The organism is Paraburkholderia kirstenboschensis (assembly GCF_904848585.1).
Classification (GTDB): domain Bacteria; phylum Pseudomonadota; class Gammaproteobacteria; order Burkholderiales; family Burkholderiaceae; genus Paraburkholderia; species Paraburkholderia kirstenboschensis.
Genome location: NZ_CAJHCR010000018.1, coordinates 113,967 through 155,555, shown reverse-complemented (window position 1 = coordinate 155,555; position 41,589 = coordinate 113,967). Strand labels below are relative to the sequence as shown.

Sequence of the window (41,589 nt, the reverse complement as noted above, 5' to 3'; positions counted from 1 at the left end):
TGACCGGCGCCAACCGTAACGACGTCACTCAACTTCAAGCGCTGGTCGAGGCAATCCCGCCGATCGGCGGCAAGCGTGGCAGACCACTATCGAAGCCTCGGGTCGTTCAGGGCGACAGGGGCTACGACCACGACAAGTATCGACGTCCACTGCACGCCGCCGGCATTGCAACCGAAATCGCTCGGCGTGGTCAGCCTCATGGTAGCCTTGTACCTGCGTATGACTGATTGATGGTAACTACTTGCGGGACCCCTGCTAAGGCAGAACCTTCCCGTCACCACATCGACGATATACACACGTATAAGAGCACTACGCTCACGAAGGACTGCCGCAACCGGTTCGTAGAATGGTTTTTGTGGGTCTATCCGCCTATTCTGATTTCGTCGACGTGGTGTTATCACAATGATCCCCGCCGGTTCCACGCGCCTGATGTGGGCAAATGGAACCACCTTTCGAGCCGGCTCAGGCCGGCTCTCTTTTTCACAGCGAAGTCGGTGAGTGGCGGCAAGGATCTGCCAACGGCGCATCGACAAGGGCGCGCTCGCGGTGTTTTCGCGTCGTGGTTGCGGACGTTTCGGTGCTGAGAGTGATAGCGACCGCCCGAGGTCTACCTCGTCCGTTGCCGTCCAATGTGCCTGGCGGCGCACAGTGATGTATAGGCGCGACGGCTATGCGCTCCTTTACCCTTTTCGACTAACGTGAAAGCTAAATTTCTTAGGCATTGGTTGCAGGATCCTATGTCTGTCGGCGCTATTGCACCGTCTTCCCGATATCTCGCCGCTGCCATGGCTGATGGGGCGGAGGCTTTTGACGCTATCGTCGAAGTGGGTGGGGGAACAGGCGCCATTACCCAGGCACTCGCGAATCGTAATCCAGAGGCGCGTCTGGTTGTATTCGAACTGTCGGAGCAACTCGCTGACGGCCTGCACGCGCGGTTTCCTCATGCTCAGGTGGTCGCCGGCGCATTCCACGAAAATGTCTCTGTGCTACACGATCTTCCTCAGAAAACGGTAGTCGTGTCGGGCTTGCCCTTCAGGTCATTGCCGGCCGGGATTGTGCGCCCAACAGTGGAAGCGCTGACTGATGTTTTGCGTGTAGACCAGGCGCGCCGCCTCGTCCAGTTCTCATACCGGCTACGCGCTCCATTTGCGGCGCCTGCGGGTTTTGTCTGGCGCAGGGTTTGCACTGTCTGGCGAAACGCCCCGCCTGCCAACGTGTGGGAACTTCAGGGAAATCCGGTTTCAGCCTGATGCGGTACTGAGGGGCAACAGCTCAATTTTTGGCAAACGCCTCGGGCGGGCATCGTGGTCGCGACGGAACTCTCTCCGACGCGACGTCCGTCCATCAGTTCATCGCGGCTGCGACAAGAAGACGGAATGGGAGCGCGGTCAGCATTGCAGCGGCAAACCCTACGCACCACAGAATGACAAGCCACATCATTCTGAGCTTGCCCCCGAAAAACGAATCCCTTGCTGAGCAGGTAAACTCAAGCAAGGAGAAGAACGATGACAAGCAAGGCAAAGCGAGCGCAGTACACGCTCGAGTTCAAGCTGGAAGCGGTGCGGCTGGTCAAGGCCGGGCAAAGCATGGCAGCGGTGGCGGCGACACTGGGCGTGGTTGAACAGACGCTGTACAACTGGGTGAAGGCTGACCGGGAAGGCAAGCTGGCGGGCGCAGGCACGAAGCCTGTGAGCCCGGAACAGATGGAGCTGGCGCGGCTGCGTGCCGAAGTAGCTCGCCTGAAGATGGAGCGCGACATTTTAAAAAAAGCCGCCGCGTACTTTGCCAGGGAGTCGATGTGAAGTACGCATTCATTGAGCGTAATCGACGCCACTGGCCAGTCTCGGTGCTATCTGAAGTGCTGGAAGTCAGTCCCAGCGGATATCATCAGCGCCAGCGACGCAGCGTACAGGACAAGCCTCACCGAAGCCGCGTGAGTAACGATGCATTGCTCGCAAACATCAAGGCCATTCACATACAGGTCAAGGGCGAATACGGCTGGCCGCGCATGTGGAAGGAACTGCTCGCACGTGGTGTACGCGTGGGCAAGGAGCGGGTTCGCAAGCTGATGGCGCAGCACGGCATTCGAGCCCGCCACAAGCGCAAGTACGTCGCGACGACAAACTCGAACCACGATTTGCCGGTTGCGCCAAATCTGCTGGAGCGCAATTTCACTGCCACAGCGCCTAACCAGACCTGGACAACCGACATCACGTATCTGGCGACGGCCGAGGGCTGGGTGTACCTCGCGGTCATCATCGACCTGTTCAGTCGGCAGGTGGTTGGCTGGTCGATGCAGCCGCACATGAAGGCCGAACTGGTCACGGACGCATTGCGCATGGCGTGGTTCCGGCGACGCCCTGACTCCGGCGTAATCGTGCATAGCGACAGGGGTAGCCAGTATTGCAGCGGCCTGTTTCAGCACACGTTGAAGGCCTATGGCATGCGTTCGTCGATGAGCCGACGCGGCGATTGTTGGGATAATGCGCCGACCGAAAGTCTGTGGGGTTCGCTGAAGGTCGCACGTATGCATGGAAGACATTTCGCCACGCGGCGTGCCGCGATGGATGAGGTAATTGACTGGCTGGGTTTTTACAATGCATGCCGGTTACACTCGACGCTCAATTACGTCAGCCCCATGACGTTCGAAAAGAACTGGGTCGCAGCTCAGAGAGGCGAAGCCGCATAATTCACCCAGCTATGGGATTCGTCAAACGAGGGCAAGGTCATTCGGGTTCCGTATAGACGGCTCCAATGTTCAGTTTTTTGTGGCATCACTTCCTCCGTGTATAAGATCATTAGTCATGCGTTCCACGGTGAACTTTGCCGCGGAATACCCAGTAGCCAGCAGTCGTGTAAGCAAGAATGATGGGGATGATGATCACCGTACCTATCAACGCAGCGGCGATGAATGCCGCTATACCCATGTGTGCCAGTCGATAGGGAAAGGATGGATTGAAGATGATCTGAAACCAGTCTTGAGGGACAACGTGGCCATTCTCAACGGTAATCGCTTGCGGGGTCTGCATCCAGCTGTTTGAAGCCACAATCCAGAAGGTGGAGGTCAGTGTGCCGACTGCCCTGACCGCCAAACTCGTCACCGTACAACGTGATGCTACTTTGTGCATAACCGGTGGCTGACAGATAGCTCGCCGACGAGCGCGGCTAGCAGAGTTCTCATCACGTTGTCTCCGGGAACCTCAGTGGGCACGCCTTCTTCTCCTGACGGTGACAAAAGCCAGGATCAGGAGCACGATGACCACCCCTGCCGCGATACCTATGCGGGAGAGCGCAAGAAGCGCAGACGTGGGCCCGCCGCGGCGCACCTCGGCAACGTCTTGCGCGGTGATAGGGATGTCGGCACGCCCGTAGTGAACAAGGACATAGTTGCCCGCAAGGGCGATCTCCTCATCGCTTAGAGCGGTGAAATCAGTGGGCTTGCCTCCGAATCCAGGCATGTATGCCTGACCTTTGGACGTCGTGCGATCTACGCCGTAAAGGATCGTGGCGATAAGGTTGTTGGCATTCACCGATCCTGTTGCCGAGTTGTGAAACAGGCTGGGATAGTAGCCATCCTTACTGCCTTGACCTTGAGCCGAATGACAGGAGGCGCAATTACCTTGAAACAGTTCCGCGCCGGTAGGATGGGCATCGTTGTCCGACCGGATCCCATCGGTGCCGCGCAAGGTGGCAAGGTCAGACGACATTTTTCCGGCAGTGAAGCGCGATGTGCTGTCCCGTGCGTCATGAATCGGAGGAACACTCTTCACATAAGTCGCAATGGCCTCGACATCCGCCGCCGAGAGGTACTGAAAGCTGTGCTCGACCGCTTCTCCCATGTCTCCCGCAGCCTGCGCCTTACCGCGCAGCCGCCCGGTGCGCAGGTACTCCACCAGTTGTTCCCTGGTCCAGCTACCAATACCGCTTGCTGTGTCCGACGTGATGTTTGGCGCGTACCAGGTTCCCACTTGCCCACCGGAGAGCTCCAGTCCGGCCTCTTCCTGCATCATGAAGCCGCGCGGAGTGTGGCACACACTGCAATGCGCGGCGCCCTGTGCCAGATACCTGCCTCGGTTCCATTCTGCGGATTGGTGAGGATTTGTCTGATAGGCATCCTTGTTCAGGAACAGCAGGTTCCACACTTTCAACGACGCGCGTAGGTTCATCGGGAACGGCAGCTTCGTGTCCGGCGCCCGTACGTTCACGGCCGTCACGCCGAACCTGAAATACGTGTAGAGCGCGTGTACGTCGTCATCGGTGAGGATCGAATACGACGTATAGGGCATCGCGGGGTAGAGGTTTGCGCCATCTGCCCGGATCCCGTGCCGGATAGCCTGAGAGAACTGCTCTTCCGTATAGCGGCCAATGCCGAATTCGTTAGATGGCGTGATGTTGGTCGAGTAGATCGTGCCGAGCGGCGAAACAAGAGGAAGCCCGCCTGCAAAAGGCCTACCTTGCGCGGTGGTGTGGCACGCCGCGCAGTCCGAAGCTTTGGCGGCATACTCACCGCGTTTGATTAACGCAGCGGTCTCGGGGGGGCCATCAGCGGCGTAGGAGGAAGCAGCCGCCATGCAGCCGGCAAACAGGACGAGCACGCGGCATAAACGATGACTGAAATTGCGCATGATTAGCCGTGCTTGAGTTGATCAACAATACCGTCGGCCGCCTTCAGTGCTAACGCCGCCATGGTGATGGTGCTATTTCCGCTGCCTCCAGTCGTCATCGCCGCGCCGCCCGGCAAGAACAGGTTATGGTGGTCGTGAGAACGACAGTCGACATCCACCACCGACGTAGCGGGATCGGCGCCCATGATGCAGCCGCCCATGATGTGATCGCTGTTCAGAAATTGGGTGGAGAGCTGGAAGTCAGTGGCGCCAAGTTCCGCGGCCAGGCGCCTGAGCAGCGGCACGGTATATTCCTTCGCGCTGCGACGTACATAATCCCCGACGTCGTTGTAGATGTTTGGCTTATTGATGCCAAGCCAATCTTTCTTGCTCGACAACGTCACACGATTTTGCGCCTGCGGGAGCGGCTCATGTTCGATGGTCAACCTTGCGGTGCACGCCGAGAGCCGTCGAATTTCAGCGTCGAGCGCGTTGCCGACCAGTCCTTTTTTCAATGCAGCAGCGCCGCCAATGCCACTGCGGGCGAAATTCTCCATGCGTATCATCGCGCCACTATGGCGGCTGCGGAAGTCGCCTTGAGATGTGTTCATGATGCTGCTGTTCTGAACCGGTCCAACCCCTGTCCACAGCGGCTCTGCAAACGTCACTTCCGCGATCAGCTTCGGCTGATCCATCATATTGCGCCCGACCTGATCGGAGCTGTTGGCAACCCCATTGGGGTTGTGCTCGTCCTTGGAAAGCAGCAGAAGTTTCGGCGTCTCTACGCTGTTGCATGCGATCACAAAGACTTTGGCAGTGACTCTGTGCGAAGCCTTGTCCGGATCAAAATAGTGGACCGCCTGGACGGAATGCTTCGCGTCGGTCTCAATCCGGTAGACCACTGCATTGGCCCGAATCCTGCCGCCTTTCGCCTCAATTTTCGGCAGGGCCGATGCCGCGTCGTACTTGGCTGCAATGGGGCAAACAGGAAAGCAGTTGTTGTTGCCGCAACACGGTGGCCGTCCGTTGTATGAAACCCCGCTGTTGCGCGCCTGAGGCGCGGGGAGGTTCTTCAGTCCGAGTCTGGCAGCGGCTTCCGTAAAACGCTGCTCTCCAGGCCCAAACGGTAGCGGCCCCATGGGATAAGGCCTGGAGCGTATCGGTGGCCATTGCAGCGCGGGGTCAGCCGGACCGCAAACGCCCATCGCGTATTCTGCGCGAGTGTAATAGGGTTCGAGTACGTGATAGTCAAACGCCCAGTCCCGTCCAACCCCGTAAAGGGTTTTCAGGCGGAAATCGTCCGGAACCATGCGCCAGCAAATACCTGCCCAGTGCCAGGTGGCGCCTCCTGCATAGCGGACATAGCCCTGGCGGAAGGCCCGGGCATCGGGCCCTTCCAGTTGAAGATATTCGACCGCCTCTGCGTCGGTGCGCGATTCCAGATGCGGCGCCCACGGTTTCGGTGGGTAGGGGGCATCGAAGTGGAGCCGAAGACTGGGAGGCAGATTGCGGTAATTTTCCACGATTCGCCAGCGGTCAACCCGGGGGCCTGCTTCGAGCATCAGCACGGACAGGCCTGCGTCCAGCATGTGTTCCGCGATCAGGCAACCCACGACACCCGTCCCCACGACAACGACGTCCGCGCTGTATTCATTTGCCATCTGGAAGCTCCTCTTGTCCGAAAACGCTCATTAGAATTTCGGCATGTCGCTCAACGGAGGCGCATCTGCACTCCAACCGCTCGGCCCCGATTTCGCGTAGGTCGGAATAGTCATGACGTCGACCGTCGGCTGGTACATCAGCGCGAATTCGTATGCAAAGACTTCCGCGCCTGGAGCGTCGGTGAGTACACCCATGTACCACGCGCTGATGATCGAAAGAGCGGTCCCTTTCAAAGGGCCTTGCGGAACGTCGGGAAAAAAGTCTTCGACGACGTGCGCATTTTTCTTTCTGGCAATCGCGAGCAATTCGATGATGTGATCGGGAAGCGACGGAGTCGCCGCACTCATGGCGCTAATGAGTCTTTTGCCGATGGCTCTATCCAGTTGGTGCGGAATCAGGAGCGACGAGATATCCATGAATCGTGTCAAGGGGTCGTCCGGCAAAGCGACATCCGGCAAAGTAGCCGATAGTGTCGGGAAGGCTGCAAACCCACCCAAAAGAAGTGCGCCTCCCACGACTATCCTGCGCCGACCGAGACTGAATTCCATAGGGGCGTCGTCACGATACTGATCAGGCATATGCTCCCACCATTAATAGCTGATACGGCTTGTCGGTTCTTAACGGGAAACCCAGCCTGAAGGTTATGCCTGCAAGATCAGCATGCCCATTCTACGAACGGACCGGGCTTCTCCGGCTTGGGAATAAGTGTCCTATACCCGCGTATGACCGGCTGACGGTTTACGGCCACCGGAACACTGTCGCGCTTGCTTGCGACACAGCTGCGAGTTGTCCAAACCTGTCGGCCCGTACGTGTCGGATCAACTCCAGGCCGAGGGCGAACACGAAGGCGATGGCCCTGCTCCGCAATCAGTCGCGTGGCTCGCGACCGGATTGCGTCGCGCTTCAGCGCGGTGCGATATAGACGCTGCCATTGGCCGAGTCGTGGCGGTTTGCCATCTCCTGCGACGCGTTCACCCCAACCTGTACGGGCCACGAGATACGCGCGTAGTCACCGACCACATACACCATGTTGTATGGGCCGTCGCCGGGAGAAACGAGGAATGTTGGGCGCACCACGGCAAAGTAGTCGGAGACCGGCGCCGGAAGCCGGTTCGGATCGTTCAACAGGAGCAGGGGTGCGTGGAAGCCGAGATGTGACAGGATCGCGGATCCCACGCACCCCTGCCAGTCATTTTCGTTGACCAGTGTGAAGCCATGGCCGGCGCCGTTCGCGTTCCAGCCGACCATCCCCATCGGATCCCACATGCGGGCAAATGCGACGCTCTCAGCAATCGGATTGTCGGCGGGCGGTGCATTGAACGCAACGGCATCATCGTTGGTGATTCGCGCTACCATGCCGTACTGGCCCAGTTGTCGCACAAGCTCTTCTGGCACCTGTTGCGGGCCGCCCATCACGTAGATAATGGCCTTGCCCATGCGCCGTTTCAGTGCGTCGACCGTTGGCGCCGGCAGATGATCCGCCTTGGGATCGATCCACACCGCCGCCCCGGGCATGTGGGAGATCCAGTGCGTGATGGGCAGCATCAGGCCCGGTGATTCCGTCGATCCCACGAACACGTCCATGACCCCGGCGCCGCCCCCGGCTGCAGAGGTCATCATCGTCGGCACCCCGCTATCCGGGTTCTCAATGTGGCCGTAGATCTCGTCGATCCGGTCGGCGAGCGCGAAGTCGTCCGCTGCCGTGATCGCTTCCGCTTTTAGTCCGAGCGTGGTGAGCTGCTGCATCACCGCGGGATTGGCGGCGGCGCCGACCGCAAAGACCTGCACACCATCGTGCCTCGCAATCCCGACGGGATGCAGGCGGCGCAGCTCCTCCATCGTTTCCGGCGGAATCCCGTCGGGACCGACAAACAGGACCGGCGCATTGTCGGGGAAATGGATGAGCTCGGTCGCGCTGATCCCGGCAATCTCGTCATCGGGGGTCAGCAGTGTGACGGCCCAGGGGCGGTCTGACGCCTTGTTGGCCTCGCCCGGCGCTGCCGGTGGCAGGGAAGCCGTGTACACATGGCGCGTTACTGCAATGGCCTCCTCGACCGGCGTGCGGCCGAACAGGCGCGTCGTGTACTCGGTATCGGCGATCAATGCACTGGGCTGGCCTGGCGGCGGGGGCGGGTTGTCTGCAGGAGCAGCTTGCGCTGCTCCGGCGGTCAGGAAGCCAAGCACGAGAGCAAACTGGTGAACGCGGCGGTGCTGCGGGCGCGAAGGAGGGGTCATGTTCGAGGCACTCCGATGAAGAAGGTTATAACTGGTGCGGTATCGGACGATCGATCCGCGTAAGTTAGGATTCCATAGGCTCATTGACGGAACACGACTCATGGTAACCGGCGCGTTCCGCGTTCAGCCATTGCGCTTACAGAGTGCTGCGACGTCGCAACGTATTGCGGCCATGACACTTTCGTCTTAGGGCTCGCTATGGATAAATGTCCCTATAGAGAGCGGCAGTCGTAATCGCGCCGTGGTCGCCCAATACGATCCATTCGTGCCAGTTAATGAAGTCTAGGCTAGCGCCGCTAAAAATCGTTCGAATGACAAGATAGGCGGACGCCGCAAAGAAGACGTTTCTACGAACGGTTACCGCAGTCCTCCGGGACCGCCGCGTTCTCATACGTATGTATATGTCGAAGAGTCCAGCAACCGACTGTTCGTGTTTTGCGGCATGTTCCGCGAGCCGTTATCCGTCACGCCGCCATACGCTCGTATAAGACAGCCATTCCCCTATATGAGCGGTCTATGTCGTTCGTAGGATGGTCGTGTTTGTCTCGCCCATCTAACCTGATCTTCAGCCGGGGCATTTGCGACGCACATTGTCCAACCTAAACATACCCTTCTGTCATCAACGGAGCGCCCATGTCGGAACCCTATGAAGTTGCTGTACTGTTTGGCAGTCTTCGCCAGGAGTCCCACAATCGCATGCTGGCCAACTCACTCGCGCAGATTGCACTTCAAAGGTTGTCGCTGCAGATCGTGGAGATAGGCGCGCTGTGTTTATACAACCAGGACCTCGAGGATGACACGCCGGTAGCCTGGAAAACTGTCAGACACGACGCCTCAGCAATGGATGCGGTTCTGGTCGTTACTCCGGAATACAACCGCTCCATTCCAGCCGTGCTCAAGAATGCTGTCGATGTAGTCTCCCGGCCTCATCGAGCAAGCGCATTGTTAGGGAAACCTGCGGCCGTTGTGACCTCGTCGCCGGGAGGAATGGATGGGTTCGGTGCGAACCATCACCTCCGGCAATCATTGGGTTGTATTGGCGTGAACGTCATGGCCATGCCTGAAGCATCCGTAGGCGGCATGGCTGGTCTGATTGACCAGCAAGGCGTCTTGATCAATTCCGGAACCAGTCAGCGATCGGTACGCTTTTCGCCGAGATCGAACTGCCGTCGCGCCGATTCCATTTCCGTCATATGTGCTTCCACCCAGTCCCAGATCCCACAGATCTTGTCGAGCAGACTGCGGCCTAGCGGCGTCAACTGATAGTCGACACGAGGCGGTATCACGGGATGCACATAGCGCGTGACGAGGCCGTCGCGCTCGAGCTGCCGCAAGGTCTTCGTGAGCATCTTCTGACTGACGCCCCCCACCTCATCGCGTAGCCGCGAGAAACGCATCTCGCCATGTGTGCCCAACGCGTCGATCACAAGGATCGTCCACTTGTCGGCGATCTGCTCGATGACGTTGCGCGCGAGGTCATCAGTTTTCTTCTGTGGGTTCTCGGCGCCGTGAGGGCCGTCGTAGCAATTTGTTTCCATGGGGAAAGTATGGAACCTTCAGGTGCCTTCTTGTGATCGCCGGATGCGGCTGAAATAATCGACCTGCCTGCCCGTCCTTTGGGCACGTCGCATTTTCTCAAACCGCATTCGACATGGATGCGGCGCTTTAACCAGAGAGCATCGCATGACTATTGAAACAATCGAAGTTGAGGGTTTATCGACACCTGTATCGCGCGTTGGCCTGGGCACATGGGCGATCGGCGGATGGATGTGGGGCGGCACTGATGAGAAGGACTCGATTGCGGTGATCCGCCGGGCGCTCGACAGCGGCGTGAATCTTATCGACACGGCGCCGGCGTATGGCTTCGGCGCATCGGAGGAAATCGTCGGCAAAGCGCTGGCCGATGGATATCGCCACAAGGCAGTCATCGCGACTAAAGTCGCTCTCGAATGGCAGGACGGCAAGGTATTTCGCAATGCTTCGCCGGAGCGCATTCGTCACGAAGTAGAGGATACACTTCGCCGCTTGCGGACAGATTACATCGATCTATACCAGATTCACTGGCCCGATCCGCTCGTGCCAATCGAAGAGACGGCCGCGGTGCTGAACGACCTGCGCAAGGAGGGCAAGGTTCGCGCGCTCGGCGTCAGCAATTTCTCTGCCGCGCAAATGGACGCGTTCCGCCGCGTGGCGCCGCTGTCCACCACGCAGCCGCCTTATAACCTGTTTGAACGCGACATCGACCGCGATGTGCTGCCTTATGTGAAACAGCATGGGCTGGTTGCACTCGCCTATGGCGCACTGTGCCGCGGATTGCTGGCAGGCCGCATCGGTGCCGAAACGCGCTTCGAGGGCGACGATCTGCGTCAACATGACCCGAAGTTCCGTGCGCCGCGTCGTCAGCAGTATGTCGACGCTGTGAAAGCACTGGACGTCTTCGCGCGCGATAACTTCGACAAGTCGGTGCTTGCGCTTGCCGTGCGCTGGGTGCTGGACCGCGGCCCGACGATTGCGCTGTGGGGTGCGCGCCGTCCGTCGCAACTGGACGGACTCGAAGCCGCGTTCGGCTGGCGCCTCGACGACAAGGCCTTTGCGCAAATCGACGCGATCGTCTCGCAATTCGTCAAGGACCCGGTAGGCCCGGAGTTTATGGCGCCGCCGCAACGTGTTCTGGTGTCGTGAAAGGAGTGTATTGAACATGCGAACCAATCGACGAACTTTCATTGTGCATACCGTTGGCGCCGCGGCGCTGGCAATAACCGGCGGCACGGCGTGGGCCGCGCCCACGCAGCTTCAGGAAAGCGATCCGGCCGCGCAGGCGCTCGGCTACCGGACCGACGCATCGCGCGTCGATCACGCGAAATATCCGCGCTTCAGCGCCACCCAGCGCTGCTCGAATTGCCAGTTCTATCAGGGCAAGCCAGCCGACACGAGCGCGCTTTGCGCGCTGTTCGGTGCGAAGCAGGTGAGCGGCGCGGGATGGTGCAACGCCTATCAGGCGAGAGCTTGATAGGCTTGGGCGGGTAAAGCGATACGGCGCATGACGACTTCGTGCCGTTCGTGTCGACTACGAGGAATCAGTTGATGGAACTCATTGTGAACGGCGTTCATCACAACGTCGATGCGGATGCGAACATGCCGCTGCTGTGGGCAGTCCGTGATCTGCTCGGGCTGCACGGTACCAAGTTCGGTTGCGGGGTCGGTGCGTGCGGCGCATGCACGGTCCATCTGGACGGTGTCGCTGTGCGTTCGTGTGTGACCGCACTGTCGGATGTTCAGGGCAAGCCCGTAACGACAATCGAGGGACTCGGCAAAGGCGGCGATCACCCGGTGCAGCGTGCGTGGAAAGCCGCCAATGTGCCGCAGTGCGGTTACTGCCAGCCGGGGCAGATCATGCAGGCCGCGTCGCTGCTCAAACAGACGCCGAAGCCGAGTGACGAGCAGATCGTCGAAGCGATGTCCGGCAATGTTTGCCGCTGTGGCACCTATCAACGCATCAAGGCCGCTATTAAGGCCGCAGCGTCGGAGGCGTGATGGGAGAAATCGTCAATCTGAGCCGGCGCGGGGTGTTGAAAGGGACCTTGGCGAGCGGGGTTGTGCTGGGCTTGCAGATCGGCGGCGCGGGTACCGCGTTCGCGGCGAGTGTGCTGTCATCTGCGAATGGCGCTAAAGGGGCTTTCGCACCGAACGTGTATGTCTCGGTCGCGCCGTCCGGCGAGATCATTCTGGTCGTGCATCGCTCGGAGATGGGGACCGGTATCCGCACCAGTCTCGCGATGATTCTTGCCGACGAGCTCGACGCCGACTGGAACGCCGTCAAGGTCGTGCAGGCGCAAGGCGATGCGAAGTATGGCGACCAGAACACCGATGGCTCGCGCAGCATCCGCCAGTTCTTCCAGCCGTTGCGCGAAGCAGGCGGCACGGCGCGGCAGATGCTCGTGGCGGCCGCCGCCGTGCAATGGCGCGTGGCGCCGGCGACCTGCCGCACTGAGCTAGGTCATGTCGTGCATGCGGCGAGCGGGCGACGCGTGGCCTACGGCGCGCTTGCAGCGGCGGCGGCGCGTCAGCCGGTGCCGGGCCGTGACAAGCTGCATCTGAAAGACGAGGGTACGTGGCGCTATATCGGCAAGTCGCTGCCGATCGTCGACCTTGACGACATCGTCCACGGCCGGGCGACCTACGGCATCGATGTCGTGTTGCCCAGAATGACCTATGCGTCGATCGAACGTTCGGCGGTCTATGGCGCGACGCTCAAGAGCGTCGATTCGACCGAAACGATGAAAGTGCCCGGCGTGCTGCATGTGGTGCGTATTCCCGCCGCCCCGCTGCCTGCCGGTTTCCAGCCGCTGGGCGGCATCGCGGTGGTGGCGACGAGCACCTGGGCAGCGATGCAAGGGCGGCGGAAATTGAAGCTCGACTGGGACCTTGGGCCGAATGCATCCTATGACAGCCAGACTTATCGCAAGGCGCTCGAGGACACCGCGCGGCAGCCGGGCAAAATCGTTCGCAACAATGGCGACACAGCGGCTGCGCTAAAGCGCGCCGCCCACCATGTCTCGGCGGACTACTACGTGCCGCACCTGGCGCACGCGGCGATGGAGCCGCTCGCCGCGACCGCGTCCTATGCGAATGGTGCGGTTGAAGTATGGACCGCGACGCAGAATCCGCAGCAGGCTCGCACGACCGTGGCACAGGTGCTCGGCGTGCAGGAGCCGGCCGTGACGATCAATGTCACGTTATTGGGCGGCGGCTTCGGCCGCAAGTCCAAGCCTGACTATGTGGCAGAGGCGGCGTTCCTGTCACGTGAGGTCGGCGCGCCCGTGAAGCTCACGTGGACTCGCGAAGACGATGTGCGCAACGACTATTTCCATGCGGTGTGCGCCCAGCACATGGAAGGCGGGCTCGATGCGCAAGGCAAGACGGTCGCGTGGTTGCACCGCACGGTGTTTCCGTCGATCAGTTCGACGTTCAAGGCTGATGTTCGCTACGGGGCGGCGGGTGAATTGGGGCAGGGCGTGACCGACATGCCCTACGACATCGCCAACGTGCGGTGTGAGAACGGCGCCGCCTCTGCACACACGCGCATCGGCTGGTATCGATCGGTGTACAACATTCCCCACGGCTTCGCGTTAGGGTCGTTTGTCGATGAACTTGCCGCGACCGCGCGACAGGATCCGGTGCAGCACCTGCTCACGCTTCTCGGCACTCCGCGGCATGTCGATCTGCATGCGCTAGGGGTCGATTATCCTAACTACGGCGCTTCGATCGACGAGTATCCGATCGACACCGCCCGCTATGCGGCAGTGGTTCGCGCGGTCGCCGTGCGCTCCGGGTGGTCGACCGCATTGCCGGCGCGGCATGGCCGCGGGATTGCGGTACATCGCAGCTTCCTGAGTTACGTGGCGGCGGTCGCGCATGTGCAGGTGGCCGATGACGGTTCGGTGCGTGTGACACGCGTCGACCTGGCCGTCGACTGCGGGCGCATCGTCAATCCCGATCGCGTTATTGCGCAGTTCGAGGGTGCGGTGGTGATGGCGCTCGGCAACACGTTATACAGCGAACTCTCTTTCCGCAACGGTGCGTCGGAGCAATCGAACTTCACGGACTACCAGGTTGCCCGTATCGATTCCGTTCCCGAGACACACGTGTATATCGTACCGAGCGATGCGCCGCCGGGCGGTGTTGGCGAGCCGGGCGTGCCACCGACTTCAGCGGCTATCTGCAACGCGATCTTCAATGCGACCGGCCAGCGGATTCGTGTGCTGCCGGTGGATACGTCGCTGCTGAAACGGACGTAGCGGCGAAACGCAACGGAGTTCGAGCGGCTGCCTACTATGAGAATGAAATCAGCGTTAAACGACAGAGCTGTCGCGTCAACTGAACGCTGTGCGCGGGCGGCGGTGCTCAGTGCACTTCGGTGCGCGCAAGCTCTTTCGAAATCGTTCTGCGAACCCGGCCGTTAGGTCACCTGCCGCCGGGCACTGACCCAACGGCCACCGGCTTGCCGTAAAGCCACCCTTGCGCAAGTTCGATGCCGCAGTTCTGCAATGCGTCGTGCTGGGCTGCCGTTTCGACACCTTCAGCAAGCACCTTGCAGCCGAGCTTACTGAGCTGTTCAGCCGACGCGCGAATAGCGGCTGCAAAGGGCGCACCCTTATCGGCATTGCGGATCACTGTAATGCACAGTTTGACGATTTCTGGCTTCAACAGGCGGACGGTATCGAGGTCTGCGAATTCGCAGCCCGTGTCGTCCAGGGCCAAGCCAATGCCGATGGTACGCAGGCGTTCGACCGCGTCTCGCAAACCCTCGGCTTCGATGAGCGGCAAGTGCTCGGTCAGTTCGAACATGACTTCCTGCCGACCTGCTAACAGCAGCTTTTCCGCAGCAAGGGTCAAGGCATCCGGGCCCAGATTGATGGTCAAAAACTTCCCGGGCGGCAGCTTGCCTTTGGTGCGCTCAAGAGCCAATTCAGCACACAATAGTTCCATCTGCACGGCACAGCCGGCGGCATGGGCTGCGTCGAAGAGCAAGTCCGGGCGCTCAAATGGCGTGCGTTGCGGACCTCTGGAAAGGGCTTCAAAACCCGTCACTGCACCGTCTTTAATGCGCACTATCGGCTGCAACACGGTCTGCACGGAGCGTTCGCGCAGAATTGCTCTCACTCTGGTCGATGAGTTGTCCCGGTCCCTATGTTGATATTTCGGTTGGGACCTCGATCGATCTTTCGTCCATTGAAACCAAGTTGTTTTGGCATCTCCTGAGACTGCTTCGGAAGGCAAAACGAACACCGAGAGATCGTAGTTGATCCGGGCGCCTGTCCCGCCGCCAAAAATAGCAAGTAGCCGCTCGCGAATCAGATGACGCCCTGCCTTTTCTATGGCCTGCGCCGCTTCGCTGGCATCACGCGGCAAGCCTCCCGACAGCACACGGAAACAAGCAGAGCAATGTCCGTCGCCATCAGAACGATATCTGTCAATTATCTCATGCTGAGCCAGCAACCGCTTTAGCAAAGCTGTTGCTTCCTCGCCGAACTGAGTGAGACCCTGTTGAGTCGATTCCTCGCCGAATATGTTGGTCAGACGCGTGATATCTGCAATCCTGATGCTGACTACGGCAGTGATTTCCGTCATTGAAGACAACCCCGTGGTATTCCTTTGCTTTCGCTCTTCGAAAAATGGTTCTGCCAAACCCGCTTGTGACCTTTTGAGACTTGGGTCGCAAGCGCAAACGAAACAACGGAGCTGCACATAGGCCTCTGAGAACGTATCAACATACCGGCTCCTGCATGTCGCAAATCAGTCGGCAAGATGACATTCGTGTCATCTAGAGCCGCGGCGCGATTTTCCGCGCTTACAAGCGGCGGCGAATTCAATTGGTGATCTGCGCAAAATCGGAAGACGTGCTAACGTCTGCGCCTTTGATAAAGGAGAGATCATGAACGTTATGCAAAGTGCCGCAAGCGTCGCCATGCAAGTGATGCAGCAGTCCTCGCAGGGGATTGCCGCGCGTACGCCGCAAAGCGGCGCCCTGGCTCTCGTCGAAGCGGAAGCTGCGAGCGCACCGCCTGTCAGTGCCAACGGCATGCTTGGAAGCATCGTCAATACTTTCGCGTGAACGCAGAGCGGTATGCAAACGTAACCGCCGAGCTTGCTACGAAATTCCCGGCGTTTCGCGTGAGCGACGCCGCCGAGGATACCGGTTGCGAAACGAGCATGGATGAACCCGGCGCGCCTTTGAGCGAGTAAAAAAGACGGAACGGAACTTCTTCGGTCAAATTTCCGCAAGCTGATCGCGTTCCTGCACATTACTGCGTAGCGCCGACCTGGCGCAGCGCATCGGCTGCGGCGGTATTGTGTTGCGAGATGGCCATTTGCAGCGCGGTGCCTCCGCGTGCGTCGACATGATTGACGTTCGCTCCGTGCGCCACCAGCACCGCAAGCATATCGAGCCGGCCGAACAGCGCAGCAAACGATAGCGCCGTTTCCCCTGCGTTGTTGGTTTGATCGATAGGGCAGCGCGTCCCGAGCAATATCTGCGCAATGTTCGTTTCGCCCTTGAACAGTGCGCCCATCAACGCGGTATTGCCGTGCTTGTCGGCGGCGCATGCGTTGGCGTGTGCGGCAAGAAGCGCCTTTAGCGTGTCCGGGTGATTGTCATAGGCGCTAAGAATGAGCGCCGTATATCCTTCAGGCGTCGCGGTTTCGACCGGATAGTGTGCGTCGATCAGTAATTGAACGATATCGGTGCGCCCTTCGCGCGCTGCGGCGAACCAGTCATCGGTGTATCCGCGCGTGTCAACCGTGCTGGAATACGTTCCTGGCCGATAAACGTGCTCCGCACAACTCGCAGTCAACAGTGCGGCTATCGCTGCCACGGCTGCGTTTCGAACTACTCGCCGCGCAGTAGAAAAACCTCGCATGACGTTCTCCGTCGGAAATCGTATTCAGGCAACGCGAGGGCCTGCTTGCGCAGGACCCGTGCGCCTCGCTTACTGACTTCAGTTATCGCTAAGGTGCGACGCCATATCCTGCACGCGTGAGAGATCCGCGTGCGTGGCGCGTGCGAGGCGGGTGCCGTAATCGGAATCAGCCTTGTAGAAGTACGACAGCATCGTGTACTTGTTCGCGTCGTTTGTTACATGGCCCAGATCGCCCGACAGTGCCGTGACCAAATCCGTCTTGTTGGCTTCGGACAGCGTCCGGTAATACTCGCCAGCCTGACGGAAGTCGAGCGTCTTGTGGATCGCCATTTGCTGCGTCGTTCCGCTGAGCGGCGTCTGCACGGACTTGTACCGGGACTGCTGCGAGATCTCCGCGATGCTGGAGGGCTCGTAGTTCACCTCACCCTTGCGATCGCCGGAATTCATCAAGCCATCCTGGTTATTGTTATACACAGGCACAACAGGACGGTTGATAGGCAAGTCGTTGTAGTTGGGTCCCAGGCGATACATCTGCGTGTCAGCGTACGCGAACAGGCGGCCCTGCAGCATCCGGTCCTCGGAAGGCTCGATGCCCGGCACGAGGCGGGACGGCGCGAATGCCGATTCTTCGGTGGACTGGAAGTAGTTGTCCGGAACCCGGTTGAGCGTCATCGTCCCGACCCTCTGCTCAGGAATCGACGACGGCCACACCTTCGTGTCGTCAAGCGGATCGAAGTCGAACTTGTTCAGATCCTTCGGCGACAGGATCTGGATGTACAGATCCCATTGCGGATACGAATGCGCCTTGACCGAGTTGTACAGGTCGTCGGTCATCAGATTCCAGTCGGCGCCGATCGAATGAGCAATATCCTGCGGGCGGATTCCCTCAATGCCCTGACGGCTCTTCCAGTGGAACTTCACGTAGTGAACTTCGCCTTTGGCATTGACGAACTTGAACGCGTGCACGCCGAAGCCATCCATGTGACGGTATGAGTCAGGCATTCCCTCGTCGGTGTAGAGGTGCGTCAGCATGTTGGTCGCTTCCGGCGTATGGGCGAAGAAGTCGAAGGCCAGATTCGGATCCTGCACGCCCGTCACGGCGGACGGCTTGTTCGCATGCACGAAGTCTGGGAACTTGATCGCGTCCCGGATGAAGAAGAGCGGCCAGTTGATGCCGACGACGTCCCAGTTGCCTTGCTGCGTATAGAACTTCACCGCGAAGCCGCGCGGGTCGCGCGCCTGCTCAGGCGATCCGCGATAGCCCATGACGGTCGAGAAGCGCACGAAGACGGGAGTCTTCGTGCCGGGCGTGAACACTTTGGCGGTGGTCAACGCGCTGATATCAGCGGTAGGCACGAACTCGCCGAAGATACCCGTGCCGCGTGCATGGACGACGCGCTCCGGGATGCGCTCCCGGTCGAAGCGCTGCAGTTTCTCGATCAGATGCGAGTCTTGCAGCAGTACCGGACCTTCAGGACCGGCGGTCTGGGAGTTCTGGTTGTCGCCGACAGGTGAGCCACTATCCCGTGTCATATCTTCAGCGTACACCGGTTGCGCAGCGGCGATTGCCGAGGCGATGGAAAAAATGCTTGCTGCGATCTGTGTCTTGAGTAATTTCACGTTGCAATCCCAATTCAGGAGAAAACCGAGCACATCCTATGATCGAACGTTTCATATCACCAATCTATTTTTGCTATGTCGGCAATAGGATGTGCATTTCTTTCAGATGCTAAATGAAGATGATAAAAATGAAAGAAATCGCCGAATTAAATTCTGTGGTATAGCTCAATGGGTTTCGCAAGGACTACTGCAAGCGGCATGACAAAGAGCGCGTTGCAGGCTATCCAGGAAGCAGGGCTGAGTAAATTCTGAACGCTGCTGCTTCTTCGAAAACAGTCTATAAATAGCGTGCTAGAGAGCGGCGCAAGGTTGCGCAAGGCGAGGCCGGCTCATCGCGCTCGCCCGCAAAGCATGCGTCGTAACGTCAAAAATCGAAAAACTGTCTTGTTGAAATTCATGGTCGAGTCGATTACTATAATTAGTAAGGCATCTTAAATTATGTATAGCTGATCGGTCGAAATTTTCCTTGCCGGGTTTTGCCAATTGTTATTGAGATGGGAAAATCTATTGACTGAATTGATATGAATGGCAATTCATCGTTGTCGTATTCAAAGTGAATGCGCTGTCAAAGAGTCTGGATATCAGTTCGGTAATGCGCCGGTCAGTATTCGGTCACCTCTCTCATCCCTATCATCAAAGTGCGACGCCGATGTGGTTCCGGAACGTCGGCTCGATGCCGCCGCGCGCGTCTCACCGGTCGGTGACTCCTTCGCCTCCTGAAAGCGCCGGGCTCGCATGGTCCGGGCTCGCGGCAGATGGTGTGCGGCCAAGGAATCCAAGCACCATGATCGCGGAGGCGAACGTCATTGCCATCAGCATATGGAGCAGTACCCGAAACGCGCCGTCATACGCATGCACGAGTAGAGGCTGCCCGAGCGCGGGCAGAAGCGCCGCGGCATGTGTCAGATCACCGGTGGCTACGCGCTGGGCGGCTTCGGTGACGGCATAAGCTGGCACGCCGGGAGATCCCGCGAGTGCGTCGGATAGTCGCAAGCGTGTGAGCACTGCCAATATCGCGCTCGCCACCGCGAGGGTCATGCCTTCGCCTGCCACGCGCGTCGTGCTGAAGATGCCCGTCGCCATGCCGGCGCGTTCCTTTGGAACAACGCTGACTGACAAGCCGTCCATGAGCCCCCACGGCAGCCCGGCCCCCACACCGATCACAAACAGCGGAATCGCAAGGACAGTGACTGACGCATCAGGTCCGATACCACTGAACCAGAGCATGCCGATGGCCGCGATGACGAGACCGATCGCTGCAATGACACCGGCCGACATCCAGCGCGTGAGATGCGCAGCGGTGAGCGGTACGATCAGCATCGGCGCCGAAAGCGAAACCATCATCAAGCCCGCGCCGATCGCAGTATGTCCTTCGATGCCGATGAATCGCGTCGGCAAGACAAGCAGCAACGTGACATAGCAGAATGCGGTCGCAAGCGGGAGTACCTGCACACCGACGAAGCGCGGATAACGAAACAACGACAAGTCGAGCATAGGCCGGGTAACACGGCCTTCGACCCAGACGAAGGCGACCGCCATGACCGCGGCACCCACGAACAGTGCAACGATGAGAGGACTACTCCAGCCGCTCTCGGGCCCTTGCAGCAGGCCGAAGGTGAACAGGGTAAGCGCCGCAGTAAAGCTGATGGCGCCAGACCAATCAAGACCATTGGCGTGCGGATCATAGGATTCCCTCAACTTTGGAACGCCGAGCGCAAAGCCCGTCAAGCCGATTGCCGCATCCGCCAGGAAGAACGAGCGCCAGCCGAACGTTTGCGTAAGAAACCCGGCGAGAAGCGGCCCCAGCGCCAGGCCCACGCCGAAGGTCGTGCCGAGCATGCTGAACGCGCGAGCGCGTCCATGCCCGTCGAACTCCTGGGCGAGCGCTGCCGATGATCCGGCCAGCACCAACGCGGCCGCAATGCCCTGCAGTGCGCGCAGGAAGTCGACCCACACGAGGCTCGGCGCGGCGGAAATTCCGAGTGATGTAGCTGCAAAGAGCACTACCCCGACGGCGAACACACGTTTTCGTCCGAGCAGATCCGCGAGCGCTCCCGCGACCATCAGACTGCTGCCGAAGCTCAGCATAAACGCGTTCAGGATCCAGTTGATTGCCACCGGACTGCCTCCCAGCGCGGTGCCGATAGTCGGCGCCGACACCGCCGCACCGCCGAAATTCAACGGCAGCACAAGCACCGCGATACAAACGCCCGAGAGGATCAGCGCCTGTTGCGAGGCGCTGCGAGGGACTTCGCTGCCCGCTGCTGGCGCCGCGTGGGGCGAGGCGGCTTGTGAAGCCGTTAACGGCGTACCCGGGTTATTCTGCACGGACTCTCTCTGTTTAATTTGGGCCAGTAGCCGTCAATGCATCGATACAATTTCCGCACTACCGCGATGCGGCTCGCGTATGGCCGCTAACCTCGCAGCCGGCATCGGGTTCGATGCCGATGAAGTAGAGCACGGAGATTATTACCAATACCGCGACAAGCAGAAACGCGACCCGGAAATCAGCGAGCGACAACTGCCCGTGGCCGCCGTCTATCAGGACTGCACCATGCAGCGCGATCGCACCGAATGCGATGCCGAGACCGATGGTCATCTGCTGGACCATGCTGAAAAAAGTGCTCGCCGAACTCATCCGCGCCGGCGGCACGTCCGCGAATGCGAGCGTGTTGATGCTGGTGAACTGCATCGATCGGCATAGCCCACCGATCAGCAGCACCAGCATGATCAGCGTGCGTGGCGTGTCCGGCGAGAGTAGGGCGCACAGGGCGATGGTGGCGGCAGTGAGCAGGCCATTCACGATCATTACCTTGCGAAAACCAAAGCGCTTGAGAATGGGCGTGGTGACGGTCTTCATGGCCAGATTGCCGGCCGCGTAAGCGAGCACGAGCAAACCGGCGGCGAACGCGTTCAGCCCGAAACCGAGTTGGAAGAACAGCGGCAACAGGAAGGGCGAAACGCTGACCGAGACGACATACAACGAACCTCCTTCGAGGGTCACGCGAAAGGTCGGGATTCGCCACGGCGCAAGATCGATCAGCGGATGTTCAGCACGCCGGAAATGCCGTACCGCGAAGGCCGCGGCGACCACGCCACCCGTCAGGGCGGCGACCGTGATGTGCCAGTCGCCATACGGTTGCCCGACGAGTTCCATGCCGTACATGAGGCAGGTTAGCGCGACTCCGCTAAGCACGAATCCGGGCACATCGAACGGACGGCGGCTGGATTCGCGGTGGTTCGGAATGAAGGTGGCGGTCAGCACCAGACCCAGCAGACCGATTGGTACGTTCAGCAAAAAGATCCACCGCCAGCTGAAATAGGTCGAGATAAAGCCGCCCAACGCTGGACCCAACACCGGTGCGGCCAACCCGGGCCAGGTAATGTAGGCGATCGAGCGCATCAGGTGACGCTTCTCCGTGCTGCGCAGCACCGCGAGCCGGCCTACCGGCACCATCATTGCACCGCCGAGTCCCTGCAGGATCCGCGCGACTGTGAATTCGACGAGACCGTTGCTGAGTCCGCAAAGTATCGAGGCGCCCGTGAACACGACGATGGCGCTACCGAACACAGAGCGTTGCCCAAAGCGATCCGCCACCCAGCCGCTGATCGGGATGAAAACCGCGAGCGCGAGCAGATAGGCGGTCATGCCGATACTCAACCTCACGGGCGTGACGCCGAACGTAGCGGACATGTGGGGCAGCGCTGTCGCAATCACCGTCGCGTCCAGGTTCTCCATGAAATAGGCACTGGCGACGATCAACGCGATGATCACCGATTGACGGCTTGACAAAGACATGAGCGGAGAACCGATACGGGTTGAGTGGCAGACCCGCAAACGCCCTGGCGCGGGTGTTTGCCAATCCCGGCAGTCACAGATGAAGCTCGCTTCGCGATGGCACTGAGATAGTGCATGGCTAGCCGGGAGCATGGCGACACCGGTTCATGCTTGCGGACGATGTACTTTATCAAATCATAAGTCGTCATGTGAAGACGTATGTGAAAAGCCCGTTCATAAGGCAGGGGCATGGAGGCAGGGATGGCGCCGATCAAAACGGCCGATAGAAACGCCACATCGCGATTTATCTTACAAACTGGCAAATACAACAGCTTGCATGCTGGATCGACGTCGAGCCTGTTCATGGAAATTTAGTCGTCAATTGACGATTTAATTTATCGGCGATATCCTCGGTGCCAATGCGATGGCTGAAGCAGTAGCTGTCCCACTGGGTGAACAGCGCCGCGCATGCGGCTGGAGCGAATCATGAGGAGCGTCAAGCGAATCGGGAATGGCCGACGTCGATTGCCTCGGCTATCGGCGGGCGGGGGCTGTCGCGGGTTGCCGGTCTTCGTCCGGAATTGCGGCCTGAGTCCGCGGGCGCAAGGCATATGAAACCCACCGCATTTTCGTATCACCGGCCGCACACGCTCGACGACGCGCTGTCGCTTCTTGCTCTTCACCGTTTTGACGCCAAGCTGATCGCCGGAGGACAAAGCCTCGCGCCGATGATGAATATGCGCTTCGCCCAACCGGCGCACCTGGTCGATCTGAATGCGCTGCCTCAACTCAAGGGCGTCACGCTTGAACCCGATACGCTAGCGGTCGGCGCAATGACGCGCCATCACGAGCTGGCTACCAGCAACACAGTACGCGCTGCTTGCCCGCTACTGGCTGAAGCAGCGGCGACGATCGGACATTACGCCATCCGACAACGCGGGACACTCGGCGGCAGTCTCGCGCACGCGGACCCCGCGGCGCAATTACCGCTCATTGCGAGCACGCTAGGCGCACGCATCGAGATTGTCGCGCCGGCCGGCAGCCGACAGGTGTCGGCGGCACAGTTTCTGATCGCGGTGATGACCACCGATCTGGCGGTTGACGAAATCATTCGCACGGTGCGCTTTCCGACGGCGTTGTCCGGCGAGCGGCATGCCTTCGAAGCATTTAGCCGACGGCACGGCGATTTCGCGATCGCGGCTTGCGCTGTCACCGCCGTGCTCGCGGGTGACAGGTTCGCCTCGTTGCGCATCGGCGTAGGCGGTGTGGCGGATGTGCCACTGGTGCTTGACGACCTCGCTGCGGGATTCGTCGGCGAAACGGCCGATGCGCCGAGCGTCGGCAGGATTGCCGAGGCAGTCGCAAACGCCGTCGAGGTGCACGATCAGCCAGGCATTAGCGCCGCGTATCGGCGCGATCTCGTCAAGGCGCTCATCGCTCGAGCATTGCAGCGGATAACCGCTGGCGTTACGCAACCCGATTAGGCCGCTCATGGAAAAGACAGCAATTTATCTAAGTGTGAACGGTGCGCGCCATGATGTGCATTGCGAGCCTCGCAAGCTATTGTCCGATGTGCTGCGCGAAGATTGCCGGCTGACGGGCACGCATGTCGGATGCGAGCACGGTGTGTGCGGCGCATGCACCGTGTTGATCGATGGTCGCCCGGCACGCTCATGTCTGGCTTACGCCGTGCAGATGGATGAAGCGCAGATTACGACCATCGAGGCGGTAGCGCAGGACGGTCGTCTGTCGCCGCTCCAGCACGCGCTGCATGAGTGCCACGGTCTGCAGTGCGGTTTCTGCACGCCCGGCATCGTCATGACATTTGAGGCGTACCTGCGCGAGAACCCGTGGCCATCCGAGGCGGAGGTGCGCGAGGTGCTGTCGGGCAATCTGTGCCGCTGTACCGGATATCAGAACATCGTGCGGGCGATCCTGCTCGCGGCCGAGCGGATGCGCGCGGAGACGGTCGATGTCTGAGCAGATGTTTCGTTACCTCAACAAAGCGACGCCTCGCACCGAAGACTATCGGCTGCTGACCGGCTATGGCCGGTATCTCGACGACATCGAGATACCCGGTGTCCTTCACGTGTGCTTTGTTCGCTCGCCGCACGCGCATGCGCGGATCGTCTCCATCGATATTCACGGCGCCGCCGCAATGCCCGGCGTCGTAACCGTCATCACGGGCCTGGAGCTCGCGCAGTGGACGACGCCGTTCCGCGTCGCACCACCCGTCGAAGGACTGAAGCCCGTCGAATTTTCGACGATGCCAGTGGACACAGCGCGTTTTCAGGGCGATTTGATCGCTTGCGTCGTCGCGACGGACCGGTACCTCGCTGAAGACGGTGCCGAGCAGGTGCTCGTCGAGTTCGATCCGCTGCCCGCGGTGACAGACATGTGGCAGGCGCTGGAGCCCAACGCGGCGCAAGTCGACCCGGCCGTGCCAGGCAACCTGGTCTCGCACCAGACCTACGTGCATGGCGACCCTGAGCGCGCCAACAGCAGGGCCTTCCGGATAGTCGAAGCGACCTTCCAGCAGCAGCGCCAGACCCATGTGCCGATTGAAACCCGCGGCTGTGCAGCGGTCTGGGACGCCGGACGGAACCACCTGACGTTCCATATTGGAACGCAGGTGCCACATCCATTGCGCACTCAACTGGCGCAGCGCCTCAAGCTCGACGAGTCTCAGGTGACCGTGATTTCGCCCGATGTCGGTGGAGCGTTCGGACAGAAAATCGCCTTGTACCGCGAAGAGTTGACGGTTGCTGCGCTGGCTCGCCATTTGAAACGGCCCGTGCGCTGGCGTGAGGATCGCCTCGAGAACCTGACGGCCGCCGCCAATTCACGTGAGGACTTCTGCCGCACCCGCTCGGCGGTCGATGAGCGCGGCACGCTGCTCGCTCTCGAACTCGAACTCCGCGAAGACTTTGGCGCCTATTGCTTCTTTCCTGCCAACTATCTGGCGCGCGTCGTTGCGATGATCCTGAGCGGACCGTACCGGCTGCAAGACTACGCTTTCGATGTGAAGGTCGTGCTCAGTCATAAATGTGGCAATGCACCGATGCGCGCGCCGATGTCCATCACCAGCTGGGTGATGGACGGCACGCTGGATGCAATCGCGCGGGAACTGGCACTCGACCCGGTCGAGGTACGCCGGCGCAACCTGCTGAGTCCGGCAGAACTGCCGTACCACACCGCTACGGGAGAATGTCTGGACGACATCACGCCGACCCAGACTTTCGAGGCCTTGCTGTCGGCGCTCGACTACGCGGGCTTTCGCGAGCGCCAGCAGGCGGCGCGCGCAGATGGCCATTACCTGGGGCTTGGCCTGTGCAACGTGGTCGAACCGACCACGTATGGCTCGCGCTTCTATAAGGCTGCGGGAATTCCCGGTTCGGGGCACGAGGCAAGCTGGATCCGTATCGAACCAGGCGGGGTGGTGAACGCGTCGGTCGGTCTAGGGCCCAGCGGCCAAGGCTATGAAAGCGCGATGGCCAACGCGGTAGCGGAGGGCCTGGGCGTGCCGCCGTCGAGCGTGCGCATTCATATGGGCCACACTGATATCGCACCGTACGGTATGGGCAGTCGTGGCGCCCGCAGCGGCACGGCAGGCGGCGGCGCGCTCTACCTGTGCGCACTCGACGCACGCCGCAAGGTTCTCGCGATCGCCGCCGGTTGCCTTGGTTTGCCTGACGAACGGTCGCTACGCCTGATCGACGCCAGAATCGAGCGTCGTCGCGCGCACGAGTGGATCGACACAGGTTTGACGCTCGCCGACGTGGCGCGGCGTGCGTATCTGGATCCCACTGCGTTGCCGCAAGGTTTGACGCCCGGCCTTGAATTTCACCTGACTTACGACCCTCCGGCCATGACCTATTCGAATGCGGCTCATGGATGCGAGATCGAGGTGGACGTCTTGACCGGCGCAATCCGTATCGCGCGTTACATCGTCGCCGAAGACTGCGGCACGCTGTTCAATCCCACCGTGGTGGAAGGGCAGCAGCATGGCGCCGTGGCGATGGGACTATCGGGCGCGCTGTTCGAGCAGATGCGTTACGACGACTCAGGACAGAACGTGACCGGCTCACTCGCCGACTACCTGATTGCTACTTCAACTGAATTGCCCAACTTCGAGATCATCCCGCTGCATACGCCTGGCAAGTCGACGGCGGCCGGCATCAAGGGGATGGCCGAAGGCGGGGTGATGGGAGCGATCGGCGCATTGACCAACGCGGTCAATGATGCGCTTACGCCATTCGGCGTCGTTGCCGACCGTCATCCACTGACTCCCATGCTATTGCGCGACTTGCTGCGCGACAAACTCTGAACGGACCAACAATCATGAATCAATCTACAGGCAAACCCGCGATTGGCTTTATCGGCCTTGGCATCATGGGTTTCTCGATGGCCTCGCGCCTCGCCGCCGCCGGCTATCCGCTGCATGTCTATAACCGTACGCGTGCGAAGGCTGAGCCGCTCATCGAAGCCGGCGCGACCTGGCAAGCGACCCCGCGGGCGCTTGCCGAGGTATCGGACGTCGTGTTCACGATTGTCGGCACACCCGCGGACGTCCGCACACTATATCTGGGCGACGACGGTCTGATCGCGCATGCACGGCGCGATGCGGTGCTGGTCGACATGACGACGTCGAGTCCAAAACTGGCCGAAGAGTTGGCCGCGCACGCCGCTGAGCGCGGGGTGCACATGCTGGATGCGCCGGTATCGGGTGGCGACATCGGTGCCCGCGAAGGGCGCCTGTCGATCATGGTCGGCGGCGCGAGCGCTGTGCTCGCACGCGTGGAACCGATGTTGCGCTGCCTCGGTACCAACATCGTCCTGCAAGGCGGCCCGGGTGCCGGTCAGCACACGAAGCTGTGCAATCAGATCGTCATTGCATCGACAATGGTGGGCGTGTGCGAAGGGCTCGCCTATGCGCACAGCGCCGGGCTGGACGCCGACACCGTATTGAGCGCGATTGGCGGAGGCGCGGCGGGTGGATTCCAGTTGAACAACTTGGGGCCGCGCATCGCCAGGGGCGATTTTGCACCCGGTTTCTTCATCGAGCATTTCATCAAGGACATGCGGATTGCGCACGAGGAAGCGCAGAGCATGGGACGTGAATTGCCGGGCTTGGAACTGGTGCGCGTAATGTACCAGGAGTTGGCCGAGCGGGGCTGCGCGCGCAACGGCACGCAGGCGCTGTTCAAACTCTACGAGCGCTGAGCGGCTGCGATGAAGCTGACAGATCAAACCATCCTTCCCGTGCCCCCTGAAGCCGCATGGCGTGCATTGAACGATCCCGTAGTACTCGAAGCATGCCTGCCTGGCTGCAAAGCGCTGAAGAGGCTCGACGACCTGCATTTCGAATCGACCGTGCAGATTCGCGTCGGCCCGATGGCGGCAACCTTCAGAGGCAACGTCGAATTGTCGGATCTCGATCCACCCAGGGCCTATACGATTGTCGGTATGGGCAGTGCAGGTGCGCTGGGCTTTGCCAAAGTCACTGCGCGCCTGCAACTTGAAGCGCAAGGCAATGCGACCGTGCTGGTGTACGACGCGGACGTCGAGATTGGCGGGAAGCTGATGAGCGTGGGGTCGCGCCTGATTCAGTCCGCCGCGAGCAAGAATCTCGACGAGTTCTTCAGCGCCCTGAAGGCGCACGTCGAAAGCCACGCGGTCTGACGGCGATGTGCTGCGAGCGTACCGATCCAAACAGAGGGGAGTTCCTGGACATCTACGAGCGCGAAGGGCTTGGCATCATCAGTCAGTACGCCCGGCTCAAGGGTTGCTGGACGAAGGACTCAGGCACGTTGAACTCGATCGTGTTCTGCTGGGGCTACGAGGACTACGCGCATCGGGCAGCGCAGCGAGCGAAACTCGCAGCCGATCCACGCTGGCAAGCTTTCACGCCGCGCATCCTGCCGTATCTTGTCCATCAGGAATCGATGTTCCTGTCGCCAGTGCCGTTTTGCCCGATGGACTGAAGTGAGCGATGAATTTTGCGGCCGCGTTGGCCACGGGTGCCGCGTACTGGAAGAATTTCATGAAGGCCTTCGGTGTTGCGCGGCCTGGGTGGAGCGCGTGCAGACAGAAGGCGGTCGGGCCGACTTTTTATGACGTATCAGAAAGGACTATTGATGACACACTTTACTTTCACTCCCGGAGCCGTCGCCGTCGTGACAGGCGGCGCTGCCGGCATTGGACTCGCTGCGGCGAAGCGGTTCGCGCAGCTGGGGCTTCGCGTGTGCATTGCGGATCTGGGCGAGGACCGCCTTGCGGATGCGGCGCAGGCGATTGCCAGCGTGGCTGCTGAAGGCGCGAAGGATGTACTGGCCGTCGAGACGGACGTCAGCCGCCTCGAAGACCTGAGCCGCCTCGAAGCAGCCGTTCGGGATCGCTTCGGCGGCACGGATATCCTCATGAACAATGCGGGGATTCAACCGGGTAGCGCCATGTTCGGAGCGGCCGCTTACTGGGATAGGGTGCTCGACGTCAACCTATGGGGGGTCATTCGTGGCACTCAGACCTTCGTGCCCGCGATGATCGCGCGCGGACGCCCGGGCCTCGTCATTAACACCGGTTCGAAGCAGGGCATCACGACGCCGCCCGGCGACCCGGCTTATAACGTCTCGAAGGCCGGCCTGAAGGCGTTTACCGAAGCACTGCAGCACGAGTTGCGCAATACGCCGGGCTGCCGGATCAGCGCGCATTTGCTGATCCCTGGCTTTGTGTTCACGGAGCTTGCCGCTCGAGGTCGTACCGAGAAACCGGCCGCTGCCTGGACGCCCGAGCAGACTGTCGATTTCATGATCGAGCGACTCGGTGCCGGCGATTTCTACATTCTGTGCCCCGACAACGATGTGCCTCGCTCCCTCGACGAGCGACGCATCCTTTGGGCTGCGGGAGACATCATAGAGAATCGCCCGGCGCTATCGCGTTGGCATCCGGACTACGAGCAGGCGTTCGCAGCGTATATCCAGAAGAACGACTGACTTGCCCGCCCCGCAAATCGTAAGTGGCAGATGAGAGATGGCAGAAATTCCAAGGTGGCGACAGAGCGAAACCTATCCCGATCCGTCGGTGGAGGTCCTCGATCCGCGTTTTCTGAAATACCGCATTACCAATGCCGCAGTGGAGCGCCTTGCGACTGGAATGCGCTTTGGTGAAGGGCCCGTGTGGTTCGGCGACGGCCGCTACCTTCTATGGAGCGATATTCCAAACAACCGCATCATGCGATGGGATGAAGAAACCGGTGCGGTTGCGGTGTTTCGCAGGCCGTCAGGTTTCGCCAACGGCAACACGCGTGACCGCCAGGGGCGGTTGATCACCTGCGAGCATGGCAACCGCCGGGTGACGCGCACCGAGTACAACGGCACCCTGACCATTCTCATGGACCGTTTCGACGGCAAGCGGCTCAACTCGCCCAATGACGTCGTCGTCAAGAGCGACGACAGCATCTGGTTCACTGACCCGACCTTTGGAATTCTGAGTGATTACGGGGGTGTCAGGGGAGAGGCCGAACTGCCAACCCAGGTCTACCGCCTGGACCCGCGCTCCGGCGAAGCAGAGATCGTCGCTGGCGACATCGCCAATCCGAACGGCCTTTGTTTCGCGCCGGATGAAAGCCGCCTCTATATTGTCGAGTCCGGATCCACGCCAAGACGCATCCGGGCGTACGACGTCGAGGATGGCCGACGCCTCGTGAACGGCCGCATCTTTGTCGACGGCGGCGAGCACGGCGCGCCGGATGGCTTCCGCTGCGACACCGACGGCAACCTGTGGGCCGGCTGGGGTACGGGACCGACGTTGAACGGCGTGATGGTGTTCGCACCGGACGGCGAGGCCATCGGCCGCATCGCGCTGCCTGAACGCTGTGCGAACCTGTGCTTTGGCGGCGCTGCGCACAACCGCCTGTTCATGGCCGCCGGCCAGTCGCTCTACGCGCTTTACGTGGATGCCAAGGCGGTCGTCCCAACATGAGCCAGTGTCGAGGCAGCCAGCTTCAGCATTGCGACTGCCCTCGATGCTCATCGACGACAGCGGGGTAGCGCATCGCGGCAACACGTTAGCGTGGTGTTTGAACCCCGGGGGCGGCGGGGAAAAAGACCCCGCCCGAAGCGGGCGGGGATAACCGATGCGTGGAGTGCGCTATCAATCGATAGACGCAGAGCTATATTATGGACTCCGGCGCAGTAGATAATGGACCGGACACGCAAAAGAGAATTTCTAGAAGAAGCGGACTGGCAAACTCCCCGGTGCGCCGTATAAAAACCTTCAATTTGCGCCCTGTGCCATCGTTGTCGTGACGAGTGTCGGTGTGGCAGCCACCTGGGCGAGTTCATCGCTCGACCATCCACCGCCCAGCGCATGCAGCAGTTGCACGTTGGCACTTAGCTGGCGTGTCTGGATATCGAGCACGCTGCGTTGTGCTTCGAGTGCGACGGTCTGCGCCTGCACGACATCGAGGTAACCTACAGTGCCCTGGCGATATTGGCGCAACGCCAGATCGACCGAGTGCTGCGCGGCATTCGCGGCATCCTTTTGCTCGCCAAGCGCGGTGCCGAGATACGACAGCAGCGCAAGGTTGTCTTCGACCTGCTGGAATGCCGACAGAACCACGCTGCGGTAGCGGTCTCCGGCTTCCTCGGTTGCCGCCTTCGCGGCGTCGAGCTGCGCACGACGGTAGCCGCCGTCGAAGACGTATTGCACGAGCTGCGGGCCAATCGCCCAGAACAGATTGGGCGCGCTAACCAGTCCAGCATAGGCGGCGCTTTGCACACCACCCTGCAAGCTCAGCGCGATGTCGGGGAAATAGGCCGCGCGCGCGACGCCAATCTTTGCGTTAGCCTCGGCAACCCGGCGTTCCGCTGCTGCGACGTCGGGGCGACGTTGCAGCAGCGTCGAGGGCAGGCCGATTGGAATTGCCGGCAACGCGATGGCGGCGGTCTGCTGCGGCAGGCTGAATTCGGACGCGGAGGTGCCGACCAACACGGCAATCGCGTGTTCGATGAGTGCTCGTTGCGCGAGATTCTGCGACAACTGGGACTTCGCCGACGACAATTGCGTTTGAGCCCGCGAAACGTCGAGGCCCGCCACGATGCCGCTGCCATGCAGCGTCTGCGTGAGTTGCAGCGCTTTCGCATACGCCATGACCGTCTCGTTCAGCAGCTCGGTCTGCTGGTCGAGGCCCCGCAAACCGATGTAATTGTCTGCGAGTGCCACTTGCAGGGCCAGTTTCACCGAAGCCAGATCGGCTTTGGTCGCCTGAGCCTCATCCTTGCCGGCCACCACGGAGTCACGCACGCGGCCCCACAGATCGAGGTCGTAATTGACTTCGGCGCCGAGCGTGACGGAGTTGTAGTCGTTCGGGCCGCCCACGCGCAACGGCCGGTTGTCGGACTGGCGAACGCGCTGCGGTACGGCGCTTGCGCTGATGCTCGGATACAGTCCCGACGCGACCTGCGCGACGAAAGCCTGCGCTTGCGCATAGTGCGCGTACGCGGCGCGCAGATCGGTGTTGTTTGCCAGCAGACGCGCTTCGAGATCGTCGAGTTGCGCGTCGCCATATATTTTCCACCAGCCGTTACGCTCTATCCGGTCGGCAGGCTGAGCGGCGGTCCAGGGACCAACGGTTTTGTATTGCGCCGCTATCGGCGCCGAAGGCACCTGATATTGCGGCGCGAGCGAGCAGGCGGAGAGCGCCAGAACGCCCGTTAAAAGCGCGACAAGTCCGGGCTTAACCATGTGCGGTCGCCTTCCTGTCAGTGGCCGGCGCAACCTGCACGCTGTCGCCGTCGGCGAGTCCGTCGGGCGGCGTATCGATCACGCGATCGTTGGCGGCGAGTCCCGAGCCGATCTCCACCGAGTCGCCCAGATCGCGGTCGATCTTCACCTGCTTGAACAGTACGTGACCGTTCGCACCGAGCGTGGCGACCATGACGCCGCGGCTATCGAACACGAGCGCGCTAGCTGGGACCCGAAGTGAATCGGCGGACGCGGGCAACGTGAATTTCAGGCTGGCGAAACCGCCCGGCAGCAGCTTGCCATTGGCATTGTCGACCAGCAGCTGTACCAGCGTCGTACCCGAACTCGAATTGACGGAGTCTGCCGCTGCTATCACGCGCGCGGTGAACTGCTGGTCGGCGTACTCGGGAACGATCAGGGTCGCGGTCGTGCCATCGTGGATCGCCGGAGCGTAGTTCTGCGGTACCTGAACATACACACGCAATTGCTTGACCTCGGAGACCGCGAACAGCTCCTGGCCGACGCCACCGCTACCGGCGTTCACCAGCGCGCCAACGTCGGTGTCGCGCGCGGTCACCACGCCGTCGAACGGCGCGACGATCCGCGCGAAGGCCTTCGTCGCGACGAGGCGATCGACGTTGGCCTTCGCGGCCGCCACGATCGCCTCCTTCGCGGTGTAATCAGCAGTGTGCTGATCGACGTCCTGCTGAGCCACGGAATCGGTGCCTCTTAGCGCCTCCCAGCGCTTCGCCGTCGTACCCGCTACGACGGCATTCGCCTGCGCGCTCTGCAGATCGGCACGTGCCTGAAGGAGCTGCTGGTCAAGCTCGGGTGTTTCGATTTCGGCGAGCACCTGACCCGCCTTGACCGGCGCGCCGATATCGACGTTCCATGATTTCAGGTAGCCGCTGACCTGCGCGAAAATCGGCGCCCGCGTGAACGCTTCGAGCCGGCCGGGCAGTTGCAGTGAAGGTCCGTTGGGGTCGCGCGTGGGCTGGATCAGATTGACCGTCGGTACGGCCTGCGCCTCCGTCCAGGTTTTCAGCTTGCGGGCATCGACGGCTCGCAGCGCGACACCGCCAACGACGATGCCTAAGGCGACCAGCAGGCCGATCACGCCCGCAATCCGGAGCGGACGGCGCGATGGCGTATTAGTGGGAAAAGCGGATTCAGACGACATGGGCAGGACCTCCCGGGACGGATGCTGGGGTCGCCGCGCGCCCGGGGCGCGCGTGAACGATACAGAAGATGACGGGGACCAGGAACAGCGAAGCCGTGGTGGCAAACATCAAGCCGCCGATCACGGCGCGGCCGAGCGGCGCGTTTTGCTCACCGCCTTCGCCGAGGGCAAGCGCCATCGGCGCCATGCCGATGATCATCGATAGCGCGGTCATGAGCACCGGGCGAAAGCGCGTAAAGCCCGCTTCGAGCGCCGCCTTGAACGGATCGCCATGGACGGCAAGACGTTCGCGGCAGAAGCTGACGACCAGAATCGAATTGGCGGTCGCCACCCCCATGCACATGATCGCGCCAGTGAGTGCGGGTACGGAGAGCGTCGTGTGCGTCGCGAACAGCATCCAGACGATACCGGCCAACGCCGCCGGCAATGCGCTCACAATCACGAACGGATCGGCCCACGACTGGAAATTGACGACGATCAGCAGATAGATCAGCACCACTGCGCCAAGCAGGCCGAACAGCATGCCGGCAAAGGCGCTGTTCATCGTCTGCACCTGCCCCAGCAACGCAATGCTCGAGCCCTTTGGCAAGGTGCTGGCGTTCTGGTGCACGATGCGCTGGATATCGGCCGACACCGCGCCGAGGTCTCGGTCCTGGGTGGTCGCGAAGATCTCGACCATGGGCTGGATGTTGTATTGGCTGACGACTTCGTTACTGGTGGTGCGGCCGACCGTTGCCAGACCGCCGAGGATCTGGGCGGTGCCTCCACCGCTGGCGGTGATCGGCAGATTTTGCAATGCAGCCAGGGAATCGAGACTGTATTGCGGCGTTTGCATCACGATCGGATACGACACGCCGTTCGCGTTGTTAAGCCAGTACGTGGGCGCAACCTGGCTCGAACCGGCGAGGTTCACCACCATGCTGTTCGTCACGTCGCGCTCGGTGATGCCGAGCAACTGTGCACGCGTGCGGTCGACATCGACGTTGAAGGTGGGGTTGCCGTGCGACTGCGCGATCCGTGCATCGACCACGCCGGGCACGTCGCGGACCGCGCGCAGGAGACGGTCTGCATACGCGTAGTTGGCGTTCAGGTTGTTGCCGCGGATCTGCAGGTCGATCGGCGCCGGCGAGCCGAAGTTAAGGATCTGACCGATGATGTCCGCCGGTGGAAAAGAGAACGTGACTCCTGGGAATTCCCGCGGCAATCTTTCGCGCATGACGCGGACATACTCGTCGGTCGGACGATGCCCTTCGTTCAGCGCAATCTGGATGTCGCCGTCCTGCGAACCGACCGTCCCGGTGTTGTTGTACGCGGTATTGATGCCGCTGACCGGCAGACCCATATTGTCGACCACCGTGCCGAGATCGGAGGGCGGGATAATCCGGCGGACCGCGCCTTCGACATTCGCGAATATTTGCGCGGTCTTTTCGACACGAACCCCGACTGGTGCGCGCACATGCATCAGGATCTGCCCGGCATCGACCGCCGGGAAGAAGTCGCGGCCGAGCAAGGGCACCAGGGCGAACGAGAGCGCGACGAAGCCGAGGAAGCAACTGACGAACGGACGGCGATGGTTCAGTGCGAGTTCGAGTAACCCGTGATAGACGCCACGCACCTTTTCAAAGCATGCTTCGAAGCCGCGCTGGAAGCGTCCGAGCGGACCCGGACGCTGCGCCTCATCGGCATGCTCACCCTGCGCATGCGGTTTCAGCAGGTATTTGGCCGTTGTCGGCACGAGGGTTCTCGAGAGGATGAACGACGAGATCATCGCGAAAATCACGGCCTCCGCCATCGGCACGAACAGGAAGCGCGCCACGCCGTTCAGGAAGAACATCGGCACGAACACGATACAGATGCACAGAAGAGAAACGAACGCGGGTGTGACGATCTGCGCGGCGCCATCGAGGATAGCGGTCTCCACCTCCTTGCCGTGCTCTAGGTGCCAGTTGATGTTCTCGATCGTCACGGTCGCATCGTCGACAAGAATCCCCACCGCTAACGCGAGACCGCCGAGCGTCATGATGTTCAAGGTTTCGCCCAGTGCGGAGAGCGTGGCTATCGAGCCAAGGATGGCCAGTGGAATCGAGGTTGCGATGATGATCGTCGAACGCCAGCTGCCGAGGAACAGCAGGATCATCAGGCTGGTGAGCACGGCCGCGATCACGCCTTCGCGTGCCACACCGGTGATGGCTGCGCGCACGAAGATCGACTGGTCGCCGATCGGTTCGACATTCAGGTTATCGGGCCACGACGCTTTCCCGTCGGCGATTTGCTGCTTGATGCCGGAGATGATCCCGAGCGTCGAAACCGAGCCGTTCTTGAGTACCGACATCAGCACTGAGCGCCGGCCGTTCACATGGACGATATTGGTTTGCGGTGGGCTGCCGTCGCGAACATTCGCAATGTCACGGATCGCGACCGTCGTGCCATTGGCCGCCTTGACCGGTAGATCGCCCAAGGCCTTGATTTCCGAGGGTGCATTGTTGAGTTGCAGCGTGTATTCGTAGTCGCCGATCTTTTCCGTGCCGACCGGCGTGATAAGGTTCTGACCCGCCAGGGCATTGGCGACGTCCTGCGCGGATAAGCCGCGCGCCTGCAGTGCCGCAGGATCAATGTCAATCTGCACCTGGCGCGTCTTGCCGCCGAAAGGGTAGGGAACCGACGCACCGGCGACAGTCGTGAGCATGGGACGCACCGCATTCAAACCGAGGTCGCCCAGCCTCTGCTCGGACAGCCCCTTGCCGGATAGCGCCAACTGAATGATCGGCACGGTCGACGCGTTGTAATTGAGGATCAGCGGCGGCGTAGTGCCCGCGGGCAACTGCCGCAACTGCGTTTGCGCGACCGCGGTGACTTGCGCGTTGGCCGTGCTGATATTCACGCCCGGCTGGAAGAAGATCTTGATGATCCCAAAGCCGGCGACCGATTCCGCTTCGATGTGTTCGACATCGTTCACGGTGGTAGTCAGCGTGCGTTCAAACGGCGACGTGATCCGGCCGACCATCTGGTCCGGCGGCAGCCCCGTGTATTGCCACACCACGCTGATCACCGGGATTCTGATATCGGGAAAAATGTCGGTGGGCGTCTTCATCGCGGACAGTGGCCCGATGATGAGGATGAAGATCGCGAGGACGACGAAAGTGTAAGGGCGTCGGAGCGCGACACGAACTAGACCGAGCATGAGAATTCCAGGGCTTGGAGGAAACGTAAGAGCATCTTGGAGCGATCTAGCGCGATGTGCCGGCCGACCTCGGCCGCAGCTCTGAAGCCTGACACACTCATAAAACACGGTTGAGCCAGCGACATGTTTGGCTGTGACGGATGGCGCATCGTTTGAGAGGCCATCGAGGGTTCTCGTGGCTCGTTTCAGACGGCATTCAAAGGGTTGGCTGCGTTCTAAAGGCGAGGTCTTCGCGCTACTGCCGTATCGTTCAGGATGATCGTCACTTACCTCTCGGTGAAGATCGCTTTAGGTGGAGAGTCAAGCGACGATTCACGGATGACATGCACATGAAGGTGCATCAGTGACCAAAATAGATCGAGTGAGTACCTGCGGGCGTCGCCGGCGCACCCGACTGCGAGGAGCCGTTCATTGACAGTCCGCCGACTGCCATGCTGCTCGGCGTCGTGGCATCCTGCGCGTGCATACGCGCCTCCGCAGCCTGAATATCGGTTGGATAGTGCAAATCTTTTAGGCCCGGGCGATACCCGGCCTGTTCCACTTGCACGAGGTCCGCGCGCACTTCGGCACGCGTCAGCGGGGCAGTGGAGTCCTGTGCAAAAGAGACCGCGGGGGCGACTAGTGCGTTGGCAACCAACGCTGCATAGATCAGAGTTTTCATGGTGAATTACCTCTCAAGTTATTTGTGGTCAGCTTCAGGCACGATGAATGAAGCCTCGGGTCTCACGGCGTCATCGCCGCGAGGGTGAGTAACCTGTATTGTCCGCAGATGGGGTGACGCGAGGCTGACCTCTGCATTACGCCGCTGTCATGTTCAGATAGGCAAGAGCGTGGTGTGCTTCGCGATGTCACGAACTTCAACGGAAACAGTCGGCGTCGATGGTGCGGGAACCCCGCGCGACGGATTGAATCGCTGACGAGCCACGTCGGAAGTGCGGTCTGAACTCGACGAGGCTCTGTCGGCAAACGTACGCAAACGCGGCTATGATTTCACGCGGCGATCGGCGCCGAAACAGAAAAGGAGAAGTACCCGGATGATCCATGTCATTGCCACAATCACTGCCCAGCCCGGTCAACGCGAAGCCGTGCTGGCACTTTTCAACAAGAACCGGCCGACGGTGTTGGCCGAAGAGGGGTGCATCAGCTACGAGGCCGTCATCGACGTACCTGAGTTCGGGACGATTCAGACACCGCTTGGCAAGGACACGTTCGCTGTCATCGAGCGCTGGGAAAGCGCGGAAGCGTTGAGGGCGCATGGGGCCTCCGCGCATATGGCCGAATATGGAACCGAAACGCGCCCGTTGCTCGTGAGCCGCGTCATCAACGTGCTCGAGGCTTGCTAAAGAGAGCGTTCGAGGCGGCCCTCGCCATCGGCGGGGCGGGATTCGATGCCAATGCGGGCGCCGCCACGCCGACTCCCATCACGATGCCTCCGTGGCAACGCGGACATGGACAAACATCCGGTTCCACGTTAGTTGGTAGCGGCTGGGACGACGCTCGCTTCGCAACGGCGGAGAAAATGCGAGGGTCACGCAGGGCAGCGCGGGACTGCCGCCCACGCCCCGGGTGTATACTTTATCGGAACGTAAATCGTCATGTGATGATAACAGCTATAATCCGAGAGCGTAGGGAGCTATGAAGACCAAAGGGACTATCGAGAAGCCGAGCCGTGGAACCGGCGCCGACCGCGTGGCGGTCAAGCGGCCGATGAAAAAAACGCCGCAGCGTTTGCCGCGCGCCGAGCGTCAGGCGCGCGTGCTGGAGAAGGCCGCGGAGTATTTCGCGGAGCATGGTCTCGGCGCGCAGACCCGCGCCATCGCTGAAGCCTGCAGCGTATCGCAACGCTTGTTATATAGTCTGTTCCCGAGCAAGGCCGCTTTAATTGATGAAGTCTACAAGCGGGAAGTCGTCGGAATCTTCAACGCAATCTGGTTTGTTCAATTGCAAGACCGAAGTGTGCCGATTGAAAGCCGGCTCAACCGCTTTTATTGCCAGTACTATGACACGCTCCTGACGCGCCGCTGGCTGAGGCTCTTCCTTTATTCGTCGCTCGAGGGCCTGCACACGGCGCCGGCCTATACGAACGCGATCGTCAGCCATGCGCTCGAGATCATCGTCACGGAGACTGCGTATGAACTGGGTCTACGCATTCCCGCCGACCCGACTCAACTGGGCGAAGTGGGTTGGCTGTTACATGGCGCCGTGTCTCATCTGGCAATTCGCCGCCGCATCTATTCGAATGAAAACAGCATGCCCGCCGAAGCGGTGATTGCCATGCACGTGCGCGCCTTCCTGACGAGCCTGCCGAGCCTGCTGCCTGCGCTATAAACGCATTGCGAGTCGGCGCCGGGCGACTCTCCAGTGTTATCGCTGCGATGTTCCGACACTGTCTGCAGCACAAATCGTCAGGTGACGATATAATTCTGCGAAATTGGGTTGCGTTGTCGCGCAGGCTCCTTGGCGGCTGCTCATTTGTGCCCGCGCCGTCTCCCGTTCGGGCTGCGCCGCCGTCGCACATAAGCAGTGTCTGGCTTACGCATGGCGGCTGCGTCATAACTGTTCGCAATCGTCGCCATGAGGCAAACCAATTTCACGAACGGCCTGTGCCTCGGCACAATGCCATGGCGCATCGTGGTGGCGTTTCAGGCGATATGTCAGGCCGCGAGTCATTGCACGCTGTCTGCGGGCGCCGTCTTCGAAACAGCCGCAGAGAAACAGCCGAAGACACGCGCAGCAAATAATGCATCTCTCACGAAAAAGGTGAACTCATGAGGACTACGGCGGGTTTGCGTGTCCACACCCAGTTGGTTGCTGGCTTCGGCATCGTCCTCTTCGCCCTCGTTGCGCTGACGGTCATCGCCATCACACGTGTCGAGGCCGTGCGGCAACGACTCGATCAGATCATCGACGTCAACGGCGTCAAAGAACGGTACGCCATCAACTTTCGCGGTAGCGTCCATGACCGGTCCATCGCCGTGCGCGATGTCACTCTCGTCTCGCATGATGAGCTGCCGGCCGTCGTCGCGCACATCCAGCAACTCGCGGCGGATTATGACGAGGCGGCAAAGCCGCTTGCCGCTGTCTACGCGCAGCGCACCGACATCACCGCAGCCGAGCGCGCTATCTATTCGCGCGTGATCGAGGCGGGCAACAAGGCCACGCCGTTTATCGACCAGGTGATTGCACGGCAAACCTCCGGCGACACCGAGGGGGCACGCACCGTGCTGCTCCAGCAAGCGCGTCCCGCGCTAGTCGAGTGGCTCGCGGCAATCAACCAGTTGATCGACTTTCAGGAAGCGCTTAACCAGCAGGGCGGTGCCGAGGCACGCCAGATAAGCGTCGATTTCCGCTTGATGATGCTCGCGCTGACCGGGCTTGCGTGCGTGATCGGTCTTGGCGTTGCGGTGCTTGTCGTGCGCAACGTAGGCCGGTCGCTCGGCGCCGAACCGCGTGAGCTGATCGCGTTCGCCGACGCGATCCGGCGCGGCGATCTTTCCCAGCGCGCCGAGTTGCGCACCGGCGATACGGGGAGCGTGATGGCGACTGTCGTGCGGATGAGAGAAGCGCTCGCGGACATCGTGGGGCAGGTGCGCGATGGCGCCGATGCAGTCGCCGACATGAGTCACGCGATTGCCGCCGGCAATGCCGATCTTGGCGCGCGCACAGAGCTCCAGGCCAGCGCGCTCGAGCAGGCCACCGGCGCGCTCAAGGAGTTCGACGCGAGCGTGGCCACCAACGCTGCAAATGCGGGACACGCGGACGAGCTTGCCAAGCACGCCTCGGAAACGGCCGGGGAAGGCGGCATGGCGGTCGGCCGGGTCGTCGAGACGATGCATGGGATCAGCGCGTCGTCGGCGCGCATCGCGGAGATCATCTCGGTCATCGACGGGATCGCGTTCCAGACCAACATCCTCGCGCTGAATGCGGCGGTCGAGGCCGCGCGTGCCGGTAGCCAGGGACGCGGTTTTGCCGTGGTGGCCGGCGAGGTCAGAATACTCGCGCAACGCAGCGCAGAAGCGGCGAAGGAAGTCAGGCAACTGATCGTGGCGAGCGACGCTCGCGTGAAAGACGGCGCCACGCAGGTCGATGACGCGGGCTCGACCATCACCGCGGTCGTGGGTTCGTCGGCGCGCGTCACCGGCATCATGAGCGAAATCCACGACGCGTGTCAGCAGCAAACGCTTCAGATCGGCGAGGTCCGCGAGATGATCGCAAGCCTGGAGCACAGCACGCAACAGAACGTCGCGCTCGTCCAGCAATCGGGCGCCGCCGTGGAAGCCCTGAACCGGCAAGCACGAAACCTCCTTAAAGCGGTCAATCTTTTCTCCGTTGGGTCCGGCCGCGGTTCGGAACTGAAATCGTCAAACCCACAGCAGCGCGATGCAACTGCGCGCAACCCGGCGCTTTCGCTCGCCAGCGGCTGCTCGTGAGCGCATGGCGGCATAACCCGATTTTCAATTCAATCCAAATCGTCCGCGCTGCAGGCGCGACGCGGCCGGCACTCTGAGGAGCAGCACATGATCGATTTGCGCAGCGATACCGTGACCCGTCCGGACAAGCCGATGCTCGCCGCGATGACAACCGCCGAACTGGGCGACGATGTCTGGGGCGACGATCCGACTGTCCTGCGTCTGCAGGCCGTGGTCGCCGAACGCGCCGGCAAGGAAGCCGGCCTGTTCTTTCCGACTGGAACGCAATGCAATCTTGCGGCCTTGATGGCGCATTGCGCACGTGGCGACGAATACATCGTCGGCCAACTGGCGCACACTTATAAATTCGAAGGCGGCGGCGCGGCGGTGCTCGGTAGCATTCAGCCGCAGCCGCTGGAAAATGCCGCTGACGGCACCTTGCCGCTCGATAAGGTTGCGGCCGCCATCAAGCCGATCGACGATCATTTCGCGCGCACGCGTCTGTTCGCGCTAGAGAACACGATTGGAGGCAAAGTGCTGCCTGCGGATTATGTGGCGCGAGCGGTCGAATTCGTTCGTCAGCGCGGACTTGCGACGCACCTGGACGGGGCGCGTGTGTTCAACGCCGCGGTGGCTTCGGGCCAATCGCTGGCGGCGTTGTGCGCGCCCTTCGATTCGGTGTCGATCTGCTTCTCCAAAGGACTGGGGGCGCCGGTCGGCTCGGTGCTCGTCGGCAGTCAGGCGCTGATCGACACC

At 60.9% G+C, this 41,589-nt stretch carries 34 protein-coding genes and 3 pseudogenes (1 of these 37 cut by a window edge); 21 read left to right on the top strand and 16 right to left on the bottom strand.

Going from position 1 to position 41,589, the window contains the following annotated elements:
• The 3 genes and pseudogenes from JMY24_RS31650 to JMY24_RS31640 all read left to right on the top strand — a co-directional run.
• Positions 1-206: pseudogene (locus tag JMY24_RS31650) on the top strand (transposase); the annotation flags it as partial.
• A gap of 492 nt (positions 207-698) precedes the next feature.
• Positions 699-1,250: a class I SAM-dependent methyltransferase gene (locus tag JMY24_RS31645; RefSeq protein ID WP_201703530.1), complete on the top strand. Its 552-nt coding sequence runs from the start codon at positions 699-701 to the stop codon at positions 1,248-1,250.
• A gap of 255 nt (positions 1,251-1,505) precedes the next feature.
• Positions 1,506-2,689, top strand: a protein-coding gene (locus JMY24_RS31640) for an IS3 family transposase (RefSeq protein ID WP_201703528.1) whose coding sequence is annotated in 2 segments (ribosomal slippage) — positions 1,506-1,773 and positions 1,773-2,689 — 1,185 coding nt in all. Because the reading frame shifts where the segments join, the coding sequence is not laid out codon by codon here.
• A 202-nt stretch (positions 2,690-2,891) separates the two neighbouring features.
• Here JMY24_RS31640 and JMY24_RS38645 read toward each other — a convergent pair.
• The 5 genes and pseudogenes from JMY24_RS38645 to JMY24_RS31615 form a co-directional block, all read right to left on the bottom strand.
• Positions 2,892-3,128, bottom strand: a pseudogene (locus JMY24_RS38645) (cytochrome ubiquinol oxidase subunit I); the annotation flags it as partial.
• 72 nt (positions 3,129-3,200) lie between these two features.
• Positions 3,201-4,625 (bottom strand): c-type cytochrome, encoded by a 1,425-nt coding sequence (locus JMY24_RS31630; RefSeq protein ID WP_201703526.1) that lies wholly within the window; start codon positions 4,623-4,625, stop codon positions 3,201-3,203.
• Positions 4,626-4,627: 2 nt separating this feature from the next.
• On the bottom strand, positions 4,628-6,265 hold the full coding sequence (locus JMY24_RS31625) for a GMC family oxidoreductase (RefSeq protein WP_128598559.1): 1,638 nt from the start codon (positions 6,263-6,265) through the stop codon (positions 4,628-4,630).
• Positions 6,266-6,295: 30 nt separating this feature from the next.
• Positions 6,296-6,814, bottom strand: a complete 519-nt coding sequence (locus JMY24_RS31620; RefSeq protein ID WP_201703524.1) for a sorbitol dehydrogenase family protein — start codon at positions 6,812-6,814, stop codon at positions 6,296-6,298.
• Positions 6,815-7,169: 355 nt separating this feature from the next.
• Positions 7,170-8,501 carry a hypothetical protein gene (locus tag JMY24_RS31615; RefSeq protein ID WP_128598561.1) on the bottom strand — a complete coding sequence of 444 codons (1,332 nt, stop codon included), beginning with the start codon at positions 8,499-8,501 and terminating at the stop codon, positions 7,170-7,172.
• A 633-nt stretch (positions 8,502-9,134) separates the two neighbouring features.
• On the opposite strand from JMY24_RS31615, the pseudogene JMY24_RS39685 reads away from it, so the two are divergent.
• Positions 9,135-9,563 (top strand): annotated as a pseudogene (locus JMY24_RS39685) (NADPH-dependent FMN reductase); the annotation flags it as partial.
• A 68-nt stretch (positions 9,564-9,631) separates the two neighbouring features.
• On the opposite strand, the gene JMY24_RS31610 reads toward JMY24_RS39685, so the two are convergent.
• The gene (locus tag JMY24_RS31610; RefSeq protein ID WP_201703522.1) at positions 9,632-10,039 is read right to left on the bottom strand and encodes a winged helix-turn-helix transcriptional regulator; all 408 of its coding nucleotides are present in this window, start codon (positions 10,037-10,039) and stop codon (positions 9,632-9,634) included.
• A 145-nt stretch (positions 10,040-10,184) separates the two neighbouring features.
• Between JMY24_RS31610 and JMY24_RS31605 the strand changes: the two genes are divergently transcribed.
• From JMY24_RS31605 to JMY24_RS31590, 4 genes are all read left to right on the top strand, one after another.
• A complete protein-coding gene (locus tag JMY24_RS31605; protein WP_128598563.1) occupies positions 10,185-11,183 on the top strand; it encodes an aldo/keto reductase in 999 nt (332 codons plus the stop codon).
• Between the two features lie 16 nt (positions 11,184-11,199).
• Complete coding sequence (locus JMY24_RS31600; RefSeq protein WP_128598564.1) at positions 11,200-11,511, top strand: high-potential iron-sulfur protein; 312 nt, start codon at positions 11,200-11,202, stop codon at positions 11,509-11,511.
• A gap of 71 nt (positions 11,512-11,582) precedes the next feature.
• Positions 11,583-12,035 (top strand): (2Fe-2S)-binding protein, encoded by a 453-nt coding sequence (locus tag JMY24_RS31595; RefSeq protein WP_128598565.1) that lies wholly within the window; start codon positions 11,583-11,585, stop codon positions 12,033-12,035.
• A complete protein-coding gene (locus tag JMY24_RS31590) occupies positions 12,035-14,299 on the top strand; it encodes a xanthine dehydrogenase family protein molybdopterin-binding subunit (protein WP_201703520.1) in 2,265 nt (754 codons plus the stop codon). The genes JMY24_RS31595 and JMY24_RS31590 overlap by 1 nt, the downstream gene beginning before the upstream one ends.
• A gap of 166 nt (positions 14,300-14,465) precedes the next feature.
• On the opposite strand, the gene JMY24_RS31585 is transcribed toward JMY24_RS31590, so the two are convergent.
• Positions 14,466-15,632 (bottom strand): EAL domain-containing protein, encoded by a 1,167-nt coding sequence (locus JMY24_RS31585; RefSeq protein WP_128598253.1) that lies wholly within the window; start codon positions 15,630-15,632, stop codon positions 14,466-14,468.
• A gap of 304 nt (positions 15,633-15,936) precedes the next feature.
• Between JMY24_RS31585 and JMY24_RS31580 the strand changes: the two genes are divergently transcribed.
• Complete coding sequence (locus JMY24_RS31580) at positions 15,937-16,116, top strand: hypothetical protein (protein WP_128598254.1); 180 nt, start codon at positions 15,937-15,939, stop codon at positions 16,114-16,116.
• Between the two features lie 190 nt (positions 16,117-16,306).
• On the opposite strand, the gene JMY24_RS31575 is transcribed toward JMY24_RS31580, so the two are convergent.
• From JMY24_RS31575 to JMY24_RS31560, 4 genes are all read right to left on the bottom strand, one after another.
• Complete coding sequence (locus JMY24_RS31575; protein ID WP_413231283.1) at positions 16,307-16,921, bottom strand: ankyrin repeat domain-containing protein; 615 nt, start codon at positions 16,919-16,921, stop codon at positions 16,307-16,309.
• 78 nt (positions 16,922-16,999) lie between these two features.
• Positions 17,000-18,454: a catalase gene (locus JMY24_RS31570; protein WP_193425416.1), complete on the bottom strand. Its 1,455-nt coding sequence runs from the start codon at positions 18,452-18,454 to the stop codon at positions 17,000-17,002.
• A 777-nt stretch (positions 18,455-19,231) separates the two neighbouring features.
• Positions 19,232-20,869 carry an MFS transporter gene (locus tag JMY24_RS31565; RefSeq protein ID WP_328809299.1) on the bottom strand — a complete coding sequence of 546 codons (1,638 nt, stop codon included), beginning with the start codon at positions 20,867-20,869 and terminating at the stop codon, positions 19,232-19,234.
• Positions 20,870-20,927: 58 nt separating this feature from the next.
• On the bottom strand, positions 20,928-22,340 hold the full coding sequence (locus JMY24_RS31560; RefSeq protein ID WP_201703518.1) for a DHA2 family efflux MFS transporter permease subunit: 1,413 nt from the start codon (positions 22,338-22,340) through the stop codon (positions 20,928-20,930).
• A gap of 590 nt (positions 22,341-22,930) precedes the next feature.
• Here JMY24_RS31560 and JMY24_RS31555 point away from each other — a divergent pair.
• The 8 genes from JMY24_RS31555 (at position 22,931) to JMY24_RS31520 (ending at position 30,299) form a co-directional block, all read left to right on the top strand.
• Positions 22,931-23,803 (top strand): FAD binding domain-containing protein, encoded by an 873-nt coding sequence (locus JMY24_RS31555; RefSeq protein WP_128598256.1) that lies wholly within the window; start codon positions 22,931-22,933, stop codon positions 23,801-23,803.
• Positions 23,804-23,810: 7 nt separating this feature from the next.
• On the top strand, positions 23,811-24,299 hold the full coding sequence (locus JMY24_RS31550) for a (2Fe-2S)-binding protein (protein WP_128598257.1): 489 nt from the start codon (positions 23,811-23,813) through the stop codon (positions 24,297-24,299).
• Complete coding sequence (locus JMY24_RS31545) at positions 24,292-26,646, top strand: xanthine dehydrogenase family protein molybdopterin-binding subunit (protein WP_128598258.1); 2,355 nt, start codon at positions 24,292-24,294, stop codon at positions 26,644-26,646. The genes JMY24_RS31550 and JMY24_RS31545 overlap by 8 nt, the downstream gene beginning before the upstream one ends.
• A 14-nt stretch (positions 26,647-26,660) precedes the next feature.
• Entirely contained in the window at positions 26,661-27,542 is an 882-nt protein-coding gene (locus JMY24_RS31540) for an NAD(P)-dependent oxidoreductase (protein ID WP_128598259.1), read from the top strand.
• Between the two features lie 9 nt (positions 27,543-27,551).
• Entirely contained in the window at positions 27,552-28,001 is a 450-nt protein-coding gene (locus JMY24_RS31535) for a CoxG family protein (RefSeq protein WP_128598260.1), read from the top strand.
• Between the two features lie 5 nt (positions 28,002-28,006).
• Positions 28,007-28,303: an NIPSNAP family protein gene (locus tag JMY24_RS31530; RefSeq protein ID WP_128598261.1), complete on the top strand. Its 297-nt coding sequence runs from the start codon at positions 28,007-28,009 to the stop codon at positions 28,301-28,303.
• Positions 28,304-28,456: 153 nt separating this feature from the next.
• Positions 28,457-29,311, top strand: coding sequence for an SDR family NAD(P)-dependent oxidoreductase (locus JMY24_RS31525; protein ID WP_201703516.1), 855 nt, complete (start codon positions 28,457-28,459; stop codon positions 29,309-29,311).
• A gap of 37 nt (positions 29,312-29,348) precedes the next feature.
• Entirely contained in the window at positions 29,349-30,299 is a 951-nt protein-coding gene (locus tag JMY24_RS31520; protein WP_128598262.1) for an SMP-30/gluconolactonase/LRE family protein, read from the top strand.
• A 294-nt stretch (positions 30,300-30,593) separates the two neighbouring features.
• On the opposite strand, the gene JMY24_RS31515 is transcribed toward JMY24_RS31520, so the two are convergent.
• The 4 genes from JMY24_RS31515 to JMY24_RS31500 all read right to left on the bottom strand — a co-directional run bounded on the left by JMY24_RS31515 (position 30,594) and on the right by JMY24_RS31500 (position 37,085).
• Positions 30,594-32,063, bottom strand: coding sequence for an efflux transporter outer membrane subunit (locus JMY24_RS31515; RefSeq protein ID WP_128598263.1), 1,470 nt, complete (start codon positions 32,061-32,063; stop codon positions 30,594-30,596).
• Positions 32,056-33,243: an efflux RND transporter periplasmic adaptor subunit gene (locus JMY24_RS31510; protein ID WP_128598264.1), complete on the bottom strand. Its 1,188-nt coding sequence runs from the start codon at positions 33,241-33,243 to the stop codon at positions 32,056-32,058. The genes JMY24_RS31515 and JMY24_RS31510 overlap by 8 nt, the downstream gene beginning before the upstream one ends.
• Positions 33,233-36,424, bottom strand: coding sequence for an efflux RND transporter permease subunit (locus tag JMY24_RS31505; RefSeq protein WP_201703514.1), 3,192 nt, complete (start codon positions 36,422-36,424; stop codon positions 33,233-33,235). Before JMY24_RS31505 ends, JMY24_RS31510 begins: the two co-directional genes overlap by 11 nt.
• Positions 36,425-36,764: 340 nt before the next feature.
• On the bottom strand, positions 36,765-37,085 hold the full coding sequence (locus JMY24_RS31500) for a DUF4148 domain-containing protein (RefSeq protein ID WP_128598265.1): 321 nt from the start codon (positions 37,083-37,085) through the stop codon (positions 36,765-36,767).
• 373 nt (positions 37,086-37,458) lie between these two features.
• On the opposite strand from JMY24_RS31500, the gene JMY24_RS31495 reads away from it, so the two are divergent.
• On the top strand, positions 37,459-37,767 hold the full coding sequence (locus JMY24_RS31495; RefSeq protein ID WP_128598266.1) for a putative quinol monooxygenase: 309 nt from the start codon (positions 37,459-37,461) through the stop codon (positions 37,765-37,767).
• A 292-nt stretch (positions 37,768-38,059) separates the two neighbouring features.
• The gene (locus JMY24_RS31490) at positions 38,060-38,752 is read left to right on the top strand and encodes a TetR/AcrR family transcriptional regulator (RefSeq protein ID WP_201703512.1); all 693 of its coding nucleotides are present in this window, start codon (positions 38,060-38,062) and stop codon (positions 38,750-38,752) included.
• Between the two features lie 338 nt (positions 38,753-39,090).
• Here the strand turns inward: JMY24_RS31490 and JMY24_RS38640 are convergent, their stop codons facing one another.
• Entirely contained in the window at positions 39,091-39,384 is a 294-nt protein-coding gene (locus JMY24_RS38640; protein WP_236597603.1) for a hypothetical protein, read from the bottom strand.
• Between JMY24_RS38640 and JMY24_RS31485 the strand changes: the two genes are divergently transcribed.
• Together JMY24_RS31485 and ltaE are read left to right on the top strand one after the other, a co-directional pair.
• Entirely contained in the window at positions 39,271-40,854 is a 1,584-nt protein-coding gene (locus tag JMY24_RS31485; RefSeq protein WP_236597601.1) for a methyl-accepting chemotaxis protein, read from the top strand. The two genes, JMY24_RS38640 and JMY24_RS31485, sit on opposite strands and share 114 nt — an antisense overlap.
• Positions 40,855-40,941: 87 nt before the next feature.
• Positions 40,942-41,589 carry the 5' portion of a low-specificity L-threonine aldolase gene (gene ltaE / locus JMY24_RS31480; protein ID WP_128598268.1) on the top strand. It continues 360 nt past the right edge of the window, so the window shows 648 of its 1,008 coding nt (coding positions 1-648); the start codon lies at positions 40,942-40,944; its stop codon lies beyond the right edge, outside the window.

Excerpts from the sequence above, each read along its gene's own strand:
- JMY24_RS31580 (WP_128598254.1), top strand. The coding sequence starts at position 15,937 with ATGAACGTTATGCAAAGTGCCGCAAGCGTCGCCATGCAAGTGATGCAG.
- JMY24_RS31505 (WP_201703514.1), bottom strand. The coding sequence starts at position 36,424 with ATGCTCGGTCTAGTTCGTGTCGCGCTCCGACGCCCTTACACTTTCGTC.
- JMY24_RS31570 (WP_193425416.1), bottom strand. The coding sequence starts at position 18,454 with ATGACACGGGATAGTGGCTCACCTGTCGGCGACAACCAGAACTCCCAG.
- JMY24_RS31600 (WP_128598564.1), top strand. The coding sequence starts at position 11,200 with ATGCGAACCAATCGACGAACTTTCATTGTGCATACCGTTGGCGCCGCG.
- JMY24_RS31520 (WP_128598262.1), top strand. The coding sequence starts at position 29,349 with ATGGCAGAAATTCCAAGGTGGCGACAGAGCGAAACCTATCCCGATCCG.
- JMY24_RS31535 (WP_128598260.1), top strand. The coding sequence starts at position 27,552 with ATGAAGCTGACAGATCAAACCATCCTTCCCGTGCCCCCTGAAGCCGCA.
- JMY24_RS31615 (WP_128598561.1), bottom strand. The coding sequence starts at position 8,501 with ATGACCCCTCCTTCGCGCCCGCAGCACCGCCGCGTTCACCAGTTTGCT.
- JMY24_RS31490 (WP_201703512.1), top strand. The coding sequence starts at position 38,060 with ATGAAGACCAAAGGGACTATCGAGAAGCCGAGCCGTGGAACCGGCGCC.
- JMY24_RS31550 (WP_128598257.1), top strand. The coding sequence starts at position 23,811 with ATGGAAAAGACAGCAATTTATCTAAGTGTGAACGGTGCGCGCCATGAT.
- JMY24_RS31620 (WP_201703524.1), bottom strand. The coding sequence starts at position 6,814 with ATGGAATTCAGTCTCGGTCGGCGCAGGATAGTCGTGGGAGGCGCACTT.
- JMY24_RS31545 (WP_128598258.1), top strand. The coding sequence starts at position 24,292 with ATGTCTGAGCAGATGTTTCGTTACCTCAACAAAGCGACGCCTCGCACC.
- JMY24_RS31605 (WP_128598563.1), top strand. The coding sequence starts at position 10,185 with ATGACTATTGAAACAATCGAAGTTGAGGGTTTATCGACACCTGTATCG.
- JMY24_RS31575 (WP_413231283.1), bottom strand. The coding sequence starts at position 16,921 with ATGCGAGGTTTTTCTACTGCGCGGCGAGTAGTTCGAAACGCAGCCGTG.
- JMY24_RS31610 (WP_201703522.1), bottom strand. The coding sequence starts at position 10,039 with ATGGAAACAAATTGCTACGACGGCCCTCACGGCGCCGAGAACCCACAG.
- JMY24_RS31560 (WP_201703518.1), bottom strand. The coding sequence starts at position 22,340 with ATGTCTTTGTCAAGCCGTCAATCGGTGATCATCGCGTTGATCGTCGCC.
- JMY24_RS31530 (WP_128598261.1), top strand. The coding sequence starts at position 28,007 with ATGTGCTGCGAGCGTACCGATCCAAACAGAGGGGAGTTCCTGGACATC.
- JMY24_RS31540 (WP_128598259.1), top strand. The coding sequence starts at position 26,661 with ATGAATCAATCTACAGGCAAACCCGCGATTGGCTTTATCGGCCTTGGC.
- JMY24_RS31555 (WP_128598256.1), top strand. The coding sequence starts at position 22,931 with ATGAAACCCACCGCATTTTCGTATCACCGGCCGCACACGCTCGACGAC.
- JMY24_RS31625 (WP_128598559.1), bottom strand. The coding sequence starts at position 6,265 with ATGGCAAATGAATACAGCGCGGACGTCGTTGTCGTGGGGACGGGTGTC.
- JMY24_RS31630 (WP_201703526.1), bottom strand. The coding sequence starts at position 4,625 with ATGCGCAATTTCAGTCATCGTTTATGCCGCGTGCTCGTCCTGTTTGCC.
- JMY24_RS31510 (WP_128598264.1), bottom strand. The coding sequence starts at position 33,243 with ATGTCGTCTGAATCCGCTTTTCCCACTAATACGCCATCGCGCCGTCCG.
- JMY24_RS31500 (WP_128598265.1), bottom strand. The coding sequence starts at position 37,085 with ATGAAAACTCTGATCTATGCAGCGTTGGTTGCCAACGCACTAGTCGCC.
- JMY24_RS31585 (WP_128598253.1), bottom strand. The coding sequence starts at position 15,632 with ATGACGGAAATCACTGCCGTAGTCAGCATCAGGATTGCAGATATCACG.
- JMY24_RS38640 (WP_236597603.1), bottom strand. The coding sequence starts at position 39,384 with ATGGACGCTACCGCGAAAGTTGATGGCGTACCGTTCTTTGACGCCGTT.
- JMY24_RS31590 (WP_201703520.1), top strand. The coding sequence starts at position 12,035 with ATGGGAGAAATCGTCAATCTGAGCCGGCGCGGGGTGTTGAAAGGGACC.
- JMY24_RS31495 (WP_128598266.1), top strand. The coding sequence starts at position 37,459 with ATGATCCATGTCATTGCCACAATCACTGCCCAGCCCGGTCAACGCGAA.
- JMY24_RS31525 (WP_201703516.1), top strand. The coding sequence starts at position 28,457 with ATGACACACTTTACTTTCACTCCCGGAGCCGTCGCCGTCGTGACAGGC.
- JMY24_RS31515 (WP_128598263.1), bottom strand. The coding sequence starts at position 32,063 with ATGGTTAAGCCCGGACTTGTCGCGCTTTTAACGGGCGTTCTGGCGCTC.